Below are 56837 nucleotides of genomic sequence, written 5' to 3' on the forward strand. Positions count from 1 at the left end.
CCGATCTGGTCGTGGGCGCCTCACTGTTTTTTCCGCCGATATTCAAGGCGGTGCTCCTTGGCTTCTTTTTCTGGCTGCTGATCCACCCCCTGGTGCGCGGCTGGATCTACTCCGGCGACGTCTGGCATCCCACCCTGTTTGATCTCTCCCTGTTTGTGCTGTGCGTTACCGCCGCACTCTGGCTCATCGGTCACGGATAATCGATATGAAATTTAACGCGGTAAAATATTTTTCCACCCTCATCGTCTTCGCCCTGGCGCTGCTGGCGGGGGGCTGGCTCTGGAACTACTACATGCAGTCCCCGTGGACCCGCGACGGTAAGGTGCGGGCAGAGCTGGTGGATATTACGCCTCAGGTGTCGGGCCGGATTGCTCAGCTCAGCGTCACCGATAATCAGTTTGTCCATCAGGGCCAGCAGCTGCTGACGCTCGACCCGGTGCCGTGGCAGATTGCGCTCGACAACGCCGCCGCCCAGCTGAGCAAAGCGCAGGCAGATCTGGCGAAAGCGCAGCATGAATTTAACCGGCGCGCTCATCTGCCGCGTAACATTATCTCTGCAGAAGATCTCGATGCGGCGCGCCTCAGCGCCGGGGCCGCGGCTGCCAGTGCCAAAGCGGCGCAGGCGGAATGGGAGCGGGCACGCTGGAACCTGCAGCAGACGACGCTGACCGCCCCGACAGATGGCTGGATCACCAATCTGACGCTGCGGCCGGGCAACTATGCCGCGGCGGGAACGCCCCTGTTTGCGCTGGTGGACAGTCACTCTTACTACGTGATGGGCTATTTTGAAGAGACCAAGCTGCGCCATATTCATCCGGGCGCCGCAGCACAGGTGGTGCTCTACAGCAATGGCGCACAGCTGCAGGGCCAGGTGGAGAGCATAGGTCGCGCCATTTACGACCAGAGCATTGAGACGGACAGCGGTCTGGTGCCCGATATCAAACCCAATGTGCCTTGGGTACGGCTGGCGCAGCGGGTGCCGGTGCGCATTCGTCTCGACCCGCTTCCGGCACACACTGAGCTGATTGCCGGTACCAGCTGCACCATCTCCATCCAGCCATGAATATGCAGTGGCTGGCCTGGGATCAGCTGCCCTGGATTAAGGCGACGGGTGGACAGTGGCGCTACGCGTTGCGCAACGCGATATCGATGTGTCTGGCGCTGAGTATTGCCTACGGTCTGGATCTCGATGAACCTTACTGGGCGATGACCTCTGCCGCCGTCATCAGCTTTCCCACGGTCGGCGGGGCAATCAGTAAAAGCCTCGGTCGCATCGCCGGCAGCCTGGTCGGGGCGAGCGCCGCCCTGCTGATTGCCGGTCACACGCTGAATGAACCGTGGCTGTTCACCTTTGCCATCGCTGGCTGGCTGGCGCTCTGCACCGGCATTGCCAGCCACTATCAGAATAATGTCGCCTACGCCTTCTCCCTGGCCGGTTATACCGCCGCCATCATCGCCTTCAGCAGCGTCAATATTACGGACATTACCGCATTGTGGACCATCGCCCAGGCGCGCGTCTGCGAAGTGATCTCCGGCATCCTGTGCGCCGGGTTGATGATGATGGTGCTGCCGAGCACTTCCGATGGTGAGACGCTGATTACCTCGCTGAAGCAGATGCACGCCCGGTTGCTGGAACATGCGGTCCTGCTGCTGCAGCCTTCCGCCAGCGAGGGGATCCGCACCGCGCATGAGACGGTCATCAGCCAGATCCTGACCATGAATCTGCTGCGCATTCAGGCGTTCTGGAGTCACTATCGCTTTCGCCGCCAGAACAACGTCCTGAACTATGTGCTGCACCAGCAGCTGCGTCTTACCAGCGTGCTCTCCAGTCTGCGCCGCATGCTGCTGAACTGGCCCGACGCCCCTGCCGCGCTGTTTGAGGCGCTGCAACAGCTGCTGGCGGAGCTGGCGAAACCGGACTGCGACAAATACCGGCTGGCACAGATCCTGCGCAGCGTGACACCGGCGGCGTCGGGCGACTATCGCCAGCGCGCGTTCTCTCACCGGCTGCGCTACTTCTGCTGGATGTACCTCAATGTGCTGCGCTGGATCAGGCTGCTGGATCGTGCCGATGCGGATACCCGCTTTCAGCCTCCGCCGGTTCCGGCGCTGGCGCGCGACAGTGACAGTGCCGAAGCGGGCTGGAGCGCCCTGCGCACCTTCTGCGTTATCGTGCTGGGCTGCGCCTTCTGGATCAACACGCAGTGGTCTTCAGGCGCTTCCGCCCTGACTCTGACCGCGCTCGCCTGTGTGCTCTACGCCTCTGCGCCCTCACCCGGCGGCAGCGTGACGCTGCTGCTGAAAACGCTGCTCTGGCTGTTTGCCTTCAGTTTTGTGATGAAGTTCGGCCTGATGGTGCAGATCAGCCTGCTGTGGCCCTTTTTACTGGTTCTGTTTCCGCTGCTGGTGACGCTGCAACTCTTTAAGTTACAGCAGAAACAGCGTGCCGGGATGTGGGGACAGTTCATCGTCTTTATGGGCTCGTTTATCGCGGTCACTAACCCGCCCGTCTGGGACTATCAGGCGTTCTTCAACGATAATATTGCCAAAGTGTGCGGGGTACTGCTTGCCTGGCTGGCTTTCCAGATCCTGCGCCCCAGCTCCGATGCCCGGCGCAGCCGACGGCATATTCGGGCACTGCGGCTGGCGTTCCTCGATCAGCTGCGGCGACAGCCCCGCCTCAGCGAAAGTCGCTTTGAATCGCAGATCTACCATCGCATCAGCCAGCTCAGTCACAGCCGGGATGAACAGGCGCGGGTCTGGCTGCTGCGCTGGGGGGTGGTGCTGCTCAACTGCTCGCATATCGTCTGGCAGCTGCGTGACTGGGATGCCGGTCCGGCGTCGCTGCTGCGGTTTCGCGATGAGAGCCTGCAGAATTTACAGCAGATTATCAGCAGCCGTGGCGTGCAGCACAGCTCGCTTGATCGGATGCTGCTGGAACTGGAGGAGACGATCGCCTCGCTGCTGGCGCAGGGCAGCAACGAGGCCAGTGAACTGGCGGGGATTATCTGGCGCCTGCGCTGTTCGCTGGCACAGCTGAAACAGGCGGTTCCGGCCTGACTACTGACAATACTGCTGCTGCTGGCGGTTAAAATCGTCCTGCAGTTGTTGCAGCGTTTTGTGCCCCTCAAAACGGGTCTTATCCATCTCGGTCATCGGTTCGATCACCAGCGCTTTCTCATCCGGTGAGAAGATAAAGCGGCGCGTCAGTTCGCTGCCGGTGAAACTCTGACCGTGAATGCCGCCGCACACCATGGTCATGGTGCGGCGATAAATCGTGGTTTCAGTGAAATTGGTTTCCGTGGCGCTGCGGAAGACCTGATCGCACCCCTTCGCTTCCAGCCTGCGCACCGTGCTGCGGCTCAGCCATTCGCGACCTTTGGCAATCTTTTCGCAGGTGACACGCATTGGGCTGGTATCGATGGTGCGCTGAAGCTCCCGCCCGGTTTCAGTAACCAGTTGCGTATCATTGGGTTTATCGCATCCCACCAGTAGCAGACTCAGCAGTAATGCGCCCTTGAATTTCATGTTCCTGCTCCTTTCCCCATCACGCTTTCGTACCTGAATCAATATCATAGGGGGGAAATGCAGGGGATGGTACAACAATTAATAAACACGCAGGAGAAAAGCGGGCGGCTGGCATGGGCCGCCCGGAAATTCAGATAACGCCGCAGGCGTAACGTGCCCCGCCACCGCCCAGCGGTTTGGGATGGTCGGCATGGTTGTCACCGCCGACATGGACCATCAGCGCTTTGCCTTTAATCTCACTCAGCGACTTCAGTCGTGGTGCCAGTACCGGATAGGTTGCGTTACCCTGGTCATCAACGTAGACCGCAGGCAGGTCGCCCAGATGCCCTTCCGCATAAGGCCCCAGATGTTTGCCGGTGTTAGCCGGATCGAGATGCCCACCGGCCGCCCCGGCAGCCACCACTTTGCCCTCAGACTCGCCCGGCTCACAGCTGCCTTTGGCATGGACATGGAATCCATGAATGCCCGGCGTCAGCCCTTTCAGATCCGGTGTGAACTGCAGACCATACTCTGTCTCATCAATCTTTACGGTGCCCAGCGATTTCCCTATGCCCTCAGCGGTGACCTGATGAACCGTCACCTCTTCACTGGCGGCATGGGCTGACCCACAGGCGATCAGCGCGAATAGCGCGACTGCTTTCATTTTCATGATGACTCCGTTTGCATACCAGGGTGTGCAATAAGTCTGGTCGCTGTTGCGCTATTCTGCTGAAAATTGACGCACTTTTACGCTCAGGGCACATCGTAGCCCAGCGCGGCCTTACGAATGCGGAACCACTGCTGACGTGACAGCGTCACGCTCAGCGCACCGACCGCGTCGCTGACCCGCGCCGTTTTGCCCGACCCGATGATCGGCAGCGGACGCGACGGCAGCATCAGAATCCAGGCATAGACCACCTGATCCAGGCTGCTCGCCCCGGTCTCCTGACGCCCCCGCTCCAGTTCATCGCGCAGTGGCTGGAAATGGGGATCGTTAAACAGGCGACCGCCCCCCAGACAGGACCAGGCCATCGGCCGGATACGCAGTTGCTGACACTGATCCAGCGATCCATCCAGCAGTCCGCTCTGCTGCACAGGGGAGATCTCCAGCTGGTTAGTGACCAGCGAGAACGGCAGGCGGGACTGCAGCAGGGAGAACTGGGCCGGGGTAAAGTTGGAGACGCCAAAGTGCAGTACCTTGCCGCTCTGGTGCAGAGCCATAAAGGCATCGGCGACCTGATCCGCGTCCATCAGCGGATCGGGACGATGGATCAGCAGCAGGTCGAGACGATCGGTGTGGAGGTGACGCAGCGAGTTTTCTGCGCTCTGGACGATATGCTGTTTATCAGTGATGTAGTGACCAATCTGGTTTTCCGGGCGGGCACGGGTAGCGATGCCGCATTTGGTCACAATCTGCAGCCGATCGCGCAGGCCAGGAGCCAGCTTCAGCGCCTCACCAAACGCCGCTTCACACTGATAGTCACCATAGATATCGGCGTGATCAACGGTGGTAATACCGAGGCTGAGGTGATGCTCAATAAATGCGAGCCGCTCCTGAGGCGACATGCCCCACTCCATCAGACGCCAGTACCCCATAACCAGCGGTGAAAAATCGGGCCCCTGCAGAGCAATGGCTTGCGGTTGTGACATGACGATCTCCCTGTTGCACGTTGGCTGACATTAGCGTGTCAGAGAGTATAACGGAAAGCGCCAGGCCGTCAGAATAACTCCGGCTGCTGCGGTGCGGGTGGCTCTTCGCCCTTTTGCTGGCGCAGCAGACGCTGACGCCGCATCTGGCACAGGCGAATCACCTCGCGCTTCTGGGCATCACTGAAGCGCAGCCAGTTAAACCGCTCATCACGGCTGCGTAAACATCCCAGACAGTAGCCGCGCGCATCGCTCTCGCAGATGCCGCGACAGGGGCTGGGAACCGGGAAAAACTCAAGCTGCTCGGCCACTACGTCTCCGGAGTCACAGAATAACCAGTCAAAGTAACAGCGTAGCCTGGTTGCACAGGAAATGAGCCTCAGCCGGTCACAATAATGTCGCTGTCGCGCGTACGGGTGAACACTCTGTGCCATCGTGTGGGCCGATCGTTGCAACCGACCGACTGGTCTACTACTCTCAATGCCATGAATAAGACGCCACAACGCAACGAAACCCGCGAGCACCTGCTTCAGACAGGTGAGCAACTCTGTCTGCAACGCGGGTTCACCGGAATGGGCTTAAGCGAACTGCTGTCACAGGCGGCCGTACCGAAAGGCTCCTTCTACTATTACTTCCGTTCCAAGGAGGCGTTTGGCGTGGCGTTACTGGAACGCTACTTTGCACGCTTCCTGCAGGATGTGGAATTACAGCTCAGCCGGACGGATGGCACCCCGCGCGAACGCCTGCTCAACCACTTCCGTTTAGCGGTCGATCTGTTCGTTCAGCAGGGCCACATTGTGGGTTGCCTGGGCGTGAAAGTCTCTGCGGAAGTCTGCGATCTCTCTGAGCCGATGCGCGATGCCCTGCAGCAGGGTGCGGCGAAAATCACCGCGCTCTATGCGCGGACGCTGACTGAAGCTGTGCAGCAGGAGTCGCTGAACCTGCCGCAGCCGCCTGCACAGATGGCGGAGTTGCTGTCGCTGCTCTGGCTGGGTGCCAGCCTGCAGAGCAAAATTTCCCGCGAGGCGCAGCCCCTGCGCCTCGCACTGAGTACCATCGAACAGTGGCTAGAACGCCACTGATTTTTAAAAAACGTGTTTGTAGACGACTGGTCTACTAATCAGGAGCTATTATGGCGAGTACCCAGCTGTTTCGTCCGCTGAAAGTTGGCGCAATTACCGTCCCAAACCGCGTCTTTATGGCACCGCTGACCCGTCTGCGCAGCATTGAGCCAGGCGATATCCCGACGCCGATGATGGCGGAATATTACCGTCAGCGCGCCAGCGCCGGTCTGATCATCACCGAAGCCACACAGGTCTCTTTCCAGGCCAAAGGCTATGCCGGTGCGCCGGGTTTACATACCCAGCCGCAGATTGCGGCGTGGAAACGCATTAACGAAGGCGTACATCAGGCGGGCGGCCACACCGCCGTGCAGCTGTGGCACACCGGTCGTATTTCCCACAACAGCGTTCAGCCGGAAGGTAAAGCCCCGGTCGCCCCGTCGGCGATTGCGGCGGGTACCCGAACCTCACTGCGTGCTGAAGATGGCAGCGTCTACCGCGAAGAGACCTCAGAGCCACGCGAACTGACGATTCCTGAGATCCAGCAGATCGTAGCTGATTTCGGTCAGGCGGCTGCGAATGCGCGTGAAGCGGATTTTGACCTGCTTGAGCTGCACTCGGCACACGGTTACCTGATTCATCAGTTCCTGGCCCCGGATTCCAACCAGCGTACCGACGAATATGGCGGCAGCATCGAAAAACGCGGTCGTTTCGCGCTGGAAGTGGTGGATGCGGTCATTGCAAACTGGTCAGCCGATCGTATCGGTATCCGCGTTTCGCCGATCGGCAGCTTCCAGAATCTGGATAACGGCCCGGATGAAGAAGAAGCGGCGCTGTGGTACATCGGCGAGCTGGCGAAACGCAACATCGCCTACCTGCACCTTTCAGAACCAGACTGGGCCGGCGGCAAGCCTTACACGGATGCCTTCCGTCAGAAAGTACGTGACCTGTTCCCGGGTGCCATTATCGGTGCCGGTGCCTACACGGTCGAGAAAGCGGATGATTTGATTGGTCGCGGTCTGATCGATGCCGTCGCGTTTGGTCGCGACTACATCGCGAACCCGGATCTGGTTGAGCGTCTGCAGCAGGATGCCCCTCTGAATCCTCAGCGTCCGGAAAGCTTCTATGGCGGCGGCGCGGAAGGCTACATCGACTACCCGACACTGTAAACCTGTCTGGCTGCCGTCCGGGACGATGACGGCGGCCATTATTCAATGGCGATTTTCATCGCTATACTTAGCGCCTGGGTCATCCGGCGATGGCGTTTTACTTCAAAGAGGATGTTATGCGTTTACTACATACCATGCTGCGCGTTGGCGATCTGCAACGTTCAATTGATTTCTACACCCGTGTGCTGGGCATGCGCGTGCTGCGTCAGAGCGAAAACACCGAATATAAATATACCCTGGCTTTTGTGGGCTACACCGACGAAAGCGAAGGGGCGGTTATCGAACTGACCTATAACTGGGGCGTGGACAAGTATGATCTCGGCAACGCCTATGGTCATATCGCGCTGGGCGTGGATGACGCGGCTGCCGCCTGCGAACGTATCCGTCAGAATGGCGGTAACGTGACGCGTGAAGCGGGCCCGGTGAAGGGTGGCTCCACCATTATCGCTTTTGTTGAAGATCCGGACGGCTACAAAATCGAGCTGATCGAAAACAAAGATGCCGGTAAAGGCCTCGGCAACTGATCCTGCCGCCAGCCTGCCCTCCCGGGCGGGCTGAATCCCCTTCTCTGCGCTTCATCTGCTGCACCCGGCCCCGTTTTTTGCCATAATGCGCGCTGCCCTTTTCCTGCAACGAGATCCTGATGTCTGAATCGAATTCCCCTAATGCACTCAATCAACGTTTCCGTGGCTTCTATCCGGTGGTCATCGACGTGGAAACCGCCGGTTTCAACGCACAAACCGATGCGTTACTGGAAATTGCCGCTATCACGCTGAAAATGGATGAAGAGGGATGGATTCAGACAGACCAGACGCTGCATTTTAACGTCGAACCTTTTGTCGGCTCGCTGCTGCACCCTGAAGCGCTGGCCTTTACCGGTATCGATCCCGCTAATCCGCTGCGCGGTGCCGTCAGTGAATATGAAGCGCTGCACGCCATTTTTAAAATGGTGCGCAAGGGGATCAAGGACAGCGGCTGCAATCGCGCCATCATGGTGGCGCACAACGCCACGTTTGACCTGAACTTTATGTCTGCGGCGGCTGAACGTGCCAGCCTGAAACGCAACCCGTTCCACCCCTTTGCGACCTTTGACACGGCAGCCCTGAGTGGGCTGGTGCTGGGTCAGACCGTGCTGGCGAAGGCGTGTATCGCTGCGGGAATGGAGTTTGACAGCAGTCAGGCACACTCGGCGCTGTATGATACGCAGCAGACCGCAACGCTGTTCTGTGAGCTGGTGAATCGCTGGAAGCGGTTAGGTGGCTGGCCCCTGCCCTTTGCCGAAGGCGATGCAGACACCAGCGCCTCCGTCTGAGGAATGCCACAACGAAAAAGGCCGACATTGCGTCGGCCTTTTTTTATTCTGCTTCTTTAAATTTTTCTGCGGTCTCTTTAATCAGCGACTGCAGTTCACCACGCTGTAACATCTCAACGATGATGTCGCATCCACCGACCAGTTCACCGTCTACCCACAGCTGCGGGAAAGTTGGCCAGTTGGCGTACTTTGGCAGCTCTGCACGAATGTCCGGGTTCTGCAGAATATCCACGTAAGCAAAACGCTCACCGCAGGCTGACAGTGCCTGCACCGCCTGTGCAGAGAAGCCGCAGCTTGGCAGCTTCGGAGAACCTTTCATGTACAGCAGGATCGGGTTTTCTGCGATCTGGCGCTGAATTTTTTCTACAGTACTCATAATTGCCTTCCTTAATTCGTCACTTCGTGTTTGTTTATTGTAGCGACTTCGCAGCGTGACTGAAAACGAGATTTTGATCGCCGCCTGCTGAAATCGCCATCCTGGTTAAGTCATGACAGGCACAGCGTGAATTCCTGATTATTAACAGCCGGTAACAGATTAATAATTCGTAATAATTTCGTTGATATAAGACGCTGAAAATGTTCATTTTCAGCACAATCGCGTGGGTTGCAAAGATTAACAATAAAAGGCATTACAGTTTTTAAAAGAACTGGACTAGAATGGCTTCGGCGCTGATCCTGGATCAGATTAATCTCAACTTTGTCGCGGTGCGTAGTGGCCCTGACAACTTAACTACTTAATGGACTATGCGTTTAATCATTACGCTTTTTATGCTGGCCTTTGCGCAACTGTTCTTCAACATCGCCGCCGCGTCTCCGCACGCTCCGGTGAACGTCAGTACGCATAAAGCAGAGAAAAAGAGTGCGCGCGAGGATGAGCGCCGCAAACGTCGCGTGGTGAAAACCACGACAAAAAAAACCCGTCTCAGCCCGGTTCAGAAGCTCAAAACGAAAAAACAGAAAAAAGTTGAACTGACCGCTAAACAGACACCTGCCAAAAAAACCTCGCCTAAGACCGCCCGACTCAGCACCAAAGAGAAAAAACGCTACGGCCACCAGCGCCTGCTGAAAAACGCGGATGCCAGCGAGACCGGCACCATTAAAATGAGCAAATCTCACCGTCAGCGCTACCAGAAAGCGCGTGAAACAGCGATGACCAAGCTCATGGGCCAGCTGGGCAAACCTTATCAGTGGGGCGGCACCTCCCCCCACACCGGCTTCGACTGCAGCGGACTGGTCTGGTACGCCTATAAAGATCTGGTGAAGTTTAAAATTCCGCGCACCGCTAACGAGATGTATCACCTGCGTGACGCTGCCCCTATCAAACGTGAGTCACTGGAAAAAGGCGATCTGGTCTTCTTCCGCATTAATGGCCGCGGAACCGCGGATCACGTCGGGGTTTACCTGGGTGACGGCAAGTTTATTCAGTCACCGCGTACCGGCAAAGATATTCAGATCAGTGCGTTAGGGGAAGATTACTGGCAGCGTCACTACATAGGTGCGCGTCGTGTAATGACGCCGAAAACCATTCGCTGAGCTGATGTAGCGTCAGAAAAAAGCCGGGAGAAGTCCCGGCTTTTTTATCAGTGCAGTACAGCGGTAAAACTTAAGGCCACAATCATCAGCAGGCAGCCGACAGTGGTCATTAACGCCAGTTTAAGATCGGTACTCATGGGTTGCTCCTTAACCACGTAATCATTGTGGTTATTCTATTTTCCCACAGCCGTGGGTAAAAATCTCGTTTTATCCGTTCAGCCTTGTTAGAATCCCGCCCTTGTTGCGCAACGCGCGCAGCCCTGATTCCGTTTGCGCACTTTTTCAGGCATTTATTCTCCGTCGGCCGCCGGTTTAATGCGCCATAACACGGCATTTTTGCGGAAAATACCCTGAGCAGACGCAAACGTTTAACACTACGCTTATCATACAGTTAGATAAGTCCTGGAGTCCGATTTTCATGGCAACAATTAAAGATGTGGCAAAACGCGCTGGCGTCTCCACGACCACGGTTTCGCACGTCATCAATAAAACCCGCTTCGTGGCTGAAGAGACGCGCGATGCGGTCTGGCAGGCGATCAAGGAACTGCACTACTCGCCGAGCGCCGTGGCGCGCAGCCTGAAGGTGAATCACACCCGGACGCTGGGGCTGCTGGCCACCTCCAGCGAAGCGCCCTATTTCGCTGAGATTATCGAAGCGGTCGAGAATCACTGTTTTGACAAAGGCTATACGCTGATTCTGGGGAATGCGCATAACGATCTGCAAAAACAGCGCGCCTACCTCAGCATGATGGCGCAGAAGCGCGTCGATGGCCTGCTGGTCATGTGCTCTGAATACCCGGACGACCTGCTGCAGATGCTGGAAGAGAACCGCAATATCCCGATGGTGGTGATGGACTGGGGCGAGTCGCGCGCCGACTTCACCGATACGGTGCTGGATAACGCCTTCCAGGGTGGCTATCTGGCGGGACGCTATCTGATTGAGCGCGGCCACCGCGACATCGGCGCCATCCCCGGTCAGATGGAGCGTAACACCGGGGGCGGACGCCATGCCGGTTTCCTTAAGGCGCTGGAAGAGGCGGGCATTCAGCCGCGCGCCGAGTGGATTGTGCAGGGTGACTTTGAGCCGGAGTCGGGCTATCAGGCGATGCAGCAGATCCTGTCGCAGAAGCAGCGCCCGACGGCGGTGTTCTGCGGTGGCGACATCATGGCGATGGGGGCGATTTGCGCCGCTGACGAGATGGGTCTGCGCGTTCCGCAGGACATTTCGGTGATCGGTTATGACAATGTGCGCAACGCGCGCTATTTTGCGCCTGCACTGACCACCGTCCATCAGCCCAAGGCTCAGCTGGGTGAGAAGGCGCTGGATATGCTGCTTGATCGCATCACCAGCAAGCGCGAAGTGTCACAGACGATTGAAGTCCACCCTACGCTGATTGAACGCCGTTCAGTTGCGGATGGTCCGTTCCGCGACTATCGCCGTTAATCCTCGCTTAACCACTCCTGATTAAGCGTTTGCGCATCACCCAGATAGCTGAGTAACCAGCCTGTTGCCGGTGATGCGCGATCCTCTGCCCAGCTGACACAGCAGGGGCTGTCCGGAAACGCCTGCGGCAGCGTCAGTTCCACCAGCGCGCCGCTGTCGAGCAGTGGCCGGGCCAGATGGCCCGGCACCATCGCCACGCACAATCCCGCCTGCACACACTCCAGCCCGGTTTGCCATTCCGGCACCACCAGCCTGCGCTGATTGTCCAGCGTCCACGTCATGCGCCGCGGCAGCGCCCGTGACGTATCCTCCAGCACCAGCGACGGCCAGTGACGCAGCGTGTCATCATCAATCCGGGTCGCCTGCGTCAGAGGATGGTCGGGTGCAACCACGCAGCGCCAGTTGAGCTTCCCCATATCCCGGAACGCAAACCGTCCGCCAACCGGTATCGCCTGGGTCGCGCCAATCGCGACATCGACCCGGCCATCGGCCAGGGCATCCCAGACCCCGTTGAAGACCTCATAGCTGATGTGCAGTTCCATGTCCGGGAAGTGGCGATAAAAATCGTTAACCAGCTGCCGGGTACGCTGCGGTTTGGCGATGCGGTCAACGGCAATGCTTAGCTGTCCGCGCCAGCCGTTAGCCAGCTGCTGACACTGCTGCCGGGTTGCGAGCATTTTTTTGATGACGCTGCGCCCTTCCCTGACAAAATGCTCTCCCGCCGGGGTCAGTACCACTTCACGGTGCTGACGCTCAAACAGCGGCACCGCCAGCCAGGTTTCCAGCTGGCGAACCGTATAGCTGATGGCAGACGGCACCCGATGTAACTCCTGCGCGGCGGCGCTGAAACTGCCCCCGCGTGCAACCGCGTCAACCACTTCCAGTGCATACTCTGACCACATAATCTGCCTTCAAAAATTTTAACAGCAACCGGCAAATATTAACGTTTCACAGCCGCAAACGCACCTTTTACACTCTGCCGCGTTTACCCTGCAAAATGAGAATCTGATGTTGTCGAATAAAGGATTTATGCCCTACCTCGCTCTGCTCAGCATGCTGGGCTTTTTAGCCACCGATATGTACCTGCCCGCCTTTGGCGCGATGCAGGAGACGTTCCGCACCTCGCCCGGCCTGATCAGCGCCAGCATGAGTCTGTTTCTGGCCGGCTTCGCCTGTGGTCAGCTCTTCTGGGGCCCGCTCTCCGATCGCATCGGCCGTAAACCCGTGCTGCTGGCCGGGCTGGCACTGTTCGCCGCTGGCTGTGCGGGTATGCTGTGGGTGAATGATATCTTTCTGATGCTGGCGCTGCGCTTCATTCAGGCGATTGGTGTCTGTGCTGCCGCCGTAAGCTGGCAGGCGCTGGTCATCGACCGCTATCCGGCGGCGCGCGCCAGCAAAGTGTTCGCCACGATCATGCCGCTGGTGGCCCTCTCACCGGCGCTGGCACCGCTGCTCGGGGCATGGCTGATCGGCCATTTCCACTGGCGTTCGATTTTCCTGGTGCTGACCCTGATTGCGGTGGCGCTGATTCTGGTCACGCTGCGTCTGCCCGCGGTGAAACCCGCTCCGCAGGAGAAAGGGGCACAGCCGGGCTTCTTCACGCTGCTTAAATCCCGCGTCTACAGCGGTAACGTACTGATCTACTCCGCCTGCTCCGCCAGCTTTTTTGCCTGGCTGACCGGCTCACCCTTTATTCTGGCGGGCCTGGGCCTTTCCCCCGCCGACATTGGCCTGAGCTATCTGCCACAGACGCTCGCCTTTTTAATCGGTGGCTTCGGCTGTCGCGCCCTGCTCAACCGCTTTAACGGCGCGCAGCTGCTGCCCTGGCTGCTGGGGGTCTACAGCCTGAGCATTCTGGCACTGTTTGCGGTCGCGCTTTCGGGTCAGGGAACGCTGCTCAGCCTCATGGTGCCGTTCTGCGGAATGGCGCTGGCTAACGGAGCGATCTATCCGATTGTGGTCTCCAGTGCGCTGATGCCCTTCCCGCACGCTACCGGCAAAGCCGCCGCGTTGCAGAATACGCTGCAGTTAGGCCTCTGCTTCCTCGCCAGCCTGGCGGTGTCGGCGGGATTAACTCAGGCACTGCTGACCACCACGCTGATTATGACAGTGACGATTCTGCTCGCCCTGATCGGGTACGTCATGCAGCGCGCCGCAAGCGCACAAACTGTTGTTGCCACTGCGCAACCTGCCTGCCAGGATAATCATTAAGACGCTAACTTTTTAGTTAGCGCCCTAACAATAAGTCATTGAATATTGACCCGCGTGAGAATATACTCATCCGGGTCAACAAATCTGTAATAAATCAACAATATAATAACGTAATAATCTGATTGGCACGCTGTTGCCGGGACGGTATTCGCACGCGTTATTCCCTCTTACCGGCCCTGCTTCAGCCTGTTCCAGTCCTCTGTATCTTACAGATAATCGGTTTGCGGAATCCTCCGTGACGTTTCTCAATGCCTGACGAATTGGCTATTCTTTGTTCAGGTTCAGATTGGACAGGTGGTGGAAAAGCTATGAGTTCATCTTACGCAGAAGCAGTGACTCCTGAAGATAATCATTGGTATCGCATCGTTCACGAACTGCTGGAAAAAGCGGACATCGAAATAAATGGCTCACGTCCATGGGATATCCGCATTCATCATCCCGGTTTTTTTAAGCGTGTTCTGCAGGAGGGATCGCTGGGGCTGGGCGAAAGCTATATGGAGGGGTGGTGGGACTGCGACCGTCTGGATATGTTCTTCCACCAGGTGCTTAAACATAAACTGGATCAGCAGCTCCCGCACCATTTCAAAGATACCCTGCGCATCGCCGCCGCCCGCTTAACCAACCTGCAGTCCCGCAAGCGGGCCTGGATCGTGGGCAAAGAGCACTACGATCTCGGCAACGATCTTTTTTCACTGATGCTTGACCCTTACATGCAGTACTCCTGTGGCTACTGGAAAGAGGCCACGACGCTGGCGTCGGCGCAGGAAGCCAAGCTGGATATGATTTGTCGTAAATTAGCGCTGGAACCCGGGATGTCGCTACTGGATATCGGCTGCGGCTGGGGCGGACTGGCGGAATTTGCCGCACGTCATTATGGCGTCAGCGTGCATGGCGTGACCATCTCCGCCGAGCAGCAGAAGCTGGCGCAGCAGCGCTGTGAAGGGCTGGATGTGACGATTCTGCTGCAGGACTATCGCGATCTGAACGAGCAGTTTGACCGCGTGGTGTCGGTCGGTATGTTTGAGCATGTCGGGCCTAAAAACTACGCGACCTATTTCGACGTGGTCGATCGTAATCTTAAGCCTGACGGGATTTTCCTGCTTCACACCATCGGCGCGATTAAAACCGATATGCGGGTTGACCCCTGGATCGATAAGTATATTTTCCCCAACGGCTGCCTGCCTTCGGTGCGTCAGGTGGCCGATGCCAGCGAGCCCCATTTTATTCTGGAAGACTGGCACAACTTTGGCGCAGATTACGACAGGACGCTGATGGCTTGGCATGAACGCTTTTTGCAGGCCTGGCCTCAGCTGGCTGAGAGTTATGGCGATCGCTTTAAACGTATGTTCGCCTACTATCTCAACGCCTGTGCCGGTGCGTTCCGCGCACGCGACATTCAGCTGTGGCAGATCGTCTTCAGTCGTGGCGTAGAGGGGGGACTGCGCGTGGCGCGGTAGAGGAGCCGGTTGCGCCGCAAGGCCTGCCGAAGTCAGACCCGCGTTAACCGCAACGGAGAAGCTAAAGGCGCAGGGAACAGGGTCAGAAGAGGAAAGCGTCACGCGCCAGGGAGGGCGCGTGTCGAGCGTGTCAGGGATGACGGCTTTTGCGTCTTTCCGATCTGACCCTGTTTCCTGCGCAGGTGCAATCTCACAGCGAATCGGGTCAGCGGTTCAACAGGCGCTGTCGCGCCTGATATTAACTCTCTGCGGCAGGTTGCCCGGTCAGCGCACTCATGGCTGCCGCAGCATCACGCTGGGCGAGCACGCGCTCCACGGTCTCGACGATGGCCTGAGTGTGTGGATCGATCTCAATATTGACCCGCTGTCCAAAGGTCTTCGCCCCCAGCGTGGTGCGTTCCAGGGTTTCCGGGATCAGATAGACGCAGAACTTCGTTCTGGTCACATCCCCGACCGTCAGGCTGATGCCGTCGATACCGACGAACCCTTTATGCAGAATATATTTCATCTGCGCCGGGTCCTGGATTTTAAACCAGACTTCGCGGTTATGTTCTGACTGGATAATTTTGCAGATCTCAGCGGTGGTCATAATGTGGCCCGACATCAGATGCCCGCCGATTTCATCGCTGAATTTTGCTGCCCGCTCGATATTGACCACGTCGCCCTCACGCAAATCGCCGAGGTTCGTCACCCGCAGCGTCTCTTTGATCAGGTCAAAGCTGACACGATCGCCGTCGATTGCCGTCACGGTTAAGCAGCAGCCGTTATGCGCGACGGATGCGCCCAGCGCCAGACCCGGCAGGAGTTCTTCCGGCAGCCGGACAGTATGGGTACGAAACAGCTCTTTCTCTTCGATGGACACGATCTCTGCCATGCCCTGCACAATTCCGGTAAACATAATCTTTGCCTCTGAAAATCCGACGTTTGTGCCAGTTTACCACAGCTCAGGCCCGCTGTTAGATTTCAGCCCCTGTCACGGCGTTGAGTCAGTGCAAACCGCATTGTGTGACAAAGATTGGCGAATGGGGTTACGCCAGTTACACTAACTCACGAAATTCCCCGGGCTTTTTGCCCCTTTTCTTTCCTATAACTCGTCAGGTGTTAACGTGCAGAAGTATTTAACAGAAGCGCGTCAATTGCTGGCCCTTGCGATTCCGGTCATCCTTGCTCAGGTGGCCCAGACCGCAATGGGATTTGTGGATACCATTATGGCCGGCGCCGTCAGCGCCACGGATATGGCCGCCGTTGCTGTCGGCACCTCTGTCTGGCTTCCGGCCATCCTCTTTGGTCATGGTCTTCTGCTTGCATTGACGCCCACCGTTGCGCAACTCAACGGTTCAGGTCGCCGCGAACGCATCGGTGAACAGATTCGCCAGGCGTACTGGCTCGCCTTTTTTGTCTCCCTGCTGATTATGGTGCTGCTGTGGCACGCGGGTTACCTCATCCGCGCAATGCACGATATCGATCCCCGGCTGGCCCTGAAGGCAGAAGGCTATCTGCATGCCCTGCTGTTCGGCGCCCCTGGCTATCTCTTCTTCCAGGTGCTGCGCAACCAGTGTGAAGGATTGTCGAAAACCAAGCCGGGTATGGTGCTGGGCTTTCTCGGCCTGATGTTTAACATCCCGCTCAACTATATCTTTATTTATGGTCACTTCGGGATGCCGGCACTGGGCGGGGTGGGTTGTGGTGTGGCAACCGCTTCGGTCTACTGGGTAATGTTTATCTGCATGCGCTTCTGGGTGCGCCGGATGGGATCGATGCGTGATATCCGCATGGAGAGCCGCTGGTCGCCGCCTTCGCGTGTCATTCTCACCCGCCTGATGGCGCTGGGATTGCCGGTGGCGCTGGCGCTCTTTTTTGAGGTCACCCTGTTTGCCGTGGTGGCGCTGCTGGTGTCGCCGCTGGGCATCGTCAATGTCGCCGGCCACCAGATCGCGCTGAATTTCAGTTCACTGATGTTCGTGTTACCGCTGTCGCTGGGTGTCGCGACCACCATCCGCGTCGGCTACCGCCTGGGTCAGGGCTCCACCGAGCAGGCCCGGGTCGCCGCGTGGACGGCGCAGGGTGTCGGCATCAGCATGGCGGCGCTGACCGCGATTTTTACCGTCACGTTCCGTCACCAGATCGCCCTGCTCTACAACGACAATCCTGAGGTGGTGACGCTGGCCGCACAGCTGATGCTGCTGGCGGCGATTTATCAGTTCTCCGATTCGATTCAGGTGATTGGCAGCGGCATTCTGCGCGGCTATAAAGATACGCGATCCATTTTCTTCATCACCTTTATTGCCTACTGGCTGCTCGGTCTGCCTGCCGGGTATCTGCTGGCACTGACCGACTGGCTGGTGCCGCGTATGGGACCTGCAGGCTTCTGGTGCGGTTTCATTATCGGCCTCACTTCGGCGGCGGTGATGATGATCTGGCGCATCAGACGCTTACAGCGTTCACCGGCGGCCAATATCCTCGCCCGCGCGGCGCGATAATCCACAAAAGCGGGCCATTTATGGCCCGCAGCGCCGAAAAAAACGACGGTTAGCACAGTTGCTGCGCAGTCACAGTGAAAAAACGATTTTCCCCTTGCCAGCCTCACACGCTGCCGTTAATATTCGTCCCCGCTGTCGCCCTGACAGCATGTTGCGCTCTTAGCTCAGTTGGTTAGAGCACCACCTTGACATGGTGGGGGTCGATGGTTCGAGTCCATTAGAGCGCACCAAGTGCGTCCGTAGCTCAGTTGGTTAGAGCACCACCTTGACATGGTGGGGGTCGGTGGTTCGAGTCCACTCGGACGCACCAATATTCAGTATGCGCTCTTAGCTCAGTTGGTTAGAGCACCACCTTGACATGGTGGGGGTCGATGGTTCGAGTCCATTAGAGCGCACCACTTTCAGAATTCCTTCAGCTTGCGCAACTCCCTTTATATTGATCTGCATCGCGTCCCCCTTCTGCTTTTTGATTGGTTTTCGCATACTTAGCGTCTATACTGTCCCCCGTTGTTTACTTGAAAGGTTTCAGCGATCACGTGCTTACTGCGATAACTCAAATGATTTGCGCAACAACAGCGAGGTGGTTACCAACCGTAGCCGCACAACTTCCCTGCACGCCTGGCCTTCGTCACCTATTCTTATTCAGTACTGCCCTTTTCAGTTTCAGTCTCAAATCAGAAATTTCACTTCGATGCGCTGCCATCGGATTCCGCCCTTATTCATCCATCACAACTTACAGATAATCCGTCATGAAAAAGACTAAAATCGTTTGTACTATCGGCCCGAAAACCGAATCCGAAGAGATGCTGACTCAGCTGCTTGAAGCAGGCATGAATGTTATGCGTCTGAACTTTTCTCACGGCGACTACGCTGAGCACGGCCAGCGCATTACCAATATGCGCGCCGTGATGCAGAAAACCGGTCGTCAGGCCGCTATCCTGCTGGACACCAAAGGCCCGGAAATCCGCACCATGAAACTGGAAGGCGGTAACGACGCGGCGCTGAAAGCGGGCCAGACCTTTACGTTCACCACCGATCAGAGCGTGATCGGCAACAGCGAGCGCGTTGCCGTCACCTACCCGGGCTTCACGGCTGACCTGAAGATCGGCAACACCGTGCTGGTCGATGATGGCCTGATTGGCATGGAAGTGACCGAAGTCACCGAAAACACCGTAGTCTGTAAAGTACTGAACAACGGCGACCTGGGTGAGAACAAAGGCGTTAACCTGCCAGGCGTCTCAATCCAGCTGCCTGCGCTGGCTGAAAAAGACAAACGCGATCTGATTTTTGGCTGTGAGCAGGGTGTGGACTTTGTCGCGGCTTCGTTCATCCGTAAGCGTTCAGACGTGCTGGAGATTCGTGAGCACCTGAAACAGCACGGCGGTGAGCACATCCAGATCATCTCCAAAATCGAAAACCAGGAAGGCCTGAACAACTTCGACGAAATTCTCGAAGCGTCAGACGGCATCATGGTTGCGCGTGGCGACCTGGGTGTTGAGATCCCGGTTGAAGAAGTGATCTTCGCGCAGAAGATGATGATCAAGAAATGTAATAAAGCGCGCAAAGTGGTCATCACGGCGACCCAGATGCTCGACTCCATGATCAAAAACCCACGCCCTACCCGCGCAGAAGCCGGCGACGTGGCGAACGCCATCCTGGATGGCACCGATGCGGTCATGCTGTCAGGTGAGAGCGCCAAAGGTCGCTATCCGCTGGAGTCGGTCACCATCATGGCGACCATCTGTGAGCGTACCGACCGCGTGATGAAATCGCGCATCGACAGCCAGAACGATACCCGTAAGCTGCGTATCACCGAAGCCGTCTGCCGCGGTGCGGTTGAGACCGCTGAGAAGCTGGAAGCGCCACTGATTGTGGTGGCGACCGAAGGCGGCAAATCGGCTAAAGCGGTGCGTAAATACTTCCCGAACGCCACCATCCTGGCCCTGACCACCAATCAGACCACTGCACGCCAGCTGATCCTGAGTAAGGGCATTGAGACACGCCTGGTGTCTGAGATCGCGTCGACCGATGATTTCTATCGTCTGGGTAAAGAAGCGGCGCTGGAAAGCGGCTACGCTCAGAAAGGGGATGTCGTAGTGCTGGTTTCCGGTGCATTAGTACCAAGCGGAACTACCAACACCGCGTCCGTACACGTCCTGTAAAACCTGCGTCAGCGGTTATTTAGAAGCGCCTTTAAGAGGCGCTTTTTTTATTTCCTCTTAAACCAAATACCAGAAAATTCCAATCGAAAATAACTATTCAAATACTCTTAATATTAAGGTTAATCCGATTAAATCTCTCTGTTTTCGCTAAATTTTTTTATCATATTCTGGGATTCGCTGCTTCTTTGAGCGAACGATCAAATTTAAGCATCTTCTCATCAAAAATTTATTCTCAACTTAAAAAGCTTTGTGTAATACTTGTATTGCTACATGGAGATTAACTCAATCTAGAGGGTATAAATAATGAATCGTACTAAACTGGTACTGGGCGCGGTAGTTCTGGCTTCAACTCTGCTGGCTGGTTGCTCAAGCAACGCTAAAATCGACCAGCTGTCTTCAGACGTTCAGACTCTGAACGCGAAAGTTGACCAGCTGAGCAACGACGTGAACGCAGTGCGTTCAGACGTTCAGGCTGCTAAAGATGACGCAGCACGCGCTAACCAGCGTCTGGACAACCAGGCTCACTCTTACCGTAAGTAAGAGTTCTGGTTTAAAAATGGCGCCTTTATGGCGCCATTTTTTTTGCCCATGCCAGGCTCTATCCGGCACCTTTCTGTCAGGGTTTAACGTTCTTTATCTCCTTCCCTGCTGCCGCACTCTCTGTCGGCACCGCAGCACTTTCCAGCTCTTCGGGCGGCACGGTATCACTCTCTACCGGTTCACCACTGCTGACCAGTACAGGCATACCTGAGCGTCGTGCGATGCTGGCTTTAATCAGCGCCCGATCACTCTTCTCACTTTTCATAAACTGCCTGAGTCCGTCGCTGAGCGCAATGGTCTGCGTCTGCGGATCATCTTTGTCACTGCGTGACAGCGGCTGGTGCACTTCAACGTAGCGTTTACCATCCGGCTCGATGGCGTACTTCACCGGCTGATTGATAATCTGCACCCGTGTCCCCTCTGGAACGGCGTTAAACAACGCTTCGATATCTTCGGAACGCAGACGGATACAGCCGGAGCTGACGCGCATGCCGATGCCAAACTTCGCATTGGTGCCGTGGATCAGATACTGGCCCGTGCCGCGCGCCAGACGCATGGCAAACTGTCCCATCGGGTTATCCGGTCCCGCAGGCACCACGGCGGGCAGCGTGACCCCCTCTTTCGCGTAGCGTTTGCGGATATTCGGGGTTGGCGTCCAGGTAGGATTGGGGATCTTCTGGCTAATACGGGTGACCATCACGGGAGTGGCTGCCCCTAACTGGCCAATGCCGATGGGATAGACGATGACTTTATTTTCGCCTTTGGGATAGTAGTAGAGACGCAGCTCGGCAAGATTCACCACAATGCCTTCGCGTGGCGTATCGGGCAGGATCATCTGTAGCGGTATCGTCAGTTGCGTGCCCGCCTTTGGCAGCCAGGGATCGGTCCCGGGATTCGCCTCCAGCATCCCCAGCAGACCAACCTGGTAGCGGGCCGCAATCGCTTCCAGCGGCTGTTTGTTATCGGGAACCTGAGTCAGGACGTTTTCGCCAATCAGGCGACTGTCAGGTGGCGGCAGCGGATATTCCGTGGCGAATGCGGGTGCAGAGAGCCCAAAACAGGTCAGCAGCAATGCACCGGCTAAACGTAAAGCTGGTTTCATGCAATTTTCTCGTCAGATAAAAAAACAGACGCCGGATGGCGTCTGTCGAGTGTAGCTTAGCTGAGGTTCTGAGCGGTATGGCGAATAGACCGAATCATCGCCTCCAGCCCCTGCGACCGGGTGGGCGTCAGGTGCTGCATCAGGGCCAGTTCGCCAAACCAGTGGCGGACATCCAGCGCCAGAATCTCGGCAGGTGGCAGGTTCTGATAGAGACTAATTACGATAGCAATCAGTCCCTTAACGATAGCGGCATCGCTGTCACCTTCGAAGGCGATGGTGCCATCGGCCTGCGGCGTCATTCTGATCCACACCTGGCTCTGGCATCCCGAGATGACGTTTTCCGGCTGGTGCAGGGTTTCAGAGGATTCCGGAAGTTTCGAACCCAGTTCAATGATGTACAGGTACTTCTCTTCCCAGTTGGCGCAACGGTTAAAGTTACGCACCAGTTTCTCTTTTTCAGGCAAATTCGCCATCAGTCACTCCGTTAAAACTGTTCAGCCGCCCAGCAGACGATGAATGCGCGTCAGACCCGCTGCCAGACGATCCACCTCTTCTTCACTGTTGTAGAAGGTGAAGGAGGCGCGGCACATCGCAGGCACGTTGTAGTGCTGCATCAGCGGCATGGCGCAGTGATGGCCGGTGCGGATGGCAATACCATACTGATCCAGGAAGCTGCCGACATCGTAAGCGTGGTGCTTGCCGAGATTGAAGGCGATAACACCGGCGCGCGACTGCGGGCCATAGATGCGGATGTCCGGGACGGTGCCCAGCTTATCCAGGGCATAGTTCATGAGCGCCGTTTCACGCGCATGAATGGTATCAAGTCCCAGCGCCTGTACGTAGGCCAGTGCCGCACCAAAGCCGATAATGCCGCCGGTATTAGGGGTGCCGGCTTCAAAACGCCACGGCGCGCTGTTCCAGGTGGTACCCGTCGGCAGCATGACGCGGTCAATCATCGACCCGCCGCCCTCCCAGGGTGGCATCTGGTCCAGCAACGCTTTGCGTCCATAAAGGATACCCACGCCGTTCGGGCCGTAGAGTTTATGGCTGGAGAAAACATAGAAATCACAGCCGATATCCTGCACGTCAACTTTGTCATGCATTACCGCCTGCGCACCATCCACCAGAGTAACAACACCCGCGGCTTTGGCCTGCGCCACGATCGCTTTGACCGGGTTAACCGTGCCGAGCACGTTTGAAACATGCGTCACGGCCAGCAGGCGCGTGCGGCTGTCAATCAGCCCCGCCAGCTGCTCAAGCGCCAGCTCACCGTTGTCATTCAACGGCAGCACACGCACTTCAGCTCCGGTGCGCTCAGCCAGCATCTGCCATGGAACGATATTGGCGTGATGTTCCATCTCAGTAATGATCAGGTTGTCGCCAGACCGGAGCTGACTGCTGCCCCAGCTGTTGGCCACCAGATTGATGCCTTCGGTGGTTCCTTTGACGAAAACAATCTCTTCCTGCGACGAAGCGTTCAGGAAACGGGCGGCCTGATCGCGCACGTTCTCCATATCACTGGTTGCCTGCTGGCTCAGCGTATGGATGCCGCGATGCACGGCCGCATAGCCATGCTGGTAAAAATGACTCTCGGCATTGATCACCGAGAGGGGACGTTGTGCGCTGGCGGCGCTGTCAAGGTAGGCCAGCGGATGACCGTTGACCTCTCGCTTCAGGATAGGAAAATCAGCTCTGATGCGGTCGAGATCGAAGTTCATCATACGTCGCCTCCGGGAAAACGTTGCGCGATACGCTGCAGTACGGCCTGACGCATCACCGGATTTTCCAGTGTTTCGGTCAGTTCTGCCGCAAAGGCGTGGATAATCATGGTCTGCGCAGCATCCTGCTCAATACCGCGCGAACGCAGATAGAACATCTGCTCGTCATCGATACGGCCGATGGTGGCGCCGTGGCTGCACTTAACGTCATCCGCATAGATTTCCAGCTGCGGCTTGGTATCGACCTCTGCCAGCTTGCCCAGCAACAGGTTGTTGTTGGTCATCTGCCCGTCTGTCTTCAGTGCATGCTGTGCCACTTTGATGTGACCGTTAAACACCGCACGGCCTTTGTCACGCACGATGGTTTTATGCATCTGACGGCTGACGCAGTGGCCTTTATTGTGCTCCAGGTAAGTACGGGTATCCGCGACTTCCTGTTTCACCGGCAACACCAGGCTGTTAATCGCCAGCGTACTGTTCTCGCCGTTCAGCTGCGTGCTGGTATTGTGGCGCGACAGACCGGCACCCAGCAGGAAGCTGGTACTGCTGACCTGCGCATCGTTACCCACCACCAGATCGTTGTGCGCAAAGTGATAGCTGTTGCTGCTTTCAAACGCCAGTTTGGTGTGGGTCAGCTTTGCATTATCTCCGATCGCACAGGTAAAGCGCGAACCGGTGAAATGGGCCTGATCGTTGAGTGAAACGTAGTGCTCAATCACTTCCGCTTCGGCGCTCTCTTCCAGCTGCAGGTGATGACGATAATGAACGGTGTTCATGCCCGTCTGCTGACCGCTGGTGATATGCAGCAGGTAGACCGGGCGCGCTGCAGATTTACCGCGTGCCAGACGCAGGGTGGTCACCTCTTCAGCCAGACTCTCGGTCAGATGCAGAAACACTTCCGGCTGAACGGCGGCGGGCAGCGGATGACGCTCGGCGGCCACGCTGTGCTGAATCTCAAACAGCCCGGTGTCGCGGCTGCTCAGCGCCGCCTGGAACTGACCGTCAACGAAGACCAGGCGGATGGCATCCAGCGGCAGCGCCAGCGCATCAACCTGTTCAGCGCTCAGGGTCTGAGGCGCGTCAGGCAACACAAACTGCTGTGACAGCAGCGTGTCCAGCGGGGTGTATTTCCAGTTTTCATGCTTGCGGGTTGGCAGGCCAACGCGCATCAGTTGCTGCCAGTGCTGCTGAGCCTGCAGAGAACGCACGTCGCCGCGCGACTCAAACAGGTGATGCCACTGTTGCAGCGCAGAATCACTCTTCGTCGGTAAGCCAGCCATAACCTTGCTCCTCCAGCTGTTTCACCAGCGAGAAGTCGCCAGATTTCACGATTTTGCCCTGATACAGAACATGAACGAAGTCTGGCTTGATGTAGTCCAGAATACGCTGGTAGTGGGTCACGATGATAAAGGCACGCTTTTCGTCACGCAGGCTGTTCACACCATTGGCAACGATTTTCAGCGCATCAATGTCCAGACCGGAGTCGGTTTCATCCAGGATGCAGAGCTCAGGCTCCAGCGCCGCCATCTGCAGGATGTCGTTACGCTTCTTCTCGCCGCCGGAGAAGCCGACGTTAACGGAACGGGTCAGCAGATCTTCCGGCATCTTCAGCAGCTGAATTTTCTCTTCGATGAAGTCCTGGAAATCAAAGCGATCCAGCTCTTCCTGCTGACGGTATTTGCGCACCGCGTTTACCGACGTTTGCAGGAAAAACTGATTGCTGACGCCGGGGATCTCGACCGGATACTGGAACGCCATAAAGATACCTTCACCAGCGCGCTCTTCCGGTGCCAGCTCCAGCAGATCTTTACCGTTGAAGCTCACCGAACCGCCGGTCACTTCATAATCTTCGCGGCCTGCCAGCGTGGCTGACAGCGTACTTTTACCTGAGCCGTTCGGGCCCATGATGGCATGCACTTCGCCTGGTTTAATTTCGAGATTCAGGCCACGCAGAATGGCTTTATCTTCAACACTGACCTGCAAATCTTTAATGCTTAACATACTTATTCCTTCACGTTGCTTCCGGCAAGGCGTGTGACGGCATCAGCCCACACTGTGCTCAAGGCTGATGGCTAACAATTTCTGGGCTTCCACGGCAAATTCCAGTGGCAGCTCGGAGAATACGTCTTTACAGAAGCCGTTCACGATCATCGAGATGGCGTCTTCTTCACTGATACCGCGTTGCAGACAGTAGAACATCTGATCTTCGCCGATGCGTGATGTCGTGGCTTCGTGCTCCAGCTGAGCGGTGTTATTGCGGGTCTCCACATACGGGAAGGTATGGGCGCCGCAATCCGGGCCGATCAGCATCGAGTCACACTGCGTAAAGTTACGCGCGTTGGTGGCGGTTGGCATGATTTTCACCAGACCGCGATAGGTGTTCTGACTTTTACCGGCCGAAATCCCTTTAGAGATGATGGTCGATTTGGTGTTTTTACCAATGTGGATCATCTTGGTGCCGGTATCGGCCTGCTGACGACCGCTGGTCAGCGCCACGGAGTAGAACTCACCCACCGAGTAGTCCCCGCGCAGAATGCAGCTCGGGTATTTCCAGGTGATCGCAGAGCCGGTTTCTGACTGTGTCCAGGACATCTTGCTGTGGTCACCTTCACACAGCGCACGCTTGGTCACGAAGTTGAGGATACCGCCCTCGCCTTCACCGCCAGGGAACCAGTTCTGAACCGTCGAGTATTTCACTTCGGCGTTTTTGTGGATGATCACTTCCACCACGGCCGCATGCAGCTGATAGCTGTCACGCACCGGGGCTGAACAGCCTTCGATGTAGCTGACATAGCTGTCTTCGTCGGCAATCAGGATGGTGCGCTCGAACTGACCGGTTTTCGCAGCGTTGATGCGGAAATAGGTCGACAGCTCCATCGGGCAGCGCACCCCTTTCGGGATATAGACAAAGGTGCCGTCTGAGGCGACCGCGGAGTTCAGCGCGGCAAAGAAGTTGTCATTCGCCGGCACGACGGTGCCCAGATACTGCTTCACCAGCTCAGGGTGTTCCTGAATCGCTTCGCCAAAAGAGCAGAAGATGATGCCCTGCTCCGCCAGCTTGCCGCGATAGGTGGTGGCGACTGAGACGGAGTCGAAAATCGCGTCAACCGCCACTTCGCGGCCTTCGCGAACCGGCACACCCAGCTGATTAAAGGCGTTTTCCACTTCCTGCGTCAGATATTCACTGGCGGGCGCGCTGCCTGAGGCCTGAGTGGCACCCGGCTCCGACACGCAGCTATCGTCACAGCTGCCGCATGAGGGCGCGGAGTAGTAGCTGTAATCCTGATAGTCGAGCTTCTCGTAGTGCGCTTTCAGCCAGTGAGGCTCTTCCATTTCAAGCCAGGCATGAAACGCTTTAAGACGAAACTCCAGCATCCACTCTGGCTCGTTACGCTTGGCCGAAATCGCGCGCACGACATCTTCGTTGATGCCGTTGGCAAATTCTTCGGTTTGCAGTTGGGTAAAGAAGCCCTCTTTGTAGTTGAGCTTGCCTTCCCAGATTTGTACATCGTCAGATGTTTCGCTGTGTCGTGACATATTTCACTTACTCGACGCCAAAGCTCTCACCGCACCCGCAGGCGTGCTGAGCTTTAGGGTTATTGAATTTAAAAATCTGATTCAGGCCTTCGCGAACATAGTCCAGCTCGGTGCCATCAACGAATGGCATCGCCTGAAGCGGCACAAACAGCGTTGCGCCGTAGAATGAAAACTGCAGATCGTCTTCGACAGGCTCTTTCACCAAATCCATAACGTAGCCGAACCCGGCGCAGCCGGATTGTTTCACGCTGAGTCGCAGACCCTTGACATCAGGGTCCTGAGCCGCCAGATTGAGAATTTGTTGCGCTGCGGTTTCAGTCAGCGTCAGCCCTTTCCAGACGAAATCGTCAGGTGAGAAAGAGTCTGTATTAACGGATGCCATATTGATACCTCTTGAGTCCGGACCTTTTCAGGCTATCCCCCTATGGTAGTGATCTCACCGATCACTTCAACCTCTTGTTTTGCAGGGATAATCATCTTGTGCTGTTTTATTTGCTTAATAATTAAGCATAGCCTCTTCAGCTCACTGTGTGGTGAGAACGTCAGCCTTAATAAGCCAGTGATAACCTATTAATAAATCACTCATTTTAAAATAACCCTTTTTGATAAAAAGGCTTATTGATAGGTTACGCCTTTCTGCGATGTAAACAGATTGTTATTTCCGATTATACCGACAGGCAGGATAAATCGTTAAATTTTTCTGCCCGCGCATTGCAATCCCTGAACAGTTGAATATGATAATTATTATCATTCACATTCAGGATGGTTTCATGACGCTCTCTGTCTCAGCCTGGCTCCAGCACAAAATCGATGAATACCAGTTCAGCATCCGCGATATCACCGTCGACTTTTACATGGCGCAGGCAAAGCTTGATCGGGCCGACTGCACGATACATCAGCTGCGTCAGTTCAACGATGCCTGTCAGGATATGGCAGAGATCTGCCAGTTGAATGGTGACGACCAGAGTTACCTGCATGCGATGGGAAAACTGCATCATCGCCTGGTTCAGGAGATGGGAAACAGCGAACGCGACCGCCTGTTCCGTATTCAGGCTTACCAGCTGGCGCGCCTCTCCCTGACCCGCCTCTGCCATCAACTGGCTCTCGTCGGCGAGTGGAACAAAGCCTCCGCGCTGCAAAGCGACTTCGTACGTCACGCAGGCTGGATATTCTAATCCAGCCATGCCGTGACGTCGCGCACAATTTTTTTACATTAATGCTAACAAAGCCTGAAGCGGATGACGCATGCCGTTGCCTTCCACCCGTTTGACCTGACTGCGGCAGGAGTAGCCGGTCGCCAGACAGCGCTGACGCGGCAGCCGCTGAAGCTGCGGATGCCATGAGAGTGCATAGATCCCCAGCGAGTTCTCCAGATTTTTACTCTCATGGCCGTAAGTTCCGGCCATGCCGCAGCAGCCGACGTTGATATTCTCCAGTTTCGCACCAAACCGGGCGAAGATATCCTGCCACTGACCGGGGGCTGAGGGCAGCGCAGTCACCTCGGTACAGTGCGCAAACAGATACCATGACTCGCCGCCCGTGGCCTGTACGTCACGCTCTGCCAGCGCCCGCTGCAGCCATTCATGCACCAGCAACACAGCAAAGTCGCCGCGTGCGTCGCCCAGCGTCTGACGATACTCATCGCGATAGCAGAGCACGGTGGCCGGGTCGACCCCGACCATCGGCAGGCCCAGTTTTGCCACCCGGTTGAGGAAGTCGGCCGTCCGGGCTGCGGTTCGGGCAAAGCGCTGCAGGAAGCCTTTAACGTGCTGCGCTTTACCATTGGGTGAGAATGGCAGCAGAACCGGACGATAGCCCAGCTTCTCAATCAGCCGGATGAAGTCACTGACCAGCTGCGCCTCATAAAAGCTGGTAAAGGGGTCCTGAACCACCAGCACACAACGCTCACGCTCCGCGGCGGTCAGCGCTTCCAGCTGCTCCAGCGTCATGTTCATCGCCGGATGTCCGCTGAGCTGCTGCTTCAGATTGGGCGCAGAGAGCAGAGGCAGGTCGACCATGCCGATATGCGTTTTGCTCAGCTCTTTCAGCCACGGCTGGCGCAGGAAGAAGTTAAACACCTTGGGTGCCTTCGCCATCAGCGGCGCATAGCTCTCAACCGCTGCCACCAGATGGTCACTCGCCGGACGCAGATAGCGGGTGTGGTAGAGCTGCAGGAAGCGTGAGCGGAACGCAGGCACGTCGATTTTGATCGGACACTGGGTCGAGCAGGCTTTGCAGGCCAGACAGCCTGACATCGCCTCTTTGACCTCATGCGAGAAGTCATACTCCCCTTTGCTGGCGTGCCAGCTGTTACGGGTACGGGCGATCAGGGCGCGCAGCGACAGACGGTTTTCCGGCAGCTGCTTCTCCAGCATCAGCGGATCGACGCCCTGCCCGGCCAGCAGCCGCAGCCACTCCCGCGTCAGGCTCGCCCGTCCTTTGGGCGAGTGAATACGGTTGCGGGTGATCTTCATGGACGGACACATCGGGCTGCGGGCATCGAAGTTAAAACATAACCCGTTGCCATTACACTCCATCGCGCCGCGCCACTCATCCCGCACCGTTAACGGAATCTGCCGATCCCAGGTGCCACGCTTGACCGCATCAACCTGCATCATCTCGTCATGACGGTTGAAGGGGGTACAGATCTTGCCCGGATTAAGACGGTTAAGCGGATCGAAGGCCGCTTTGATGCGGCGCAGTTCGTTAAACAGCGTTTCGCCGAAGAAGGCCGGACTGTACTGGGCGCGGAACCCTTTACCATGCTCTCCCCACAGCAGGCCACCGTAGCGCGCGGTCAGCGCCACCACTTCGTCGGAGATCTGTTTCATCATCATCTCCTGCTGCGGATCGCACATATCCAGCGCCGGACGGACGTGCAGCACGCCCGCATCAACGTGTCCGAACATGCCGTAACTCAGACCGTGGCTGTCGAGCAGCGCGCGAAACTCGACAATGTAATCCGCCAGCTTCTCGGGCGGCACGGCCGTGTCTTCCACAAAGGGGATCGGTTTTGCCCGCCCTCTGGCGTTGCCCAGCAGTCCGACTGCCTTTTTACGCATGTTATAGATGCGTTCGATGCCCTCCAGGTCATTACAGAACTGATAGCCAATCACACCGCCCTGCTGCTGTGCCATCAGCGCATCGAGGCGGGCACTGAGCCGTTCAATCTGCTGGTCGATCAGTGCGGCGTTGTCGCCGGCAAACTCAACGATGTTCAGCCCCTGCATCTCTTTATCGGGCACATCGGCGATCAGTTCACGCACCGAGTGCCAGACGATATCTTCACGGGCCAGATTGAGCACCTTAGAGTCCACGGTTTCAACCGACAGCGCCTGGGCTTCCACCATAAAGGGTGCATTGCGCAGCGCAGAGTCAAAGGAGTCATATTTGATGTTTACCAGCCGCCGCACTTTTGGCAGCGGGGTGATATCAAGCCGGGCTTCGGTGACAAACGCCAGCGTCCCTTCCGCGCCACAGAGCAGCCGCGTCATGTCAAAGGTCTGCATGTCATCGCTGAAGACATGGCGCAGGTCATAACCGGTCAGGAACCGATTCAGCTTTGGAAACTTTTCCAGAATCAGCGCCCGGTGTTCACGGCAGCGGGTCAGAACCTGCTGATAGAGCCGCCCTTCGGGGGTTGCCGTCTGCGCCAGCGTTTCCGCCAGCGCGGTGGCCATCGGCCGCGTATCCAGGATATCGCCGCCCAGCAGCACGGCGCGCAGGCCCAGCACATGATCCGAGGTCTTGCCATACACCAGCGATCCCTGACCCGAGGCATCGGTGTTGATCATACCGCCCAGCGTCGCCCGGTTACTGGTGGACAACTCCGGGGAGAAGAAAAAGCCGAAAGGCTTCAGCCAGGCGTTGAGCTGATCTTTGATCACGCCCGCTTCCACCCGCACCCACCGCTCTTCCGTATTGATCTCCAGAATGCGGTTCATATAGCGCGACATGTCGACCACAATCCCCTGATTCAGCGACTGCCCGTTTGTACCGGTGCCGCCGCCGCGCGGTGTAAACACCAGGCTGGCAAAGCGGGCCTCTCCCGCCACGCGGGCGAGCAGCGCCACATCCGCGGTGGAGCGCGGAAACAGCGCCGCGTCAGGCAGCAACTGATAGATGCTGTTATCGGTAGAGAGTGAGAGACGATCGGCATAGCTGGTGGCCATGTCGCCGGTAAAACCCTGCTCTTTCAGCGACTCAAGGAACGTCAGCACCAGTTGAACGAGGCCCGGTGCCTGCGAAATCTGTGGGATCATGATTGTCTGACCGAAGGTGTTGTAAACGTTTGCGTTTATGCGTTAGCGATTTCCCGTTTTAACATATTTTTTCTGCGTCTGCCGTTTTTTCAGAAAAGCCAAAACCTTTCTCTGTAACGCTGTTTAATCCTCAGTAAATAGATCATGATGAAAACCGGCATCGCTATGCCGGAAAATGAAGGATTAAGACGAGGTTATGAGTCAATGATGAAAAGCCAGTACCGGGATATGGATTTACCGCAGATTCTCTTTACCCTGATGTTCATTCTGCTGCTGATTGTCGCCTGCCTGTGGGTGGTGCAGCCGTTTATTCTGGGCTTCGCCTGGGCCAGCATGGTGGTCATTGCTACCTGGCCGCTGATGCTGAAATTTCAGCGACTGCTGTGGGGACGCCGTTCGCTGGCCGTGATCGTGATGACCCTGCTGCTTTTGCTGCTGTTTATCATCCCTATCGCCCTGCTGGTCAGCAGCCTGATTGATAACAGCGCACCGGTCATTGCGTGGGTCACGCAGGGGCACACGATGCCGAAGCTGATGTGGCTCAAAGAGATCCCGATGGTCGGCAAAAAGCTTTATGTCAGTTATGACACCCTGGTGGCGAGCGGCGGAGCCGGGATCATGGCCAAGATACAGCCCTATATCGGACGCACCACCGGCTTTTTTGTCGCTCAGGCCGGTCATTTCGGGCGCTTTATGATCCATCTGGGCGTGATGTTACTTTTCAGCGTGCTGCTTTACTGGCGCGGTGAGCAGGCCGCTCAGGGCATTCGCCACTTTGCCTTTCGTATGGCCGGACGCCGTGGAGATGCCGCCGTGCTTCTGGCAGCGCAGTCTATTCGTGCCGTGGCGCTGGGCGTGGTGGTCACGGCGCTGGTGCAGGGCGTGCTCGGCGGTATCGGCCTGGCTATCTCCGGTATTCCCTACGCCACGCTCTTAACGGTGCTGATGATCCTCTGCTGTCTGGTCCAGCTCGGCCCGCTGCTGGTGCTGGTTCCGGCCATCATCTATCTCTACTGGAGCGGCGACACCACCTGGGGAACCGTGCTGCTGGTCTGGAGCTGTGTGGTGGGCACGATGGACAACGTCCTGCGTCCGATGTTAATTCGTATGGGTGCCGATCTGCCGATGATCCTGATCCTCTCTGGTGTTATTGGTGGCCTGTTTGCGTTTGGCATGATTGGTCTTTTTATCGGACCGGTGGTGCTGGCGGTCTCTTATCGTCTCGTTTCCGTCTGGGTGCATGAAGCGCCGGCCCCGGATAACGATCCGCAGGCGGTGGCGGAAGCCCTTGCCGATCACGATGGCACCCCGCCCGCTGTGTGATACGGAACGGTAACAGGTTCTCCCGACGGCCTGTTTAACGATTGATTAGTGCGGTTAATGATGATTAACCGCACACCCCCCTGCGGATCGGATAAATTTCCCTTTCCATTAGCGATTTTTAAGAAAAAAGCCATTTCCGGCCCAAAACAGACCTTTTTCGGCTAAAAAATATTATTTTCTGCACTGTTTCTTAAGCCAAATGGGGGAGTTTAGGGGGCAAAAGATTATCGGCTTTAAACTAATAAGAGGATTCTTAAAGACGCCAGCCAGCCATATGAATAACATGTTTCCTATGTTCGAAATCAACTTACTGATTTTTAAACAACCTTATTCCCCTGAGTAGAGTAAAGAATTGCTGTGTGTAGTCTTTGCCCATCCCCTGTGATGGGCTTTTTTTTGCCTGAATCTGACCAGCAATAAAAAGAAAAAGGCCCGCAATGCGGGCCTGAAGATTTGACAACAGCAGCGGTGAGACCGTCAGGCCGTTTTCTTTAACTGCGCCAGACTCACCCAGGTTTCCACGACGGTGTCCGGGTTGAGCGACAGACTGTCAATGCCCTCTTCCATCAGCCAGGCGGCGAAATCCTGGTGATCGGACGGTCCCTGACCGCAGATGCCCACATATTTCCCCTGCTTTTTCGCGGCCCTGATCGCCATCGACAGCAGTGCCTTCACCGCCTCGTTTCGCTCATCAAACAACGCAGAAACCACGCCTGAGTCGCGATCCAGTCCCAGCGTCAGCTGCGTCATGTCGTTAGAGCCGATAGAGAAGCCATCAAAGTGCGCCAGGAACTGCTCCGCCAGCAGGGCATTCGATGGGATCTCGCACATCATGATGATCTTCAGCCCGTTCTCACCGCGCTTCAGCCCCTGACGCGCCAGCTCCTCCACCACCGCCTGCGCCTGGTCCACCGTGCGCACGAACGGAACCATGATTTCGACGTTGGTCAGGCCCATCTCATTGCGGACACGTTTTACCGCTTCACACTCCAGCGCAAAGCAGTCCCGGAAGCTATCGGCCACATAGCGACCTGCGCCCCGGAAACCGAGCATCGGGTTTTCCTCTTCCGGCTCATAGCGTTCGCCGCCCACAAGGTTGGCATATTCGTTAGTTTTAAAGTCGGAAAGTCGGACAATTACGCGTTTCGGTGCGAATGCCGCGCCAAGGGTAGCAATTCCCTCGGTCAGGCGGGCGATGTAGAACTCCACCGGATTATCAAATCCTTTGGTCATTTTACGAATCTGCTGCTGCAGTTCCGGGGTCTGCTGGTCGAACTCCAGCAGCGCTTTCGGATGCACGCCAATCATGCGGTTGATGATGAACTCCAGCCGCGCCAGGCCGACACCTTCATTCGGCAGACAGGCAAAATCGAAGGCACGGTCGGGATTGCCCACGTTCATCATGATTTTCAGCGGCAGTTCAGGCAGTGAGTCAACCTGAGAGCTGGTGATATCGAAGTCCAGCAGGTCATCATAGACATAGCCGGTATCGCCTTCGGCGCAGGAGACGGTAACATTGTGCCCCTCTTTCAGCCGATCGGTGGCGTCACCACAGCCCACCACAGCCGGAATGCCCAGCTCACGCGCGATGATCGCCGCATGGCAGGTTCGTCCGCCCCGGTTAGTGACGATGGCGGATGCCTTCTTCATGATCGGTTCCCAGTCCGGGTCGGTCATGTCGGTCACCAGCACATCCCCTTTCTCAATCCGGTTCATTTCGCTGATATCGTGGATGACCTTCACCGTACCGGCGCCGATACGATGACCGATAGCACGGCCTTCCACTACCACGCTGCCCTGCGCCTGCAGGGTGTAGCGCTCCATCACCTGACCGTTTGAACGCACGGTTTCAGGACGAGCCTGAACGATAAACAGTTTGCCGGTGTGACCATCTTTGGCCCACTCAATATCCATCGGGCGCTGATAGTGCTGTTCGATCAGTACGGCCTGCTTCGCCAGCGCCTGCACCTCTTCATCGTTCAGGCAGAAACGATCGCGTTCGGCCTCGGGCACATCTTCAATCCGCACCTGCTCACCGTGGGCCTGAGAGTCGGCGTAGACCATGCGAACCTTTTTCGACCCCATGTTGCGGCGCACGATAGCGGGACGATCGGCTGCCAGGGTCGGTTTGTGGACATAGAACTCATCCGGGTTAACCGCACCCTGCACCACCATTTCACCCAGCCCCAGTGCAGCCGTGATAAACACCACCTGATCAAAGCCGGATTCGGTATCAATGGTAAACATCACGCCAGACGCGGCCAAATCCGAGCGTACCATTCGCTGAATGCCGGCAGAGAGCGCCACACCGCGATGATCGTAGCCCTGGTGGACGCGGTAGGAGATAGCACGGTCGTTAAACAGCGAGGCGAAGACGTGCTTCACCGCCACCATGACGGCGTCAATACCCTGCACATTCAGAAAGGTCTCCTGCTGACCGGCAAAAGAGGCATCGGGCATATCCTCTGCGGTTGCTGAGGAGCGGACGGCAAACGAGGCGTCATGATCATCGGCAGAAAGCTGCTCGTAGGCGTCCAGAATGGCGGACTCCAGTTCCGGCAGGAAGGGGGTCTCAACCACCCACTGACGAATCTGTTTACCCGCTTTGGCCAGCGCTTCGACATCATCAATGTCGGTTTCATCCAGCAGCGCATAGATACGCTGGTTCAGCCCGCTTTGATCCAGGAAGAGGTTAAAGGCGTATGAGGTCGTCGCAAATCCGTTGGGCACGGAGACACCCAGCGACGAGAGATTCGTGATCATTTCACCCAGAGAGGCATTTTTGCCGCCCACCCGATCAACATCATGCATGCCAAGCTGGTTATACCAGAGCACAAGTGGCTGTGCGTCATTACTGGCCATTAAGCGTATCCTTTTCAATGAATGGGGACAGGGAGTCATCTGTCCTCAGCCTGGCATATCACTTAAGCAATCACGATCTGTTGAATCGTTAAAGCAGAATTTCAGAAGCAGTTTCGGAATTGTGAGCGTTTTATTTTGCCGTTGCGCAAAATCGCCATTTTTACCTAACTCATTGATATTTTGATGTAAGTTAAATTTTCCCTTATCAGGGCGCTGTTTTTTGTTGCGCAACAAACCCGCGCAGACGCTGCCAGAAAACCGCCCCTCAGACGGTTAAAACAGCAAAATCACCACGTTCGCTTTTTAGCCAGTGCCTTGAATCTCCGGATAAATAACCCGGATAGCGATTCCAGAAATGAACATCCGGCATGATTTTTTTCGCCGCATGACGCATGCTGATAACTCACTCTTGTTCAGGACAGAAGCGGTTATGACAACTGACAGAAGCGTTTTCTATATTTCCGATGGTACCGCCATCACGGCTGAAGTGCTGGGCCATGCGGTGTTGTCGCAGTTCCCGGTCAATATCACCAGCCTGACGCTGCCGTTTGTTGAAAACGTCCAGCGGGCGCTGGCGGTTAAAGCTCAGATCAACGCGCTGTATCAGCAGAGCGGCGTCCGGCCGCTGGTCTTTTTCTCGATAGTCACACCGGAAGTGCGCGACATCATCGTGCAGAGCGAGGGCTTCTGTCAGGACATCGTACAGGCGCTGGTCGCCCCGCTGCAGCAGGAGCTGGGATTAGCGCCTGCGCCAGTGGCTCACCGCACCCACGGTCTGGATGCCAGTAACCTGGGGAAATATGATGCCCGCATCGCGGCGATCGATTACGCCCTGGCCCATGATGACGGCATCTCGCTGCGCGGGCTGGAGGATGCGCAGGTGATCCTCGTCGGCGTCTCACGCTGCGGCAAGACGCCCACCAGCCTCTATCTGGCGATGCAGTTTGGTATCCGTGCTGCCAACTACCCATTCATTGCTGACGACATGGACAACCTTAAGCTGCCGCCCGCCCTGCGCGCGCATCAGAACAAACTGTTCGGGCTGACCATCGATCCGGAACGGCTGGCGGCCATCCGCCAGGAGCGGGCGGAAAATACCCGTTACGCCTCAATGCGCCAGTGCCGGCTGGAAGTGGGCGAAGTGGAGGCCCTGTTCCGCACCCACCAGATCCGTTACCTGAACAGCACCAACTACTCGGTGGAGGAGATAGCCACAAAAATTCTCGACATCATGGGTCTGACACGCCGCATGTACTAGGAAGCGGGAGCGGGCAGACGATGTAAAGCGTTACTGCCGTCGGTTCTGATTTCATTATCAAATTCCGGGTTGAATTCGCACCCTGATGGTTTATTGTGACCACCATCACTTCCCGGTATTTCACCGCTGCGAAGAACCGTTTTCGAGAAACTCATGAATAAAACTGACGAACTGCGTACCGCGCGCATTGGTAATCTGATTACGCCTGCCAGCCTGGCGGCTGAGCACCCTGTCTCTGCGGCGATTGCCGATAATGTCACCGCAGCCCGCAAACGTATTGCCCGTATTCTGACCGGTGAAGATCCCCGCCTGCTGGTGGTGATCGGCCCCTGCTCGCTGCACGATCCCCGAGCGGCGCTGGAGTATGCTGAGCGCCTGAATGCGCTTCGCAGTCGCTATGCCGACCGACTGGAGATTGTTATGCGCGCTTACTTTGAAAAGCCGCGCACCGTAGTGGGCTGGAAAGGATTAATTTCCGATCCGGATCTGGATGGTCGTTATGATGTGAACCGTGGCATCTCTATTGCCCGCAAGCTGCTGATCGACATCAACGCCCTGGGCCTGCCTACCGCCACCGAATTTCTGGATATGGTGATCGGCCAGTTTATTGCCGACCTGATCAGCTGGGGCGCGATTGGCGCTCGCACCACCGAAAGCCAGATTCACCGCGAAATGGCCTCCGCCCTCTCCTGCCCGGTCGGCTTTAAAAACGGCACCGATGGCAACGTCCAGATTGCCGTGGATGCGATTCGTGCCGCGCGCGCCAGCCATATGTTCCTCTCGCCGGATAAGCTGGGCCAGATGACCATTTATCAGACCAGCGGCAATCCGCATGGTCATGTAATTCTGCGTGGCGGTAAACAGCCCAACTATCATGCCAGTGATGTCGCGGCGGCGGCTGAGAGTCTGTCAGCCTTTAATCTGCCAGAGCAGCTGGTCATCGATTTCAGTCACGGCAACTGCCTGAAGCAGCACCGTCGCCAGAGGGATGTGGCCGCAGATGTCGCGGAGCAGATCAAAGCAGGATCGCGTGCCGTGGCGGGCGTCATGATTGAAAGTTTCCTGCAGGAGGGCAATCAGAAGGTGGTGAGTGGTGAGCCCCTGGTTTACGGCCAGTCGATTACCGACCCCTGCCTCGGCTGGGAAGATAGTGAAGCTGTTCTCGCCCTGCTGGCCGAGGCGGTTTCTCACCGCCTCTGAGTCTCTGTCAGCTGGAGCAGCTCACCTCAAGCGTTTTACCCCAGTCTGGTGGCCGCTGACGATAGTCGGCGGCTGTTTCATCACTAAAGGGTTGCTGCAACGCCTGGTGCAGACGCGCCAGCGCCCCCTGCTCTCCTCGCTCAGCCTCTTCAATCGCCTGCTGTGCCAGATAATTTCTGAGGATCACCGCCGGGTTTGCTGCCTTCATCACCGCCTGACGCTCTGCATCGCTGACCTGTTCATCCATCAGGCGGCTGCGGTAGCGCTGATACCAGCGGTCAAAGGCCTCACGATCAATGAACTCATCCCGCAGCGGTGAACGGCTTTCCGCCTGTTGCGTCTCACTCAGTTGCCGGAACGTCAGGGTGTAATCGCTGTGCTCCTGCGTCATCAGCGCCAGCAGGTCGGTCAGGATCTGATTGTCGCTGCTCTGCTGAGTCAGTAAACCGAGTTTAGCCCGCATCCGCTCTCCCCACACCCGCATCAGTTCAGGTTCATAGGCGCTGAGTGCCGAGCGCAGTTGTTCAGTCGTCAGCAGCCCTGACAGCGCATGGGCCAGGCGGTTAAGGTTCCACATGCCAATCATTGGCTGATTTTCAAAACTGTAGCGCCCCTGATAGTCGCTGTGGTTGCAGATGAAGTCAGGCTGATAATCATCCAGAAAACCATAGGGGCCGTAGTCGATGGTCAGGCCCAGAATCGACATGTTGTCCGTGTTCATCACGCCATGCGCGAAGCCCACGCTCTGCCACAGCGCAATCAGCCGGGCAGTGCGCACCACAACGTCGGTAAACCAGCGCTGATAGCGATCCGCCTCCTCCACCAGATGCGGCCAGTGATGGCGGATGGCGTAGTCGGCCAGCTGCTGCACTTTCTCCTGCTGCTGGCTGTAAAAGAAATGCTCGAAATGACCAAAGCGCAGATGGCTGGGTGAAATGCGCATCAGCATTGCACCGCGCTCCGCCGTTTCACGGTAAACCGGCTCATCGCCAATCGACAGGGTCAGGGCGCGCGTGGTGGGGATCCCCAGATGGTGCAATGCTTCAGAGGCCAGGAACTCGCGAACGCTGGAACGGATCACCGCCCGCCCATCCCCCATGCGGGAATAGGGGGTCAGGCCCGCGCCCTTGAGGTGCCAGTCAAGTTTCTCGCCATCCTCTGTGCGCTGTTCTCCCAGCAGGATGCCGCGCCCGTCGCCCAGCTGACCGGCCCAGACGCCAAACTGATGGCCACTGTACACCTGGGCCAGTGGCTGCATGCCGGGCAGCAGAGCCGCGCCGTGCCAGACGTCGTGCCCGTTACCAGTGAAGAGTGCGTTATCCAGCCCCATTGAGGCGGCCAGCGGGGCGTTATGATAGAGCAGGCGTCCGCCTGCCAGCGGCGTAGGGTTAAGCGCGGTATAGCCTCCGGTAAGCTCCCGGAACCAGGTATTGTCAAAAGATAGCTTGCCTGAGGACATTGTTTCTCCCATGCGATGCTCAGCGAGACGTCGGTTTGCCAAAACCTTCAGTGTAACGCTGATATCGGGGATTAAACAGGTTCCATCAGCCAGGATGCTGAGAAGAGGGTCGGCGACTGTCGGCGCGGATCAGGGAACGCAACGCATCAGATTTGACCACCGGGAACAGTGTGCCCTGAAAATCGACCCCACTGAGCTGGCTCACTTTATCCAGCAGCCGATCATCGTCGATGCCGCAAATAATCAGCCGGTCACAATGGGTGCGGAAATTATCGATAATGCTCTGCATGAACGGCACAAACGACGCGCGCTTTGCCAGGGAGTGAATAAACTCTTTATCCAGACAGATCCAGCTGAATAAATTATCGTAGACCGCATTCGAGGGTGTTTTGCCAGCCCCAAAATGGGAAAGCGCTAAATTAAACTCATCATGCAGGCTCGCCAGCAGCGGATTATTTTTTCCGAGCTTCAGCTGCGGAAACGTTTCAGTGATATTCAGCAGAATGAAGGGCAGCTGCTTTATTTTGCGCATCACTAATTCGCTGGCCAGCAGCGTCCGGGCCATTCCTTCATCAATACGGATCAATGCGGAGACGTCGTGCGACTCGAATAACGCACGGTTCTGCTCCAGCAGGCTAATCTGACTTTGCAGCAGGCGTAACTGCTGCGACTCATCGAGCTGCGGCAGCAGCAGATCCTGAGGCAGTGTGATCGGCGCACTTTCATGCACAAACTGCGTAACCAGCTCAACAGCAGCCAGCCGTCCGTCAGCATCACAGACAGGATAAAACCAGATTTCCGACTGATAGTCGGCCGAAAGATGAATTTTCATTTTAATGCCAGAATATGCGGCGATGTTGATATCGTATAGTAATGGTCAGGCTCAGGCAATAGCGCCAAATCATTGAAGAGACGACCTTCTTTGCCCTTCCACCACCGTTTGCCAGCCTGCGATGACGCTTAAGCCAAATAGTGACGACAAAACTGCGCTTATTAGCGGAATTAAACCAGCATTTATTATGCCTAATAAAATCCCCGCTCAAAAACTGTCATTTAAAATAAAACTTTTAACGGCTGTTTTTTCTCTATTTTAAATTGGACTTAAGTCTTATTTCAGACTCTCCGGTTAAATACGGCGAGCCTGCCAGAAGACTTTGCGCCAGTAGACGTTGTCCAGCGAGGAGCGGATCACCCCCTGGCTGGTGGAAGCATGAATAAAGGCATTATCACTGTCGTAGATACCGACATGCAGGCCATTCTCCCCGCGACCGGTTTTAAAGAAGACCAGGTCGCCGGGCAGCAGTTCATCTTTACTGATACGGGTGCCGATATCACTCTGTGCTGAGGTGGTGCGCGGCAGTTGCAGCGCAAAGCGGTCGCGGAAAGTCAGATAGACAAAGCCAGAGCAGTCGACACCGTTACGGCTCATGCCGCCATAGCGATAGGGCGTGCCGTGCCAGTGACCGAGCTGGTCGTTCAGCTCTGCAATCACGGTAATCGAGTCGGAGAGACGACCATTAATCGGCGGGGCGTGATGACTGCATCCCGTCAGCAGCAGAACCAAAATCAGCAAACCCAGGCGCATCGCCAAATGTCCTTATCAGAAGTTGCAACCGGTTTAATGTAGCGGTAAAGCCCGCCGGGTAGCAAGTGTCAGGGCAGGACGGTCAGCAGCGTGCGTCCTTCAAGCTCAATCTGCCGGAAGGCGATGCCATAAAGCGGTGTCAGCCGCTGCGGCGTCAGAACCGCGGCCGGTTCGCCCTGCGCAATGACCTGTCCCCTCTCCATCAGCCAGACCTGATTCGCCTGATGCAGCGTGTGGTTAAGATCGTGACTGCTGGCGATCACGCTGATGCCCGCCGCACAGAGTCCGGCGATCAGATCGTCCACCGCTTTCTGCTGGGCGATATCCAGCGCGGTCATTGGCTCATCCAGAATCAGCAGACGCCCGTCTGGATTGATGCGCGGATCAATTTGCAGGCAGACCGCCGCCAGGCGGACACGCTGCCACTCCCCGCCGGAGAGCCGGGTCAGTGAGTGGGCGAGTTTATCCTGCAGCAGAAGCTGCTGCAGCAGCGTGCTGAGCCGATCTTCATCCTGCGCCCCCCTCTGTTTCAGATGCAGCCGTAAATAGTGCCAGACCGGCATCTGACTCAGGGGGGCCTGCTGCTGGGGAAGCCAGCCGCGAGCCCGGGCCAGCGCCGGGCCGCTCCACTCGGACAGCGGACGGTTATCCAGCACGATCCTGCCGGACGCGGCCTGCAGTCCGGCAACAACGCTGAGCAACGTGCTTTTTCCCGCGCCGTTCGGACCGGCGACATGCAGCAACTGACCGGCGGCAAGCTCACCGTTCAGTGAGCACAGCCGCCCGGCGAGCGCCACCTGTTGCAGGCGCAGCAGCATCTATTTCGCCAGGGCCTGCTTAATGGTTTCCAGAATAATGGGATCTTCCGGCGTCATATCAGGCGCGAACCGCTGGACAATGCGACCATCCCGGCCAATAACGAATTTTTCAAAGTTCCACAGGATGTCGCCCGGCGCTTTCGGTCCGCGGCCTTTGCTCACCTGACGCTCGTAAAAACCGCTGCCTTCGGGACGAACGGCGTCAGGACAGGCCGCGATCAGCTGAGCATAGAGCGGGTGACGCCCTTCCCCATTGACGTCGGTTTTGGCAAACATCGGGAATGTCACGCCATAGGTGGTGCTGCAGAAGGTTTTGATCTCTTCGCTGCTGCCAGGCTCCTGCTCCAGAAACTGATTGCAGGGGAAACCCAGCACGCTGAAGCCGTGATCCTGCCAGGCCTTCTGCAGATTCTCCAGCTCCTCATACTGCGGGGTGAGGCCACATTTCGAGGCGACGTTTACCACCAGCAGTACCTTGCCCTGCCACGCAGAGAGCGTGGTTTTTTCACCATCAAGCGTAACCAGTTCAGTGTCATAAATGTTCATGCTGAATTCCTGTTGTGGATGCAGAGTAGCCAGCCGAAAGCTAGCGCGAAGATTTTACCAGTAAAAGAATAAACAGCGGCGCGCCGAGTGTCGCCGTGACCACGCCTATCGGTAATTCGGCCGATGTCAGCGCCAGACGCGCGACGATATCGGCCGCTAACAGCACGCCTGCGCCAGCCAGCGCAGAGGCGGGGAGCAGATAACGGTGATCGCTGATGCCGCTCAGCCGCAGCAGGTGCGGGATCACCAGCCCGACAAAACCAATGGCACCGGCCATGGCAACGCTGATACCGACCAGCCAGCCCATCGCCAGCACCAGCAGATTGCGCCAGTAGAAAAGGGAGAGACCGAGCTGACGAGCGGAGATCTCCCCCAGCGCCAGCAGATTCAGTATCGGTCCCGTCGCATTCAGGGCAAGCATCACCGGCAGCAGCGCCAGCATCATTCCGCCATAGCGCCAGTCAATGCCGCTGAAGCCGCCCATCATCCAGTACATCAGCTGACGCAGGTCGAGGCTGGTGCTGAAGTAAACGGCCCAGGTCATGATGGCACTGCAGATAATCCCCAGCGCCACGCCCGTGAGTAACAGCCGGGTCACCGAGAGCTGACGGTGCGCGAAACAGAGCAGGATCAGCGTAATCATGAGTGCCCCGGCCATCGCGGCCAGGCCGAGGCTCCACAGCGAGCCGCTGCCCAGCAGCACGCCCAGCACCAGACCGATGCCGGCTCCGTTTGAGACGCCCAGCAGGCCAGGCTCGGCCAGCGGATTGGTAAACAGCGCCTGCATCACGACGCCGCACACTGCCAGGGATGCACCGACCAGCATCACCGCCAGACTACGCGGCAGCCGCAGCTGCCAGACAAAGAGCCGGCCGCTCTCCGTAAACCACTCTGAGGGCGCGATCCAGCTGTCACCGGCACACAGGCTGCCACAGAGCAGCGCAAGCAGCATAAGAGCTAAAGTAATAAGCCATTTCTGGCCGCGCTGGTCGGCCTGAAGCGCGAGCGGGTCAAGCAGAGACATAGGCTGGATTTGCTGAGAAAACAGAGATTTGATTGTAGTGGGATTGCAGAAAAAAGAAAGGTGGTTGAGGCGGTGTGCGCCCTGCTGGCAGACGGGCGCGCCAGCGCAGTCACCGGCGGGTGAGACCATGAAAAAAGGCCGCTTGCGCGGCCTTTTTGAAACGCTGAAATTCAGTCAGTCTCTTTGGGTGTAGCGTTCTCTACGCGGCTTTTCAGCTTCTGTCCCGGGCGGAATGTCACTACGCGACGCGCGGTGATCGGAATATCTTCCCCCGTTTTCGGGTTTCTGCCAGGACGCTGGTTTTTGTCACGCAGGTCAAAATTGCCAAACCCAGACAGTTTTACCTGTTCTCCATTTTCCAAAGCGCGACGTACCTCTTCGAAAAACAGCTCTACTAACTCTTTGGCATCGCGTTTGCTCAGCCCGAGTTTCTCAAACAGGTACTCTGACATCTCAGCTTTTGTAAGCGCCATAGGTTCAATCCCTCAAGGTTGCCTGGAATCGCTCTTTTAATGCCGCAACACATTTGCCAACGGTCGCGGCAATCTCCTCTTCTTCGAGTGTCCGGCTGGTATCCTGCAAAATCAGGCTGATTGCGAGGCTCTTGAAGCCCTCAGAAACGCCCTTACCGCGGTACACGTCAAACAAGTTTACGCCAACTACCTGATTTACGCCAACTTTCTTACACTCCGCGATGATATCTGCTGCAGGGACGTTTTCAGCCACCACAACAGCAATATCACGACGGTTAGCCGGGAAGCGAGAAATCTCGCGCGCGTCAGGCAGGACGCGGTCTGCGACCTTATTCCAAAGCAGTTCAAAGACTAAGGTGCGGCCGTTGAGATCCAGCTTACGTTCCAGCTCAGGATGAACGACTCCGATAAATCCGATTCGTTCATCGTGCAAATAAATCGCCGCGCTCTGTCCCGGATGCAACGCCGGATTGGCTTCAGCCCGGAAGCTGATCGCATCCAGTTTGCCGGTTAAATCGAGCAGCGACTCTAAATCGCCTTTTAAATCATAGAAGTCAACTGCCTGGCGCGCCAGATCCCAGTGCTCTTCAACACGGTTTCCGCTGATAACACCGGCCAGCATAAGATCCTGACGGATGCCTAAATCTGCCTGCGTGTCGGGCACAAAGCGTAAACCGCTCTCAAACAGACGTACGCGACTCTGCTGACGGTTCTGGTTGTAGACGACTGCGCTGAGCAGGCCGGTCCACAGGGAGAGACGCATGGTCGACATCTCGCTGGAGATCGGGCTTGGCAGCAGCAGCGCCTCTTCACCCGGATGCAGCAGCTGCTGAACCTTTGGATCAACGAAGCTGTAGGTAATCGCTTCCTGATATCCCTTGTCCACCAGCAGGTTTTTCACGCGTTTCAGCGACAGGTTCGCTTCGCGATGCTGAGTCATAACCAGCCCCGCCTGCACCGGCACGTTCGGGATGTTGTTGTAGCCGTAAACGCGGGCCACTTCTTCAACCAGATCTTCCTCAATCGCCATGTCGAAGCGCCAGCTCGGGGCGATCGCCTGCCACTCACCTTCGCCTGTCGTGACGTCGCAGCCGAGACGGGTCAGAATATCGGTAACCTGCTCATCGGCGATGACATGACCAATCAGGCGATCCAGTTTTTCCCGGCGCAGGGTGATCGTCGCCGGAACCGGCAAGGCGGCCTGATGCGTCTGATCGATGATCGGGCCGGCTTCACCCCCGCAGATGGAGAGCAGCAGTGCGGTTGCACGCTCCAGCGCGATATGTTGCAGCGCCGGATCAACGCCTCGCTCATAGCGATGTGACGCGTCGGTGTGCAGACCGTGACGACGGGCGCGGCCGGTGATCGCCAGCGGGTCAAACCAGGCGCACTCAAACAGAATGTTCTGCGTTTCGCTGTTCACGCCCGAATGTTCGCCACCGAAGATACCCGCCAGCGCCAGCGCCTGCTGGTGATCGGCGATGACCAGCGTGTCTGCCTGCAGGCTGGCTTCAGTGCCATCCAGCAGCGTCAGCTTTTCGCCCTCTTTCGCCATCCGCACCACGATGCCGCCGTTAAGGCGATCGAGGTCGAAGGCGTGCATCGGCTGACCCAGTTCCAGCAGCACATAGTTGGTGATATCCACCACCGGATCGATTGAGCGGATACCACAGCGACGCAGCTTCTCTTTCATCCACAATGGCGTGGCCGCACCAACGTTGACGCCTTTCACTACGCGACCCAGGTAGCGCGGACAGGCCTCCACCGCATCAACCTGAATCGGGAAGGTGTCACTCAGCGTGGCAGCGACCGGCTGAATCTCTGGCTTGTTCAGCGGCAGACCATTCAGCACCGCCACATCACGCGCGATACCGATCAGGCCCAGACAGTCCGCGCGGTTAGGCGTGACGCTGATTTCAATGGTGTTGTCATCCAGCTGAAGCCAGGCGCGGATGTCGGTGCCCACGGGCGCATCGGCAGGCAGTTCAATAATGCCGTTGTGGTCGTCGCTGATTCCCAGCTCGGAGAAAGAGCAGAGCATCCCTTCTGATGGCTCACCGCGCAGCTTGGCCGCTTTGATTTTGAAATCACCCGGCAGCACCGCACCCACGGTGGCGACGGCGACTTTCAGCCCCTGGCGGCAGTTCGGCGCGCCGCAGACGATATCCAGCAGACGGTCACCGCCCACATTAATTTTGGTCACCCGCAGTTTGTCAGCATTCGGGTGCTGACCGCACTCCACCACTTCGCCAACCACGACACCGTGGAACGCACCGGCGACGGCCTCAACGCCATCCACTTCCAGACCGGCCATGGTGATTTGTTCAGACAGCGCGGCACTGTCCAGGGCTGGATTTACCCATTCGCGTAACCAGAGTTCACTGAATTTCATTGGATAACCTGCCCTTACTTAAATTGTTTGAGGAAACGTAAATCGTTTTCGAAGAATGCGCGCAGATCGGTCACGCCATAGCGCAACATGGTCAGACGCTCCATGCCCATACCAAAGGCGAAACCGGAGTAAACTTCCGGGTCAATGCCGACGTTGCGCAGCACATTAGGGTGCACCATGCCGCAGCCCAGCACTTCCAGCCACTTGCCGTTTTTACCCATGACGTCCACTTCTGCTGAAGGCTCAGTAAAGGGGAAGTAGGATGGACGGAAACGAATCTGCAAATCTTCTTCGAAGAAGTTGTTCAGGAAATCGTGCAGCGTGCCTTTGAGATTGGTAAAGCTGATGTTTTTATCCACGATCAGCCCTTCCATCTGATGGAACATCGGCGTGTGGGTCTGATCGTAATCGTTACGGTAGACGCGGCCTGGCGCGATGATACGAATCGGCGGCTGCTGAGCCTGCATAGTACGGATCTGCACGCCGGAAGTCTGGGTACGCAGCAGACGGGTGGCGTCAAACCAGAAGGTATCGTGATCGGCACGCGCCGGGTGGTGAGCAGGAATATTGAGTGCATCAAAGTTATGATAATCATCTTCAATTTCCGGCCCGGTGACGACAGCAAAGCCTAACTCACCGAAGAAGGTCTCAATGCGATCCATCGTGCGGGTGACCGGATGCAGGCCGCCATTTTCAATGCGGCGACCCGGCAGTGACACATCGATGGTCTCTTCCGCCAGACGCGCATTCAGCGCCGCCGATTCCAGCGCCTCTTTACGCGCGTTCAGGCGGTCGGTGACCTGCTGTTTCGCTTCATTGATTACCGCACCGGCTGCAGGGCGCTCTTCAGCAGGCAACTCGCGTAAGGTGGTCATCTGTAATGTCAGATGCCCTTTCTTACCGAGATATTCGACGCGCACCGCGTCAAGGGCGGCGATATCTGTCGCCCCGTCGATAGCCGCCGTGGCGCTGGCCACCAGTTCTGCGAGTTGGGACATAATTTCCTCTTTTTCCAGTCAGGCTGGTCAGTTCTTGTTGGGACCTGCCGGTCCAGTATGCTAACGCCAGAAACAAAAAAGCCTCCACGAGGGAGGCTTTTAGCGCGATTTTTCGTTTCTTTTCTTATGCGCAAAAGCCCCCGGATGTCAGGCGCTAAAGTAAAAAAAGAAACGGAAAATAGCAGCATTCATGCTTGCAGTTACCTTGTCATGCTTTACGAGGGCACTATTGAAATGCGCGGAGACGAAAATGTCAATCTTTTGCGCAGCTTACAGGCAATAAAAAAGGGAGCAAGCTCCCTTTTTCATCTGACTTACGCCAGAGCTGATTTCGCTTTTTCGACCAGTGCAGTGAAGGCCACTTTGTCGAATACGGCGATATCGGCCAGGATCTTACGGTCGATCTCAATGGCTGCTTTTTTCAGACCATTGATGAAACGGCTGTAAGACATGCCGTTCTGACGAGCCGCTGCGTTGATACGCGCGATCCACAGCTGACGGAACTGACGCTTACGCTGACGACGGTCACGGTAAGCATACTGACCAGCTTTGATAACAGCCTGGAAGGCAACGCGGTAAACACGTGAACGTGCACCGTAATAGCCTTTAGCTTGTTTTAAGATTTTTTTGTGACGTGCGCGAGCAACTACACCACGTTTAACGCGAGCCATGTGAGCTCTCCTGTTCTATATTCTGTTTAAAAAAAAATGGACTTATGCGTACGGCAGGCAGGCAGAAACCAGACCCAGATCGCCTTTTGACACCATGCCTTTAGGGCGCAGGTGACGTTTACGCTTAGTAGATTTTTTGGTCAGAATATGACGCAGGTTTGCGTGTTTACGCTTGAAGCCGCCAGAAGCGGTCTTCTTGAAGCGCTTAGCCGCGCCACGTACAGTTTTAATCTTTGGCATTTTTAAAAATATCCACTTCGCATTGTTGATAACATGACCCAGACAGGCGAACAGAAAACCGCACAACGCGAACGCTGCGCGGTTAATGTTACTTGAAAGCCTACTGTTTCTTCTTAGGAGCGAGCACCATGATCATCTGGCGGCCTTCGATCTTCGAAGGGAAGGATTCGACAATGGCCAAATCCAGATCTTCACACAGGTCTTTACGGACGCGGTTAAGCACTTCCATACCGATCTGCTGGTGCGCCATCTCACGACCACGGAAACGCAGCGTGATTTTGGCTTTATCGCCATCTTCCAGAAAGCGAATCAGGTTGCGTAGTTTGACCTGATAGTCGCCATCATCGGTTCCAGGACGGAATTTAATTTCCTTAACCTGAATAACTTTTTGCTTCTTCTTCTGTTCCTTAGAAGATTTGCTTTTTTCGTAGAGGAACTTGCCGTAATCCATAATACGGCAAACCGGCGGTTCGGCGTTCGGGCTAATTTCGACTAAGTCAGCACCCGATTCCTCGGCTTTTTCCAGAGCTTCGCGTAATGAGACGATGCCAAGTGGCTCGCCATCCATGCCCGTTAAGCGCACTTCAGTTGCGCGGATTTCGCTGTTAATTTTGTTCGGACGCGTCGGTAGTACTCGTTTTCCGCCTTTAATACTTTATTCCTCCAGTTGATGAAGATTTCGGCTGCGAATCTCTTGTTGCAACTTCTCAACAAAGAGATCGACATCCATCGACCCCAGGTCTTTACCACGGCGGGTGCGAACGGCAACTTTGCCTGCTTCCACCTCTTTATCACCGCAGACCAGCATATAAGGGACGCGACGTAATGTGTGCTCGCGGATTTTAAAGCCTATCTTCTCATTTCTCAAGTCTGCCTTCACACGAATGCCAGCATTCTGCAGCTTACGCGTTAAAGACTCAACATATTCCGCTTGTCCATCGGTAATATTCATAACCACGACCTGCTGTGGTGCCAGCCAGGTTGGGAAGAAACCAGCAAACTCTTCGGTCAGAATACCGATGAAGCGTTCCATCGATCCCAGAATCGCACGGTGAATCATCACAGGCGTCTGACGATCGTTATTTTCACCCACATACGTCGCTTCAAGACGTTTTGGCAGGGAGAAGTCTAGCTGAACGGTTCCACACTGCCAGGCGCGATCAAGACAATCGTACAGGGTAAACTCAATTTTCGGGCCGTAGAAGGCGCCTTCGCCTGGCTGGAACTCAAACTCAATGTTGTTTTCGTTCAGCGCGGCAGCCAGATCTTCCTCGGCGCGGTCCCACATCTCATCGGTGCCGATGCGCTTCTCAGGACGGGTAGAGAGTTTGACCACAATCTTTTCGAAGCCGAAGGTGCTGTACATGTCATAAACCATGCGGATACAGCTGTTCACTTCGTCACGCACCTGCTCTTCGGTACAGAAGACGTGGGCATCATCCTGAGTAAAGCCGCGTACACGCATCAGGCCATGCAGCGCACCTGATGGCTCATTACGGTGACAGCTGCCGAACTCGGCCATACGCAGCGGCAGGTCACGGTACGATTTCAGACCCTGATTAAAGATCTGAACGTGTCCCGGACAGTTCATCGGTTTAATGCAATATTCACGGTTCTCAGACGAGGTGGTGAACATCGCTTCTTTATAGTTTTCCCAGTGCCCGGTTTTTTCCCACAGGACGCGGTCCATCATGAACGGACCCTTCACTTCCTGGTACTGGTACTCTTTCAGCTTGCTGCGGACAAACACTTCCAGCTCGCGGAAGATGGTCCAGCCGTCGTTATGCCAGAAGACCATACCGGGTGCTTCTTCCTGCATGTGGTAGAGATCCAGCTGCTTACCAATCTTGCGATGGTCACGCTTTGCCGCCTCTTCCAGACGCTGCAGATAGGCTGCCAGCTGCTTTTTGTCTGCCCATGCGGTGCCATAGATGCGTTGCAGCATCTTGTTGCTGCTGTCGCCGCGCCAGTAGGCACCGGAGATCTTCTGCAGTTTAAAGTGATGGCAGAACCGCATGTTCGGCACGTGCGGACCGCGGCACATGTCGACATATTCTTCATGATGATAGAGGCCAGGCTTATCGTCGTGGCTGATGTTTTCATCAAGAATGGTGGTTTTGTAGATTTCGCCGCGCGCCGCAAAGACGTCACGGGCTTCCTGCCAGCTGACCTTTTTCTTCACCACATCGTAGTTGGTCTCAGCCAGCTGATGCATGCGTTTTTCCAGCAGGTCGATATCTTCCTGGGTCAGCGTACGATCGATGTCGACATCATAATAGAAGCCGTTATCAATGACCGGGCCAATCGCCATTTTCGTATCCGGCCACAGCTGCTTGATGGCATGCCCTAACAGGTGCGCGCAGGAGTGACGGATGATTTCCAGACCGGCTTCATCTTTTGCAGTGATAATCGCCACGGCGGCGTCTTCGGTGATGGGATCGACCGCATCAACCAGTTCACCGTTCACGCGGCCAGCGATACAGGCTTTCGCCAGACCCGGCCCGATGTCCAGCGCGATATCCATCACACTGACAGGGCGGTCGAACACACGCTGGCTGCCATCAGGAAGCGTAATTACAGGCATTTCTAATCCTTATTTGCAGTGGTAGGCCACACGAAAGCCTACATGCAACGTCATGTAAAATGGGTGACCTGGCGTAACATCAGACCCACATTGTCGGAATGTCGCCAGGATTGCCGTGCGGGGCAGATGATAGCAGTTTTCCTGGTCGAGAAAAACCATCCCCTTTTTGCTAAGCCGTGGAGAGATCAAAAAAAAGCGGCCTGACAGAGTGTCAGGCCGCCGGGCAGACCACGGTTAAAATTGCGCTTACATCGCGTAGGAGAGCATAACCGAGGTTTTGGTGTCGGTGCGATCCGGCGCAGATTCCGGCGGATTGTTGTTCCAGGTCACGTTGTATGCCAGCTTCAGGGCGAAGTGGCTGTTAATTGCCACCTGCAGGCCGGTTTCAGAGTTCACGGTGGTATCTTCACCGAAGCTGCTCAGTACAGACACACCCTGGACAAATTTGGTGGTGTCAGTGAGCTGCCACTGATAGCTGACCGCGCCATAGCCCAGCGCTTTAGTTTCGTGGCCGCCATCGTGGAAATCGTCGTAGCGCACACCCGGACCAAATTCCGCACGCAGTGAATGCACCGGACCGTTCAGGATCTGACGACCGTAACCGGCTGTCAGAACGTCGCGCGAATCGTAACCATTGAAACGATCGCTTAACCAGCTCGCCTGACCAAAGAGGTAGTCATAGTTGCTGACGTTGTAACGTGAACGACCGCCGATGCTATAGGTCTCGGAAGAGCGCTCATCGTTTGATGAGGTGTTGGCCGCGTTACCCCACAAGCTGTAAGCCATTGATGACTGATACCAGGTCATATTGGTCTGAGCGGTCATTGATGAACTGGTGGTGTTACCGGTTTGCGCCAGGTATCCCGCAGCAGCTGAGCCTTCAAACGGCTTTTTCGCCGTAGAGGGGTCATCCATTGAGGTGAATACGGCGTTATCGGCCAGTGCCTGGTGACAAAATGCTCCAGCGGAGAGCAGAAGAACAGCAGACAGCTTGTTATAGGCTTTCATTAAATGTGATCCGTGCGACAGTTTAAAAAACGAAGAGTCTGAAGCGTTTTGCCCGGCATTCAATGCAATTTACGGTAAGTTTTGTAAAAAAATATTAACTCACCCGAAATGCGTGGAATCAGCCCTGCAACACGTGTTAATTGGGACTCATCTGATTAACGTCGCGCATTATAGTGCTGCGAAAGGGAAAAGATAGCCGTAGCCGCAGAAGATTTTTCCACCCCCGCGCACCTGCCTGACAGGAATTTACGCCCGGCATCACGGCAGGCACCGCGCATCCCCTTCATAATTCGCCTGATTTTTCACCATGGTCTACGCTCAGTTCAGTTTCCCTTCCCCGGAGGTGCCTCATGAGCAACAACGCCTTAACACGCTATATCGTGACCTTTCACTATCAGGAATCGGGATTAAGCGACATCCTGGAGCTGACCAGCGCCATGACGGCGGCCGGTTTCACCACCACCCTGGCTGACGATGAGGGCCACCCGCATGAACTCGGGACCAACAGCTTTGGTATTGTCAGTCCGCTGTCGCCTGAAGCGCTGCAGCAGCAGGCCACTGCGGCGGGTGAAAGCGTGCTGGGTCAGCGGCCGGACGTGACCGTGACAACCTTCGAAGCGTTTCTGCGCGACACCGCTGAACATCGCCCCACCCGCTCCGCACCAGAATAAGAGGTGCAATCGGGCTGGTTTTGGTGAATATTTACGCAGTACAATCTGTCTTACGCAGCGAATAACGAGGATAGCCCAATGTGGTCAGCCATTAGTCGTCTGTTAAGCGAGCAGTTAGGCAATGCCGAAATCACCGAACGTCACGCCCTGGCCGGCGGCGACATCCATCCCACCTGGCGTATCCGCTACGGTGATCACGACGTGTTCGTCAAAAGTAACAGCCGGGACAGGCTGTCACTCTTCACCTGGGAAGCTGACCAGCTGGCGCTGCTGGCGCGCACCGGCACGGTTCGCGTGCCGGAGGTCTATGGCGTAGGCCAGCACCGCGAGGAGAGCTTCCTGCTGCTGGAGTATATTCCGCCTCAGCCACTTGATGAGCAGAGTGCCTGGCGGCTCGGGCAGCAGCTGGCGCACCTTCATCAGTGGAGCGAGCAGACACAGTTCGGTCTCGATTTCGACAACAACATCACCACGACTCCTCAGCCCAACAGCTGGCTGCGCCGCTGGTCGGTCTTTTTTGCCGAGCAGCGCATCGGCTGGCAGTTACAGCTGGCGGCAGAAAAAGGGGTGCTCTACGGGGATACCGAGCTGATCATTGCCGCCGTGCAGCGGGTGCTGGCCTCCCATCATCCGCAGCCGTCGCTGCTGCATGGCGACCTCTGGCCAGCTAACTGTGCCAGCAGCCACAGTGGCCCCTGGGTGTTCGATCCTGCCTGCTACTGGGGCGACCGGGAGTGCGATTTAGCCATGCTGAGCTGGTACCCCGACCTGCCGCGTCAGATTTACGACGGCTATCAGTCGGTCTGGCCGTTACCGGATGGGTTCTCGCAGCGTCTGCCGGTCTATCAGCTCTACTATTTGCTGAACCGGGCTAACGTCTTTGGCGGGCACTGGCCGGACGACGCACAATTCGCCATCGGCCAGTTGCTGGAAGAGGATGCGCTGAGCGCCAGTCAGGCCAGACCGGCCTGACGACGCCCTCAGATAAAGCCGAGCAGCGACAGCACGAAATAACCGGCTACCGCAATGACCACGGGCAGGATGTAAAGCGGGAAGATCTGCAGGAAGATGGTGTGACGGGGTACGCGCACCTTCTCTTCCAGCTGCTGACGGCTTCGCCCTTCGCTGCCCTTTGCCTGCTCCAGGATCATCTGATCTTCAATGCCCTCTCTGACATGACGGGCCTGACGCCCCATGCGCGCGCCGGATGACTCCAGGGCCAGTCCGACAAAAATCAGGATGTAGATCAGCCAGAATCCCAGGTTCATCTGACCATTAAATTCCGGCACCGGGGAGTTGTGCCAGAAGATGTTCAGGAAGGGGGTGTTAAAGCGAAGCATATCGACGATAACATGAACAAAATCGAGCATTACCGCGTCGATACCTGGCTGCTTCTCACTGTGCTTAAACATAAAGCTCAGCACCGAAATAATGGTCGACAGCAGCGCCACCAGAAAGAGCACCCAGCCTGCCACACGCTTAAGGATGGCGATGCGGCCAGCCTGTTGATAGGTCATAATATCTCCTGAACCCGAAATCCGATTTGCCGTAAGTCTACCTGCCAATGAAGAAATTTCCCAAAAAAAGCATGGCCGACGGGCGAAGCGTGCGCCAGCCGGGAATGATGCTATGGTAAAACCGACTTTAAAAGGAGACCTCTGATGCCCTATCACCGCCCTGTCCTCGCCGCCCTGTTTGATATGGATGGTTTACTGATCGATTCTGAGCCGCTGTGGGATCAGGCTGAACTGGATATCTTTTCAACGCTGGATGTTGACCTGTCACGTCGCAGTGAAATGCCCGACACGCTGGGTTTGCGCATCGACCAGACGGTGCGAATGTGGTACGAAACGCTGCCGTGGCAGGGTCCGTCGCAGCAGGAGGTCACGGAGCGGATTATCGTGCGCGCCATGACGCTGGTGGATCAGACCCGCCCCCTGTTGCCGGGCGTGGAAACCGCGCTGCAACTCTGTCAGGAGCAGGGACTGAAGATTGGCCTGGCGTCCGCCTCTCCGATGGCGATGCTGGAACAGGTGCTGGAGATCTTTAATCTGCGCCACTATTTTGATGTGCTCTCCTCCGCAGAAGCTCTGCCCTACAGCAAGCCCCATCCGCAGGTCTATCTCAATGCCGCCGCCAGTCTGGGGATCGATCCGCTGAACTGCGTCACGCTGGAGGATTCGTTTAACGGCATGATCGCCACTAAAGCGGCCCGCATGCGGTCGATTGTGGTACCTGCCGCTGAGCACCGCGACGATCCGCGCTGGGCGCTGGCGGATGTCCGGCTGGACACCCTGACGCAGCTTAGCCCGACCCATCTGAAAGGCTGACCCCCCGCCCGCTTTAAGCGGGCTTTTTTTTGCTCAGGCGTTCTGTGGTTGATCTGAATCTCAAAAAATTAAAACAGCTTTTCATTTTTATTGAATCACTGTCTCACCCTGCCTAAGATGCCCACATCGTCCCCTGACCGGGGGATGAATAACCTGACTCCAGAGGGGCACGAGATGGACATTCGCCAGAGCATTCACAGCGATCACGCTAAACAACTCGACACTGACGCACTGCGCCAGGCATTTCTGATTGAAAAGATATTTACCGCCGATCACTACACCCTGACCTACAGCCATATTGACCGCATCATTACGGGCGGCGTCATGCCGGTGAATCAGCCGGTCACGATGGGGGATGAGATGGGCAAACAGCTGGGCGTCGCCTGGTTTCTCGAACGCCGTGAACTGGGCATGATCAATATTGGCGGTCCGGGTCTGGTGGAGGTGGATGGCAAAACGTGGGAAATCGGTCACGAAGAGGCGCTCTATATCGGCAAAGGGGCGCGCGATCTGCTGTTTCGCAGCCTCGACGCATCGCAGCCCGCAAAATTTTATTTCAACAGTGCACCGGCGCACACCACCTTTCCGGACAGAAAGATCACGCTGCAGGAGGCGGTCAACGCCACGCTGGGCGATGCGGCAAGCGCTAATCGCCGCACCATACACAAATTTATCGTGCCCGACGTGTTGCCTACCTGTCAGCTCACGATGGGCCTGACCAGGCTGCATGAGGGCAGTCTCTGGAACACCATGCCCTGTCACACCCACGAACGCCGCATGGAAGTCTATTTCTATTTCGACATGAGCGAAGATCACGCCGTCTTCCACATGATGGGAGAGCCGCAGCAAACCCGTCATCTGCTGGTTCATAACGAGCAGGCGGTGATCTCACCCAGCTGGTCGATACACGCGGGTGTCGGAACCCAGCGTTACGCCTTTATCTGGGGAATGGTGGGTGAGAATCAGGTCTTTGATGATATGGACGCGGTCAGGATTAGCGAACTGCGTTAAGCGGAGGACAAGCCGAATGGTACTGAACAGATTTGATTTGACAGGCAAAGTCGCCATCGTGACCGGCTGTAATACCGGGCTTGGCCAGGGGATGGCACTGGGGCTGGCGCAGGCTGGCTGCGACATAGTGGGCATCAACCGCATCGAACCGGCTGACACGCAGCATAAAGTGGAAGCACTTGGCCGCCGCTTCTGGTCCGTTTCAGCCGATCTGATGTCTCCTGAGCTCATCCCGCACGTCGCGGAAGAGGCGGTCGCCGCGGCAGGCAGAGTGGATATCCTGGTCAACAATGCCGGGATTATCCGTCGTGAGGATGCCCTGAAATTCAGCGTGCAGGACTGGGATGATGTGATGAACATCAACTGCAAGACGGTGTTTTTCCTCTCACAGCAAATCGCGCAGCGGTTTATCGCGCAGGGAAGCGGCGGCAAAATCATTAATATTGCGTCCATGCTCTCGTTTCAGGGAGGCATTCGCGTTCCCTCTTACACCGCCTCAAAAAGCGCTGTCATGGGCTTAACCCGTCTGATGGCTAACGAGTGGGGACGGCATGGCATCAATGTTAATGCTATCGCGCCAGGCTACATGGCGACCGATAATACCGAACCCCTGCGCAAAGATGCGGCGCGCAGCGCTGAGATCCTTGATCGCATTCCGGCAGGCCGCTGGGGCGTGCCGGATGACATGATGGGGCCGGTGGTCTTTCTGGCCTCGTCTGCAGCTGACTATATTAATGGTTACACGCTGGCGGTTGATGGCGGCTGGCTGGCCCGCTAGAAGACGGGGTGAGCCGTGACATGCCGCGGCTCGCCCTGTAAAAAAATTCACTGTTAGTTACAGCGTCACATGTTCTCATTTACTGGATAAATCCCTATACTGGATGCATCGACAGTTTCTTAGCATCCAGGTTCTATCATGACGGGCGAAGGCCACATCATTTTTGCCATTGCCAGCGCTATTTTTGCCAAACGTGCGGAGCTGACCCCGGTTCTGGCGCAGGCCGACTGGTGGCATCTCGTTCCCTCAGCCCTGCTGACATGTCTGTTGCCCGACATCGATCACCCTAAATCCCTGCTGGGACAGCGGCTGCGCTGGCTCTCACAGCCGATTGCGCGCGCTTTTGGTCACCGGGGCTTTACCCACAGCCTGCTGGCGGTGGCCGCCGGTTTATGGCTTTTTCAGATTAACCTGCCCAAGTCGTCACCCATACCACCTGATGTATTACAGGGCCTGACCCTGGG

Annotated in this window: 57 protein-coding genes, 3 tRNA genes, 1 other RNA gene and 1 other annotated feature (2 of these 62 cut by a window edge); of the genes, 28 read left to right on the top strand and 33 right to left on the bottom strand. The window is 56.5% G+C overall.

The window, feature by feature from the left end:
* The 3 genes in view from S7A_RS10620 to S7A_RS10630 are tightly spaced (at most 5 nt apart) and all read left to right on the top strand, a layout consistent with a single transcriptional unit that may run on beyond the window.
* On the top strand, positions 1-200 hold the 3' portion of the coding sequence (locus S7A_RS10620) for a DUF1656 domain-containing protein (RefSeq protein WP_009090455.1). The gene continues 37 nt to the left of window position 1, outside the view; only the last 200 of its 237 coding nucleotides appear in the window; the start codon falls outside the window, past its left edge; it ends in the stop codon at positions 198-200.
* A 5-nt stretch (positions 201-205) separates the two neighbouring features.
* Positions 206-1063, top strand: a complete 858-nt coding sequence (locus S7A_RS10625) for an HlyD family secretion protein (RefSeq protein WP_009090458.1) — start codon at positions 206-208, stop codon at positions 1061-1063.
* Positions 1060-3060: an FUSC family protein gene (locus S7A_RS10630; protein ID WP_033736269.1), complete on the top strand. Its 2001-nt coding sequence runs from the start codon at positions 1060-1062 to the stop codon at positions 3058-3060. Before S7A_RS10625 ends, S7A_RS10630 begins: the two co-directional genes overlap by 4 nt.
* Here S7A_RS10630 and S7A_RS10635 read toward each other — a convergent pair whose 3' ends face one another.
* The 4 genes from S7A_RS10635 to S7A_RS10650 all read right to left on the bottom strand — a co-directional run bounded on the left by S7A_RS10635 (position 3061) and on the right by S7A_RS10650 (position 5465).
* Positions 3061-3528 (bottom strand): hypothetical protein, encoded by a 468-nt coding sequence (locus S7A_RS10635; RefSeq protein WP_009090461.1) that lies wholly within the window; start codon positions 3526-3528, stop codon positions 3061-3063.
* 130 nt (positions 3529-3658) lie between these two features.
* Entirely contained in the window at positions 3659-4177 is a 519-nt protein-coding gene (gene sodC / locus S7A_RS10640; protein ID WP_009090469.1) for a superoxide dismutase family protein, read from the bottom strand.
* An 83-nt stretch (positions 4178-4260) separates the two neighbouring features.
* Complete coding sequence (locus tag S7A_RS10645; RefSeq protein WP_009090471.1) at positions 4261-5157, bottom strand: aldo/keto reductase family oxidoreductase; 897 nt, start codon at positions 5155-5157, stop codon at positions 4261-4263.
* 68 nt (positions 5158-5225) lie between these two features.
* The gene (locus S7A_RS10650; protein ID WP_009090473.1) at positions 5226-5465 is read right to left on the bottom strand and encodes a DUF1289 domain-containing protein; all 240 of its coding nucleotides are present in this window, start codon (positions 5463-5465) and stop codon (positions 5226-5228) included.
* Positions 5466-5639: 174 nt separating this feature from the next.
* Between S7A_RS10650 and S7A_RS10655 the strand changes: the two genes are divergently transcribed.
* The 4 genes from S7A_RS10655 (at position 5640) to rnt (ending at position 8696) form a co-directional block, all read left to right on the top strand.
* Positions 5640-6236, top strand: a complete 597-nt coding sequence (locus S7A_RS10655) for a TetR/AcrR family transcriptional regulator (protein WP_033736271.1) — start codon at positions 5640-5642, stop codon at positions 6234-6236.
* A gap of 50 nt (positions 6237-6286) precedes the next feature.
* Positions 6287-7384: an alkene reductase gene (locus S7A_RS10660; protein ID WP_009090476.1), complete on the top strand. Its 1098-nt coding sequence runs from the start codon at positions 6287-6289 to the stop codon at positions 7382-7384.
* Between the two features lie 116 nt (positions 7385-7500).
* Entirely contained in the window at positions 7501-7908 is a 408-nt protein-coding gene (gloA, locus tag S7A_RS10665) for a lactoylglutathione lyase (RefSeq protein ID WP_009090478.1), read from the top strand.
* Positions 7909-8027: 119 nt separating this feature from the next.
* Positions 8028-8696 (top strand): ribonuclease T, encoded by a 669-nt coding sequence (gene rnt / locus S7A_RS10670; protein WP_009090480.1) that lies wholly within the window; start codon positions 8028-8030, stop codon positions 8694-8696.
* A 43-nt stretch (positions 8697-8739) separates the two neighbouring features.
* Here rnt and S7A_RS10675 read toward each other — a convergent pair whose 3' ends face one another.
* Complete coding sequence (locus S7A_RS10675) at positions 8740-9075, bottom strand: Grx4 family monothiol glutaredoxin (protein ID WP_179291196.1); 336 nt, start codon at positions 9073-9075, stop codon at positions 8740-8742.
* Positions 9076-9440: 365 nt separating this feature from the next.
* On the opposite strand from S7A_RS10675, the gene S7A_RS10680 reads away from it, so the two are divergent.
* Complete coding sequence (locus tag S7A_RS10680; protein WP_009090483.1) at positions 9441-10229, top strand: C40 family peptidase; 789 nt, start codon at positions 9441-9443, stop codon at positions 10227-10229.
* Positions 10230-10276: 47 nt separating this feature from the next.
* On the opposite strand, the gene S7A_RS21255 is transcribed toward S7A_RS10680, so the two are convergent.
* Positions 10277-10366 carry a YnhF family membrane protein gene (locus S7A_RS21255; protein ID WP_009090484.1) on the bottom strand — a complete coding sequence of 30 codons (90 nt, stop codon included), beginning with the start codon at positions 10364-10366 and terminating at the stop codon, positions 10277-10279.
* A gap of 281 nt (positions 10367-10647) precedes the next feature.
* Between S7A_RS21255 and purR the strand changes: the two genes are divergently transcribed.
* The gene (gene purR / locus S7A_RS10685) at positions 10648-11673 is read left to right on the top strand and encodes an HTH-type transcriptional repressor PurR (RefSeq protein ID WP_009090485.1); all 1026 of its coding nucleotides are present in this window, start codon (positions 10648-10650) and stop codon (positions 11671-11673) included.
* Here purR and punR read toward each other — a convergent pair.
* Positions 11670-12575 carry a DNA-binding transcriptional activator PunR gene (gene punR, locus S7A_RS10690; protein ID WP_009090486.1) on the bottom strand — a complete coding sequence of 302 codons (906 nt, stop codon included), beginning with the start codon at positions 12573-12575 and terminating at the stop codon, positions 11670-11672. The genes purR and punR overlap by 4 nt on opposite strands.
* A gap of 106 nt (positions 12576-12681) precedes the next feature.
* Between punR and punC the strand changes: the two genes are divergently transcribed.
* Positions 12682-13884, top strand: a complete 1203-nt coding sequence (gene punC / locus S7A_RS10695) for a purine nucleoside transporter PunC (protein ID WP_033736272.1) — start codon at positions 12682-12684, stop codon at positions 13882-13884.
* A 308-nt stretch (positions 13885-14192) separates the two neighbouring features.
* A complete protein-coding gene (gene cfa, locus S7A_RS10700; RefSeq protein ID WP_009090488.1) occupies positions 14193-15341 on the top strand; it encodes a cyclopropane fatty acyl phospholipid synthase in 1149 nt (382 codons plus the stop codon).
* Between the two features lie 238 nt (positions 15342-15579).
* Here cfa and S7A_RS10705 read toward each other — a convergent pair whose 3' ends face one another.
* The gene (locus S7A_RS10705; RefSeq protein WP_009090489.1) at positions 15580-16239 is read right to left on the bottom strand and encodes a riboflavin synthase; all 660 of its coding nucleotides are present in this window, start codon (positions 16237-16239) and stop codon (positions 15580-15582) included.
* Positions 16240-16447: 208 nt separating this feature from the next.
* Between S7A_RS10705 and S7A_RS10710 the strand changes: the two genes are divergently transcribed.
* The 6 genes from S7A_RS10710 to S7A_RS10735 all read left to right on the top strand — a co-directional run bounded on the left by S7A_RS10710 (position 16448) and on the right by S7A_RS10735 (position 20523).
* Positions 16448-17821 (top strand): MATE family efflux transporter, encoded by a 1374-nt coding sequence (locus tag S7A_RS10710; protein ID WP_009090490.1) that lies wholly within the window; start codon positions 16448-16450, stop codon positions 17819-17821.
* A 153-nt stretch (positions 17822-17974) separates the two neighbouring features.
* Positions 17975-18051, top strand: a tRNA-Val gene (locus S7A_RS10715).
* 3 nt (positions 18052-18054) lie between these two features.
* Positions 18055-18131: transfer RNA gene (locus S7A_RS10720), tRNA-Val, on the top strand.
* A gap of 11 nt (positions 18132-18142) precedes the next feature.
* Positions 18143-18219, top strand: a tRNA-Val gene (locus tag S7A_RS10725).
* A gap of 351 nt (positions 18220-18570) precedes the next feature.
* Positions 18571-19983, top strand: a complete 1413-nt coding sequence (gene pykF / locus S7A_RS10730) for a pyruvate kinase PykF (protein WP_009090491.1) — start codon at positions 18571-18573, stop codon at positions 19981-19983.
* 303 nt (positions 19984-20286) lie between these two features.
* A complete protein-coding gene (locus S7A_RS10735) occupies positions 20287-20523 on the top strand; it encodes a major outer membrane lipoprotein (RefSeq protein ID WP_009090492.1) in 237 nt (78 codons plus the stop codon).
* Between the two features lie 76 nt (positions 20524-20599).
* Here the strand turns inward: S7A_RS10735 and S7A_RS10740 are convergent, their stop codons facing one another.
* Genes S7A_RS10740 through sufA form a run of 7 tightly spaced genes read right to left on the bottom strand, consistent with a single transcriptional unit; the run spans position 20600 to position 27262 of the window.
* Positions 20600-21625, bottom strand: a complete 1026-nt coding sequence (locus tag S7A_RS10740) for a L,D-transpeptidase family protein (protein WP_009090493.1) — start codon at positions 21623-21625, stop codon at positions 20600-20602.
* Positions 21626-21681: 56 nt separating this feature from the next.
* Positions 21682-22098 (bottom strand): cysteine desulfuration protein SufE, encoded by a 417-nt coding sequence (sufE, locus tag S7A_RS10745; RefSeq protein ID WP_009090494.1) that lies wholly within the window; start codon positions 22096-22098, stop codon positions 21682-21684.
* 21 nt (positions 22099-22119) lie between these two features.
* Positions 22120-23343: a cysteine desulfurase SufS gene (sufS, locus tag S7A_RS10750; RefSeq protein ID WP_009090495.1), complete on the bottom strand. Its 1224-nt coding sequence runs from the start codon at positions 23341-23343 to the stop codon at positions 22120-22122.
* A complete protein-coding gene (gene sufD, locus S7A_RS10755) occupies positions 23343-24623 on the bottom strand; it encodes a Fe-S cluster assembly protein SufD (protein WP_009090497.1) in 1281 nt (426 codons plus the stop codon). Before sufD ends, sufS begins: the two co-directional genes overlap by 1 nt.
* The gene (gene sufC / locus S7A_RS10760; RefSeq protein WP_009090499.1) at positions 24598-25344 is read right to left on the bottom strand and encodes a Fe-S cluster assembly ATPase SufC; all 747 of its coding nucleotides are present in this window, start codon (positions 25342-25344) and stop codon (positions 24598-24600) included. The genes sufD and sufC overlap by 26 nt, the downstream gene beginning before the upstream one ends.
* 42 nt (positions 25345-25386) lie before the next feature.
* Positions 25387-26880, bottom strand: a complete 1494-nt coding sequence (gene sufB / locus S7A_RS10765) for a Fe-S cluster assembly protein SufB (protein WP_009090501.1) — start codon at positions 26878-26880, stop codon at positions 25387-25389.
* A gap of 7 nt (positions 26881-26887) precedes the next feature.
* On the bottom strand, positions 26888-27262 hold the full coding sequence (gene sufA, locus S7A_RS10770; protein WP_009090504.1) for a Fe-S cluster assembly scaffold SufA: 375 nt from the start codon (positions 27260-27262) through the stop codon (positions 26888-26890).
* A 388-nt stretch (positions 27263-27650) separates the two neighbouring features.
* Between sufA and S7A_RS10775 the strand changes: the two genes are divergently transcribed.
* Positions 27651-28055 (top strand): hypothetical protein, encoded by a 405-nt coding sequence (locus S7A_RS10775; RefSeq protein ID WP_009090506.1) that lies wholly within the window; start codon positions 27651-27653, stop codon positions 28053-28055.
* Positions 28056-28088: 33 nt separating this feature from the next.
* Here the strand turns inward: S7A_RS10775 and S7A_RS10780 are convergent, their stop codons facing one another.
* Entirely contained in the window at positions 28089-31142 is a 3054-nt protein-coding gene (locus S7A_RS10780) for an FAD-binding and (Fe-S)-binding domain-containing protein (RefSeq protein ID WP_009090507.1), read from the bottom strand.
* A 204-nt stretch (positions 31143-31346) separates the two neighbouring features.
* Here S7A_RS10780 and ydiK point away from each other — a divergent pair, with 204 nt between their 5' ends.
* Together ydiK and rprA are read left to right on the top strand one after the other, a co-directional pair.
* Positions 31347-32465: an AI-2E family transporter YdiK gene (gene ydiK, locus S7A_RS10785; protein WP_033736275.1), complete on the top strand. Its 1119-nt coding sequence runs from the start codon at positions 31347-31349 to the stop codon at positions 32463-32465.
* A gap of 292 nt (positions 32466-32757) precedes the next feature.
* Positions 32758-32865: antisense sRNA RprA (rprA, locus tag S7A_RS20815), an RNA gene on the top strand.
* A gap of 77 nt (positions 32866-32942) precedes the next feature.
* Here the strand turns inward: rprA and ppsA are convergent.
* Entirely contained in the window at positions 32943-35327 is a 2385-nt protein-coding gene (gene ppsA, locus S7A_RS10790; RefSeq protein WP_009090516.1) for a phosphoenolpyruvate synthase, read from the bottom strand.
* A 430-nt stretch (positions 35328-35757) separates the two neighbouring features.
* Here ppsA and S7A_RS10795 point away from each other — a divergent pair, with 430 nt between their 5' ends.
* Positions 35758-36585, top strand: coding sequence for a pyruvate, water dikinase regulatory protein (locus S7A_RS10795; RefSeq protein ID WP_009090518.1), 828 nt, complete (start codon positions 35758-35760; stop codon positions 36583-36585).
* 153 nt (positions 36586-36738) lie between these two features.
* A complete protein-coding gene (locus tag S7A_RS10800; RefSeq protein ID WP_009090520.1) occupies positions 36739-37785 on the top strand; it encodes a 3-deoxy-7-phosphoheptulonate synthase in 1047 nt (348 codons plus the stop codon).
* Positions 37786-37792: 7 nt separating this feature from the next.
* Here S7A_RS10800 and S7A_RS10805 read toward each other — a convergent pair whose 3' ends face one another.
* The 15 genes from S7A_RS10805 to S7A_RS10870 all read right to left on the bottom strand — a co-directional run bounded on the left by S7A_RS10805 (position 37793) and on the right by S7A_RS10870 (position 51583).
* Complete coding sequence (locus tag S7A_RS10805; protein ID WP_009090522.1) at positions 37793-39244, bottom strand: protein adenylyltransferase SelO; 1452 nt, start codon at positions 39242-39244, stop codon at positions 37793-37795.
* A gap of 85 nt (positions 39245-39329) precedes the next feature.
* Positions 39330-40076: an EAL domain-containing protein gene (locus S7A_RS10810; protein WP_009090524.1), complete on the bottom strand. Its 747-nt coding sequence runs from the start codon at positions 40074-40076 to the stop codon at positions 39330-39332.
* 294 nt (positions 40077-40370) lie between these two features.
* Positions 40371-40829 carry a C40 family peptidase gene (locus S7A_RS10815; protein ID WP_009090526.1) on the bottom strand — a complete coding sequence of 153 codons (459 nt, stop codon included), beginning with the start codon at positions 40827-40829 and terminating at the stop codon, positions 40371-40373.
* Positions 40830-40897: 68 nt separating this feature from the next.
* Positions 40898-41647, bottom strand: a complete 750-nt coding sequence (gene btuD, locus S7A_RS10820; RefSeq protein ID WP_009090528.1) for a vitamin B12 ABC transporter ATP-binding protein BtuD — start codon at positions 41645-41647, stop codon at positions 40898-40900.
* Positions 41648-42193 carry a glutathione peroxidase gene (locus S7A_RS10825; RefSeq protein WP_009090531.1) on the bottom strand — a complete coding sequence of 182 codons (546 nt, stop codon included), beginning with the start codon at positions 42191-42193 and terminating at the stop codon, positions 41648-41650. It abuts the gene before it with no gap.
* 40 nt (positions 42194-42233) lie between these two features.
* Positions 42234-43217: a vitamin B12 ABC transporter permease BtuC gene (gene btuC, locus S7A_RS10830; RefSeq protein ID WP_009090532.1), complete on the bottom strand. Its 984-nt coding sequence runs from the start codon at positions 43215-43217 to the stop codon at positions 42234-42236.
* 170 nt (positions 43218-43387) lie between these two features.
* Positions 43388-43690 (bottom strand): integration host factor subunit alpha, encoded by a 303-nt coding sequence (gene ihfA / locus S7A_RS10835; RefSeq protein WP_003853259.1) that lies wholly within the window; start codon positions 43688-43690, stop codon positions 43388-43390.
* A 4-nt stretch (positions 43691-43694) separates the two neighbouring features.
* Positions 43695-46082 (bottom strand): phenylalanine--tRNA ligase subunit beta, encoded by a 2388-nt coding sequence (gene pheT / locus S7A_RS10840; RefSeq protein ID WP_009090533.1) that lies wholly within the window; start codon positions 46080-46082, stop codon positions 43695-43697.
* A 14-nt stretch (positions 46083-46096) separates the two neighbouring features.
* Positions 46097-47080, bottom strand: a complete 984-nt coding sequence (pheS, locus tag S7A_RS10845; protein WP_009090534.1) for a phenylalanine--tRNA ligase subunit alpha — start codon at positions 47078-47080, stop codon at positions 46097-46099.
* 71 nt (positions 47081-47151) lie between these two features.
* Positions 47152-47277: a sequence feature (Phe leader region), on the bottom strand.
* Positions 47228-47272 carry a pheST operon leader peptide PheM gene (gene pheM / locus S7A_RS21415; protein ID WP_106120997.1) on the bottom strand — a complete coding sequence of 15 codons (45 nt, stop codon included), beginning with the start codon at positions 47270-47272 and terminating at the stop codon, positions 47228-47230. It overlaps the preceding feature by 45 nt.
* Positions 47278-47394: 117 nt before the next feature.
* Entirely contained in the window at positions 47395-47751 is a 357-nt protein-coding gene (rplT, locus tag S7A_RS10850; protein WP_006118956.1) for a 50S ribosomal protein L20, read from the bottom strand.
* A 42-nt stretch (positions 47752-47793) separates the two neighbouring features.
* On the bottom strand, positions 47794-47991 hold the full coding sequence (gene rpmI / locus S7A_RS10855) for a 50S ribosomal protein L35 (protein ID WP_009090535.1): 198 nt from the start codon (positions 47989-47991) through the stop codon (positions 47794-47796).
* 100 nt (positions 47992-48091) lie between these two features.
* Positions 48092-48643, bottom strand: a complete 552-nt coding sequence (infC, locus tag S7A_RS10860; protein WP_033736278.1) for a translation initiation factor IF-3 — start codon at positions 48641-48643, stop codon at positions 48092-48094.
* A gap of 3 nt (positions 48644-48646) precedes the next feature.
* Positions 48647-50575, bottom strand: a complete 1929-nt coding sequence (gene thrS / locus S7A_RS10865; RefSeq protein ID WP_009090537.1) for a threonine--tRNA ligase — start codon at positions 50573-50575, stop codon at positions 48647-48649.
* Between the two features lie 246 nt (positions 50576-50821).
* Positions 50822-51583, bottom strand: a complete 762-nt coding sequence (locus S7A_RS10870; RefSeq protein WP_009090538.1) for a YdiY family protein — start codon at positions 51581-51583, stop codon at positions 50822-50824.
* Between the two features lie 350 nt (positions 51584-51933).
* On the opposite strand from S7A_RS10870, the gene ghoS reads away from it, so the two are divergent.
* Positions 51934-52254, top strand: a complete 321-nt coding sequence (gene ghoS, locus S7A_RS10875) for a type V toxin-antitoxin system endoribonuclease antitoxin GhoS (RefSeq protein WP_009090539.1) — start codon at positions 51934-51936, stop codon at positions 52252-52254.
* 78 nt (positions 52255-52332) lie between these two features.
* The gene (locus tag S7A_RS10880; protein ID WP_009090540.1) at positions 52333-53226 is read left to right on the top strand and encodes a fructosamine kinase family protein; all 894 of its coding nucleotides are present in this window, start codon (positions 52333-52335) and stop codon (positions 53224-53226) included.
* 8 nt (positions 53227-53234) lie between these two features.
* Here the strand turns inward: S7A_RS10880 and S7A_RS10885 are convergent, their stop codons facing one another.
* Complete coding sequence (locus S7A_RS10885; protein ID WP_009090542.1) at positions 53235-53771, bottom strand: YniB family protein; 537 nt, start codon at positions 53769-53771, stop codon at positions 53235-53237.
* Between the two features lie 144 nt (positions 53772-53915).
* On the opposite strand from S7A_RS10885, the gene hxpB reads away from it, so the two are divergent.
* The 4 genes from hxpB to S7A_RS10905 all read left to right on the top strand — a co-directional run.
* Entirely contained in the window at positions 53916-54584 is a 669-nt protein-coding gene (hxpB, locus tag S7A_RS10890; protein WP_009090544.1) for a hexitol phosphatase HxpB, read from the top strand.
* 174 nt (positions 54585-54758) lie between these two features.
* On the top strand, positions 54759-55595 hold the full coding sequence (gene kduI / locus S7A_RS10895) for a 5-dehydro-4-deoxy-D-glucuronate isomerase (RefSeq protein WP_009090546.1): 837 nt from the start codon (positions 54759-54761) through the stop codon (positions 55593-55595).
* Positions 55596-55611: 16 nt separating this feature from the next.
* A complete protein-coding gene (gene kduD / locus S7A_RS10900; protein ID WP_009090549.1) occupies positions 55612-56373 on the top strand; it encodes a 2-dehydro-3-deoxy-D-gluconate 5-dehydrogenase KduD in 762 nt (253 codons plus the stop codon).
* Between the two features lie 138 nt (positions 56374-56511).
* A protein-coding gene (locus S7A_RS10905) for a metal-dependent hydrolase (RefSeq protein WP_009090554.1) crosses the window boundary here: on the top strand, positions 56512-56837 show its 5' portion. 265 nt of this gene lie beyond the right edge of the window; the window shows 326 of its 591 coding nt (coding positions 1-326); its start codon is at positions 56512-56514; its stop codon lies off the right edge, out of view.

The sequence above is a fragment of the Pantoea sp. Sc1 genome, from assembly GCF_000255315.1.
GTDB classification, from domain to species: domain Bacteria; phylum Pseudomonadota; class Gammaproteobacteria; order Enterobacterales; family Enterobacteriaceae; genus Pantoea; species Pantoea anthophila.

Excerpts from the sequence above, each read along its gene's own strand:
- S7A_RS10625 (WP_009090458.1), top strand. The coding sequence starts at position 206 with ATGAAATTTAACGCGGTAAAATATTTTTCCACCCTCATCGTCTTCGCC.
- S7A_RS10630 (WP_033736269.1), top strand. The coding sequence starts at position 1,060 with ATGAATATGCAGTGGCTGGCCTGGGATCAGCTGCCCTGGATTAAGGCG.
- S7A_RS10635 (WP_009090461.1), bottom strand. The coding sequence starts at position 3,528 with ATGAAATTCAAGGGCGCATTACTGCTGAGTCTGCTACTGGTGGGATGC.
- sodC (WP_009090469.1), bottom strand. The coding sequence starts at position 4,177 with ATGAAAATGAAAGCAGTCGCGCTATTCGCGCTGATCGCCTGTGGGTCA.
- S7A_RS10645 (WP_009090471.1), bottom strand. The coding sequence starts at position 5,157 with ATGTCACAACCGCAAGCCATTGCTCTGCAGGGGCCCGATTTTTCACCG.
- S7A_RS10655 (WP_033736271.1), top strand. The coding sequence starts at position 5,640 with ATGAATAAGACGCCACAACGCAACGAAACCCGCGAGCACCTGCTTCAG.
- S7A_RS10660 (WP_009090476.1), top strand. The coding sequence starts at position 6,287 with ATGGCGAGTACCCAGCTGTTTCGTCCGCTGAAAGTTGGCGCAATTACC.
- gloA (WP_009090478.1), top strand. The coding sequence starts at position 7,501 with ATGCGTTTACTACATACCATGCTGCGCGTTGGCGATCTGCAACGTTCA.
- rnt (WP_009090480.1), top strand. The coding sequence starts at position 8,028 with ATGTCTGAATCGAATTCCCCTAATGCACTCAATCAACGTTTCCGTGGC.
- S7A_RS10680 (WP_009090483.1), top strand. The coding sequence starts at position 9,441 with ATGCGTTTAATCATTACGCTTTTTATGCTGGCCTTTGCGCAACTGTTC.
- S7A_RS21255 (WP_009090484.1), bottom strand. The coding sequence starts at position 10,366 with ATGAGTACCGATCTTAAACTGGCGTTAATGACCACTGTCGGCTGCCTG.
- purR (WP_009090485.1), top strand. The coding sequence starts at position 10,648 with ATGGCAACAATTAAAGATGTGGCAAAACGCGCTGGCGTCTCCACGACC.
- punR (WP_009090486.1), bottom strand. The coding sequence starts at position 12,575 with ATGTGGTCAGAGTATGCACTGGAAGTGGTTGACGCGGTTGCACGCGGG.
- punC (WP_033736272.1), top strand. The coding sequence starts at position 12,682 with ATGTTGTCGAATAAAGGATTTATGCCCTACCTCGCTCTGCTCAGCATG.
- cfa (WP_009090488.1), top strand. The coding sequence starts at position 14,193 with ATGAGTTCATCTTACGCAGAAGCAGTGACTCCTGAAGATAATCATTGG.
- S7A_RS10705 (WP_009090489.1), bottom strand. The coding sequence starts at position 16,239 with ATGTTTACCGGAATTGTGCAGGGCATGGCAGAGATCGTGTCCATCGAA.
- pykF (WP_009090491.1), top strand. The coding sequence starts at position 18,571 with ATGAAAAAGACTAAAATCGTTTGTACTATCGGCCCGAAAACCGAATCC.
- S7A_RS10735 (WP_009090492.1), top strand. The coding sequence starts at position 20,287 with ATGAATCGTACTAAACTGGTACTGGGCGCGGTAGTTCTGGCTTCAACT.
- S7A_RS10740 (WP_009090493.1), bottom strand. The coding sequence starts at position 21,625 with ATGAAACCAGCTTTACGTTTAGCCGGTGCATTGCTGCTGACCTGTTTT.
- sufE (WP_009090494.1), bottom strand. The coding sequence starts at position 22,098 with ATGGCGAATTTGCCTGAAAAAGAGAAACTGGTGCGTAACTTTAACCGT.
- sufS (WP_009090495.1), bottom strand. The coding sequence starts at position 23,343 with ATGAACTTCGATCTCGACCGCATCAGAGCTGATTTTCCTATCCTGAAG.
- sufD (WP_009090497.1), bottom strand. The coding sequence starts at position 24,623 with ATGGCTGGCTTACCGACGAAGAGTGATTCTGCGCTGCAACAGTGGCAT.
- sufC (WP_009090499.1), bottom strand. The coding sequence starts at position 25,344 with ATGTTAAGCATTAAAGATTTGCAGGTCAGTGTTGAAGATAAAGCCATT.
- sufB (WP_009090501.1), bottom strand. The coding sequence starts at position 26,880 with ATGTCACGACACAGCGAAACATCTGACGATGTACAAATCTGGGAAGGC.
- sufA (WP_009090504.1), bottom strand. The coding sequence starts at position 27,262 with ATGGCATCCGTTAATACAGACTCTTTCTCACCTGACGATTTCGTCTGG.
- S7A_RS10775 (WP_009090506.1), top strand. The coding sequence starts at position 27,651 with ATGACGCTCTCTGTCTCAGCCTGGCTCCAGCACAAAATCGATGAATAC.
- S7A_RS10780 (WP_009090507.1), bottom strand. The coding sequence starts at position 31,142 with ATGATCCCACAGATTTCGCAGGCACCGGGCCTCGTTCAACTGGTGCTG.
- ydiK (WP_033736275.1), top strand. The coding sequence starts at position 31,347 with ATGATGAAAAGCCAGTACCGGGATATGGATTTACCGCAGATTCTCTTT.
- ppsA (WP_009090516.1), bottom strand. The coding sequence starts at position 35,327 with ATGGCCAGTAATGACGCACAGCCACTTGTGCTCTGGTATAACCAGCTT.
- S7A_RS10795 (WP_009090518.1), top strand. The coding sequence starts at position 35,758 with ATGACAACTGACAGAAGCGTTTTCTATATTTCCGATGGTACCGCCATC.
- S7A_RS10800 (WP_009090520.1), top strand. The coding sequence starts at position 36,739 with ATGAATAAAACTGACGAACTGCGTACCGCGCGCATTGGTAATCTGATT.
- S7A_RS10805 (WP_009090522.1), bottom strand. The coding sequence starts at position 39,244 with ATGTCCTCAGGCAAGCTATCTTTTGACAATACCTGGTTCCGGGAGCTT.
- S7A_RS10810 (WP_009090524.1), bottom strand. The coding sequence starts at position 40,076 with ATGAAAATTCATCTTTCGGCCGACTATCAGTCGGAAATCTGGTTTTAT.
- S7A_RS10815 (WP_009090526.1), bottom strand. The coding sequence starts at position 40,829 with ATGCGCCTGGGTTTGCTGATTTTGGTTCTGCTGCTGACGGGATGCAGT.
- btuD (WP_009090528.1), bottom strand. The coding sequence starts at position 41,647 with ATGCTGCTGCGCCTGCAACAGGTGGCGCTCGCCGGGCGGCTGTGCTCA.
- S7A_RS10825 (WP_009090531.1), bottom strand. The coding sequence starts at position 42,193 with ATGAACATTTATGACACTGAACTGGTTACGCTTGATGGTGAAAAAACC.
- btuC (WP_009090532.1), bottom strand. The coding sequence starts at position 43,217 with ATGTCTCTGCTTGACCCGCTCGCGCTTCAGGCCGACCAGCGCGGCCAG.
- ihfA (WP_003853259.1), bottom strand. The coding sequence starts at position 43,690 with ATGGCGCTTACAAAAGCTGAGATGTCAGAGTACCTGTTTGAGAAACTC.
- pheT (WP_009090533.1), bottom strand. The coding sequence starts at position 46,082 with ATGAAATTCAGTGAACTCTGGTTACGCGAATGGGTAAATCCAGCCCTG.
- pheS (WP_009090534.1), bottom strand. The coding sequence starts at position 47,080 with ATGTCCCAACTCGCAGAACTGGTGGCCAGCGCCACGGCGGCTATCGAC.
- rplT (WP_006118956.1), bottom strand. The coding sequence starts at position 47,751 with ATGGCTCGCGTTAAACGTGGTGTAGTTGCTCGCGCACGTCACAAAAAA.
- rpmI (WP_009090535.1), bottom strand. The coding sequence starts at position 47,991 with ATGCCAAAGATTAAAACTGTACGTGGCGCGGCTAAGCGCTTCAAGAAG.
- thrS (WP_009090537.1), bottom strand. The coding sequence starts at position 50,575 with ATGCCTGTAATTACGCTTCCTGATGGCAGCCAGCGTGTGTTCGACCGC.
- S7A_RS10870 (WP_009090538.1), bottom strand. The coding sequence starts at position 51,583 with ATGAAAGCCTATAACAAGCTGTCTGCTGTTCTTCTGCTCTCCGCTGGA.
- ghoS (WP_009090539.1), top strand. The coding sequence starts at position 51,934 with ATGAGCAACAACGCCTTAACACGCTATATCGTGACCTTTCACTATCAG.
- S7A_RS10880 (WP_009090540.1), top strand. The coding sequence starts at position 52,333 with ATGTGGTCAGCCATTAGTCGTCTGTTAAGCGAGCAGTTAGGCAATGCC.
- S7A_RS10885 (WP_009090542.1), bottom strand. The coding sequence starts at position 53,771 with ATGACCTATCAACAGGCTGGCCGCATCGCCATCCTTAAGCGTGTGGCA.
- hxpB (WP_009090544.1), top strand. The coding sequence starts at position 53,916 with ATGCCCTATCACCGCCCTGTCCTCGCCGCCCTGTTTGATATGGATGGT.
- kduI (WP_009090546.1), top strand. The coding sequence starts at position 54,759 with ATGGACATTCGCCAGAGCATTCACAGCGATCACGCTAAACAACTCGAC.
- kduD (WP_009090549.1), top strand. The coding sequence starts at position 55,612 with ATGGTACTGAACAGATTTGATTTGACAGGCAAAGTCGCCATCGTGACC.